The 50,240-nt window shown below is 36.3% G+C and carries 55 protein-coding genes; 27 read left to right on the plus strand and 28 right to left on the minus strand.

The features are described from left to right. Positions 1–22: 22 nt before the first annotated feature. Positions 23–718: a TonB system transport protein TonB gene (gene tonB / locus ABN212_RS06490; protein ID WP_349443016.1), complete on the minus strand. Its 696-nt coding sequence runs from the start codon at positions 716–718 to the stop codon at positions 23–25. A gap of 112 nt (positions 719–830) precedes the next feature. After that, complete coding sequence (locus ABN212_RS06495) at positions 831–1,013, minus strand: YciY family protein (RefSeq protein WP_036913581.1); 183 nt, start codon at positions 1,011–1,013, stop codon at positions 831–833. 305 nt (positions 1,014–1,318) lie between these two features. Here ABN212_RS06495 and cls point away from each other — a divergent pair, with 305 nt between their 5' ends. The 3 genes from cls (at position 1,319) to ABN212_RS06510 (ending at position 3,463) form a co-directional block, all read left to right on the plus strand. Then, a complete protein-coding gene (cls, locus tag ABN212_RS06500; RefSeq protein WP_109372382.1) occupies positions 1,319–2,779 on the plus strand; it encodes a cardiolipin synthase in 1,461 nt (486 codons plus the stop codon). A 95-nt stretch (positions 2,780–2,874) separates the two neighbouring features. After that, complete coding sequence (locus ABN212_RS06505) at positions 2,875–3,204, plus strand: HI1450 family dsDNA-mimic protein (RefSeq protein WP_375165166.1); 330 nt, start codon at positions 2,875–2,877, stop codon at positions 3,202–3,204. A 61-nt stretch (positions 3,205–3,265) separates the two neighbouring features. Then, positions 3,266–3,463 (plus strand): hypothetical protein, encoded by a 198-nt coding sequence (locus ABN212_RS06510; protein WP_198629880.1) that lies wholly within the window; start codon positions 3,266–3,268, stop codon positions 3,461–3,463. Positions 3,464–3,551: 88 nt separating this feature from the next. Here the strand turns inward: ABN212_RS06510 and ABN212_RS06515 are convergent, their stop codons facing one another. The 6 genes from ABN212_RS06515 to ABN212_RS06540 all read right to left on the minus strand — a co-directional run bounded on the left by ABN212_RS06515 (position 3,552) and on the right by ABN212_RS06540 (position 6,979). Beyond that, positions 3,552–3,983, minus strand: coding sequence for a carboxymuconolactone decarboxylase family protein (locus ABN212_RS06515; protein ID WP_198629879.1), 432 nt, complete (start codon positions 3,981–3,983; stop codon positions 3,552–3,554). A gap of 186 nt (positions 3,984–4,169) precedes the next feature. Continuing rightward, entirely contained in the window at positions 4,170–4,451 is a 282-nt protein-coding gene (locus ABN212_RS06520; protein ID WP_198619577.1) for a hypothetical protein, read from the minus strand. 171 nt (positions 4,452–4,622) lie between these two features. Then, positions 4,623–5,078: a GNAT family N-acetyltransferase gene (locus tag ABN212_RS06525; protein ID WP_349443017.1), complete on the minus strand. Its 456-nt coding sequence runs from the start codon at positions 5,076–5,078 to the stop codon at positions 4,623–4,625. Positions 5,079–5,276: 198 nt separating this feature from the next. Next, positions 5,277–5,813 carry an Ail/Lom family outer membrane beta-barrel protein gene (locus ABN212_RS06530; protein WP_198619579.1) on the minus strand — a complete coding sequence of 179 codons (537 nt, stop codon included), beginning with the start codon at positions 5,811–5,813 and terminating at the stop codon, positions 5,277–5,279. A 483-nt stretch (positions 5,814–6,296) separates the two neighbouring features. Continuing rightward, entirely contained in the window at positions 6,297–6,614 is a 318-nt protein-coding gene (locus tag ABN212_RS06535; RefSeq protein ID WP_109372388.1) for a hypothetical protein, read from the minus strand. Positions 6,615–6,682: 68 nt separating this feature from the next. Continuing rightward, complete coding sequence (locus ABN212_RS06540) at positions 6,683–6,979, minus strand: putative quinol monooxygenase (protein ID WP_349443018.1); 297 nt, start codon at positions 6,977–6,979, stop codon at positions 6,683–6,685. 297 nt (positions 6,980–7,276) lie between these two features. On the opposite strand from ABN212_RS06540, the gene leuE reads away from it, so the two are divergent. The 3 genes from leuE to ttcA all read left to right on the plus strand — a co-directional run bounded on the left by leuE (position 7,277) and on the right by ttcA (position 9,986). Further along, entirely contained in the window at positions 7,277–7,918 is a 642-nt protein-coding gene (leuE, locus tag ABN212_RS06545; protein ID WP_198625583.1) for a leucine efflux protein LeuE, read from the plus strand. A 271-nt stretch (positions 7,919–8,189) separates the two neighbouring features. After that, positions 8,190–8,738: a 4Fe-4S dicluster domain-containing protein gene (locus ABN212_RS06550; protein ID WP_109372391.1), complete on the plus strand. Its 549-nt coding sequence runs from the start codon at positions 8,190–8,192 to the stop codon at positions 8,736–8,738. A gap of 324 nt (positions 8,739–9,062) precedes the next feature. After that, positions 9,063–9,986 (plus strand): tRNA 2-thiocytidine(32) synthetase TtcA, encoded by a 924-nt coding sequence (gene ttcA, locus ABN212_RS06555; RefSeq protein WP_196533251.1) that lies wholly within the window; start codon positions 9,063–9,065, stop codon positions 9,984–9,986. A 307-nt stretch (positions 9,987–10,293) separates the two neighbouring features. Here ttcA and zntB read toward each other — a convergent pair whose 3' ends face one another. After that, complete coding sequence (gene zntB, locus ABN212_RS06560) at positions 10,294–11,277, minus strand: zinc transporter ZntB (protein WP_349443019.1); 984 nt, start codon at positions 11,275–11,277, stop codon at positions 10,294–10,296. A 378-nt stretch (positions 11,278–11,655) separates the two neighbouring features. Here zntB and ABN212_RS06565 point away from each other — a divergent pair, with 378 nt between their 5' ends. Then, positions 11,656–11,997, plus strand: coding sequence for a DUF4377 domain-containing protein (locus ABN212_RS06565; RefSeq protein WP_109372394.1), 342 nt, complete (start codon positions 11,656–11,658; stop codon positions 11,995–11,997). A gap of 304 nt (positions 11,998–12,301) precedes the next feature. Beyond that, entirely contained in the window at positions 12,302–12,862 is a 561-nt protein-coding gene (locus ABN212_RS06570; protein ID WP_349443020.1) for an Ail/Lom family outer membrane beta-barrel protein, read from the plus strand. 480 nt (positions 12,863–13,342) lie between these two features. Here ABN212_RS06570 and ABN212_RS06575 read toward each other — a convergent pair whose 3' ends face one another. Continuing rightward, complete coding sequence (locus ABN212_RS06575) at positions 13,343–14,962, minus strand: peptide ABC transporter substrate-binding protein (protein ID WP_196533253.1); 1,620 nt, start codon at positions 14,960–14,962, stop codon at positions 13,343–13,345. A gap of 223 nt (positions 14,963–15,185) precedes the next feature. On the opposite strand from ABN212_RS06575, the gene tpx reads away from it, so the two are divergent. Then, positions 15,186–15,689 carry a thiol peroxidase gene (tpx, locus tag ABN212_RS06580; protein ID WP_198619585.1) on the plus strand — a complete coding sequence of 168 codons (504 nt, stop codon included), beginning with the start codon at positions 15,186–15,188 and terminating at the stop codon, positions 15,687–15,689. A 68-nt stretch (positions 15,690–15,757) separates the two neighbouring features. Here the strand turns inward: tpx and tyrR are convergent, their stop codons facing one another. The 8 genes from tyrR to pspA all read right to left on the minus strand — a co-directional run bounded on the left by tyrR (position 15,758) and on the right by pspA (position 22,514). Beyond that, positions 15,758–17,323 carry a transcriptional regulator TyrR gene (tyrR, locus tag ABN212_RS06585; protein ID WP_196533254.1) on the minus strand — a complete coding sequence of 522 codons (1,566 nt, stop codon included), beginning with the start codon at positions 17,321–17,323 and terminating at the stop codon, positions 15,758–15,760. Positions 17,324–17,476: 153 nt separating this feature from the next. Continuing rightward, on the minus strand, positions 17,477–17,896 hold the full coding sequence (locus tag ABN212_RS06590; RefSeq protein ID WP_232797443.1) for a hypothetical protein: 420 nt from the start codon (positions 17,894–17,896) through the stop codon (positions 17,477–17,479). 537 nt (positions 17,897–18,433) lie between these two features. Beyond that, on the minus strand, positions 18,434–19,477 hold the full coding sequence (locus ABN212_RS06595) for a YcjF family protein (RefSeq protein WP_198625582.1): 1,044 nt from the start codon (positions 19,475–19,477) through the stop codon (positions 18,434–18,436). After that, positions 19,474–20,868: a YcjX family protein gene (locus ABN212_RS06600; RefSeq protein WP_109372400.1), complete on the minus strand. Its 1,395-nt coding sequence runs from the start codon at positions 20,866–20,868 to the stop codon at positions 19,474–19,476. Before ABN212_RS06600 ends, ABN212_RS06595 begins: the two co-directional genes overlap by 4 nt. Next, a complete protein-coding gene (locus ABN212_RS06605) occupies positions 20,849–21,103 on the minus strand; it encodes a phage shock protein PspD (RefSeq protein ID WP_265576286.1) in 255 nt (84 codons plus the stop codon). The genes ABN212_RS06600 and ABN212_RS06605 overlap by 20 nt, the downstream gene beginning before the upstream one ends. A gap of 119 nt (positions 21,104–21,222) precedes the next feature. Further along, positions 21,223–21,579 (minus strand): envelope stress response membrane protein PspC, encoded by a 357-nt coding sequence (gene pspC / locus ABN212_RS06610; protein WP_109372402.1) that lies wholly within the window; start codon positions 21,577–21,579, stop codon positions 21,223–21,225. After that, on the minus strand, positions 21,576–21,809 hold the full coding sequence (gene pspB / locus ABN212_RS06615; RefSeq protein ID WP_023582319.1) for an envelope stress response membrane protein PspB: 234 nt from the start codon (positions 21,807–21,809) through the stop codon (positions 21,576–21,578). The genes pspC and pspB overlap by 4 nt, the downstream gene beginning before the upstream one ends. Before the next feature lie 36 nt (positions 21,810–21,845). Next, the gene (gene pspA / locus ABN212_RS06620; protein WP_072062534.1) at positions 21,846–22,514 is read right to left on the minus strand and encodes a phage shock protein PspA; all 669 of its coding nucleotides are present in this window, start codon (positions 22,512–22,514) and stop codon (positions 21,846–21,848) included. Positions 22,515–22,728: 214 nt separating this feature from the next. Here pspA and pspF point away from each other — a divergent pair, with 214 nt between their 5' ends. The 9 genes from pspF (at position 22,729) to gstA (ending at position 32,061) form a co-directional block, all read left to right on the plus strand. Then, positions 22,729–23,724 carry a phage shock protein operon transcriptional activator gene (pspF, locus tag ABN212_RS06625; RefSeq protein WP_349443021.1) on the plus strand — a complete coding sequence of 332 codons (996 nt, stop codon included), beginning with the start codon at positions 22,729–22,731 and terminating at the stop codon, positions 23,722–23,724. Between the two features lie 292 nt (positions 23,725–24,016). Further along, complete coding sequence (gene sapA / locus ABN212_RS06630) at positions 24,017–25,702, plus strand: ABC transporter substrate-binding protein SapA (RefSeq protein WP_198632641.1); 1,686 nt, start codon at positions 24,017–24,019, stop codon at positions 25,700–25,702. 3 nt (positions 25,703–25,705) lie between these two features. Next, positions 25,706–26,671 carry a putrescine export ABC transporter permease SapB gene (gene sapB / locus ABN212_RS06635; RefSeq protein ID WP_088496042.1) on the plus strand — a complete coding sequence of 322 codons (966 nt, stop codon included), beginning with the start codon at positions 25,706–25,708 and terminating at the stop codon, positions 26,669–26,671. Further along, entirely contained in the window at positions 26,658–27,551 is an 894-nt protein-coding gene (gene sapC, locus ABN212_RS06640) for a putrescine export ABC transporter permease SapC (protein WP_023582324.1), read from the plus strand. The genes sapB and sapC overlap by 14 nt, the downstream gene beginning before the upstream one ends. Beyond that, positions 27,551–28,552, plus strand: coding sequence for a putrescine export ABC transporter ATP-binding protein SapD (gene sapD, locus ABN212_RS06645; protein ID WP_088495738.1), 1,002 nt, complete (start codon positions 27,551–27,553; stop codon positions 28,550–28,552). Before sapC ends, sapD begins: the two co-directional genes overlap by 1 nt. After that, complete coding sequence (gene sapF / locus ABN212_RS06650; RefSeq protein WP_023582326.1) at positions 28,542–29,351, plus strand: putrescine export ABC transporter ATP-binding protein SapF; 810 nt, start codon at positions 28,542–28,544, stop codon at positions 29,349–29,351. Before sapD ends, sapF begins: the two co-directional genes overlap by 11 nt. A 207-nt stretch (positions 29,352–29,558) precedes the next feature. Then, a complete protein-coding gene (fabI, locus tag ABN212_RS06655) occupies positions 29,559–30,347 on the plus strand; it encodes an enoyl-ACP reductase FabI (protein ID WP_072067955.1) in 789 nt (262 codons plus the stop codon). Between the two features lie 184 nt (positions 30,348–30,531). Next, positions 30,532–31,236: a DUF3592 domain-containing protein gene (locus tag ABN212_RS06660; RefSeq protein ID WP_198629829.1), complete on the plus strand. Its 705-nt coding sequence runs from the start codon at positions 30,532–30,534 to the stop codon at positions 31,234–31,236. Positions 31,237–31,449: 213 nt separating this feature from the next. Continuing rightward, on the plus strand, positions 31,450–32,061 hold the full coding sequence (gene gstA / locus ABN212_RS06665) for a glutathione transferase GstA (RefSeq protein ID WP_198619591.1): 612 nt from the start codon (positions 31,450–31,452) through the stop codon (positions 32,059–32,061). Between the two features lie 91 nt (positions 32,062–32,152). On the opposite strand, the gene pdxY is transcribed toward gstA, so the two are convergent. From pdxY to anmK, 4 genes are all read right to left on the minus strand, one after another. After that, entirely contained in the window at positions 32,153–33,022 is an 870-nt protein-coding gene (pdxY, locus tag ABN212_RS06670) for a pyridoxal kinase PdxY (protein ID WP_198619592.1), read from the minus strand. A 122-nt stretch (positions 33,023–33,144) separates the two neighbouring features. Beyond that, on the minus strand, positions 33,145–34,419 hold the full coding sequence (gene tyrS, locus ABN212_RS06675) for a tyrosine--tRNA ligase (protein WP_036913193.1): 1,275 nt from the start codon (positions 34,417–34,419) through the stop codon (positions 33,145–33,147). A 131-nt stretch (positions 34,420–34,550) separates the two neighbouring features. Continuing rightward, the gene (gene pdxH, locus ABN212_RS06680; RefSeq protein WP_109372409.1) at positions 34,551–35,204 is read right to left on the minus strand and encodes a pyridoxamine 5'-phosphate oxidase; all 654 of its coding nucleotides are present in this window, start codon (positions 35,202–35,204) and stop codon (positions 34,551–34,553) included. Between the two features lie 43 nt (positions 35,205–35,247). Then, a complete protein-coding gene (anmK, locus tag ABN212_RS06685) occupies positions 35,248–36,360 on the minus strand; it encodes an anhydro-N-acetylmuramic acid kinase (protein ID WP_198619593.1) in 1,113 nt (370 codons plus the stop codon). Between the two features lie 221 nt (positions 36,361–36,581). On the opposite strand from anmK, the gene ABN212_RS06690 reads away from it, so the two are divergent. Next, a complete protein-coding gene (locus tag ABN212_RS06690; protein ID WP_075672187.1) occupies positions 36,582–37,049 on the plus strand; it encodes a glycine zipper 2TM domain-containing protein in 468 nt (155 codons plus the stop codon). A 310-nt stretch (positions 37,050–37,359) separates the two neighbouring features. Here ABN212_RS06690 and slyA read toward each other — a convergent pair whose 3' ends face one another. After that, positions 37,360–37,788, minus strand: a complete 429-nt coding sequence (gene slyA / locus ABN212_RS06695; protein ID WP_196533262.1) for a transcriptional regulator SlyA — start codon at positions 37,786–37,788, stop codon at positions 37,360–37,362. Between the two features lie 451 nt (positions 37,789–38,239). Beyond that, complete coding sequence (locus tag ABN212_RS06700) at positions 38,240–38,479, minus strand: DUF1289 domain-containing protein (RefSeq protein ID WP_198619594.1); 240 nt, start codon at positions 38,477–38,479, stop codon at positions 38,240–38,242. A gap of 185 nt (positions 38,480–38,664) precedes the next feature. Between ABN212_RS06700 and gloA the strand changes: the two genes are divergently transcribed. After that, complete coding sequence (gloA, locus tag ABN212_RS06705; RefSeq protein ID WP_198619595.1) at positions 38,665–39,072, plus strand: lactoylglutathione lyase; 408 nt, start codon at positions 38,665–38,667, stop codon at positions 39,070–39,072. Positions 39,073–39,167: 95 nt separating this feature from the next. Then, positions 39,168–39,806, plus strand: coding sequence for a ribonuclease T (rnt, locus tag ABN212_RS06710; protein WP_075673239.1), 639 nt, complete (start codon positions 39,168–39,170; stop codon positions 39,804–39,806). Between the two features lie 121 nt (positions 39,807–39,927). Here the strand turns inward: rnt and ABN212_RS06715 are convergent, their stop codons facing one another. Beyond that, positions 39,928–40,269 (minus strand): Grx4 family monothiol glutaredoxin, encoded by a 342-nt coding sequence (locus ABN212_RS06715; protein ID WP_006537039.1) that lies wholly within the window; start codon positions 40,267–40,269, stop codon positions 39,928–39,930. Between the two features lie 458 nt (positions 40,270–40,727). Between ABN212_RS06715 and ABN212_RS06720 the strand changes: the two genes are divergently transcribed. After that, the gene (locus ABN212_RS06720) at positions 40,728–41,543 is read left to right on the plus strand and encodes a sulfite exporter TauE/SafE family protein (RefSeq protein WP_109372413.1); all 816 of its coding nucleotides are present in this window, start codon (positions 40,728–40,730) and stop codon (positions 41,541–41,543) included. 284 nt (positions 41,544–41,827) lie between these two features. After that, positions 41,828–42,406 (plus strand): superoxide dismutase [Fe], encoded by a 579-nt coding sequence (gene sodB, locus ABN212_RS06725; protein WP_109372414.1) that lies wholly within the window; start codon positions 41,828–41,830, stop codon positions 42,404–42,406. Between the two features lie 137 nt (positions 42,407–42,543). Here the strand turns inward: sodB and ABN212_RS18865 are convergent, their stop codons facing one another. Beyond that, the gene (locus ABN212_RS18865) at positions 42,544–42,627 is read right to left on the minus strand and encodes a YnhF family membrane protein (RefSeq protein ID WP_103004765.1); all 84 of its coding nucleotides are present in this window, start codon (positions 42,625–42,627) and stop codon (positions 42,544–42,546) included. Positions 42,628–42,895: 268 nt separating this feature from the next. On the opposite strand from ABN212_RS18865, the gene purR reads away from it, so the two are divergent. Further along, a complete protein-coding gene (gene purR / locus ABN212_RS06730; protein WP_198619596.1) occupies positions 42,896–43,921 on the plus strand; it encodes an HTH-type transcriptional repressor PurR in 1,026 nt (341 codons plus the stop codon). A gap of 26 nt (positions 43,922–43,947) precedes the next feature. On the opposite strand, the gene punR is transcribed toward purR, so the two are convergent. Then, positions 43,948–44,850: a DNA-binding transcriptional activator PunR gene (gene punR / locus ABN212_RS06735; RefSeq protein ID WP_088495752.1), complete on the minus strand. Its 903-nt coding sequence runs from the start codon at positions 44,848–44,850 to the stop codon at positions 43,948–43,950. Between the two features lie 118 nt (positions 44,851–44,968). Here punR and punC point away from each other — a divergent pair, with 118 nt between their 5' ends. Both punC and cfa read left to right on the plus strand, forming a co-directional pair. Next, the gene (punC, locus tag ABN212_RS06740; RefSeq protein WP_349443022.1) at positions 44,969–46,186 is read left to right on the plus strand and encodes a purine nucleoside transporter PunC; all 1,218 of its coding nucleotides are present in this window, start codon (positions 44,969–44,971) and stop codon (positions 46,184–46,186) included. Between the two features lie 303 nt (positions 46,187–46,489). Continuing rightward, positions 46,490–47,644: a cyclopropane fatty acyl phospholipid synthase gene (gene cfa / locus ABN212_RS06745; protein WP_198629826.1), complete on the plus strand. Its 1,155-nt coding sequence runs from the start codon at positions 46,490–46,492 to the stop codon at positions 47,642–47,644. Between the two features lie 86 nt (positions 47,645–47,730). Here the strand turns inward: cfa and ABN212_RS06750 are convergent, their stop codons facing one another. Beyond that, a complete protein-coding gene (locus ABN212_RS06750; protein ID WP_196533266.1) occupies positions 47,731–48,402 on the minus strand; it encodes a riboflavin synthase subunit alpha in 672 nt (223 codons plus the stop codon). Between the two features lie 313 nt (positions 48,403–48,715). On the opposite strand from ABN212_RS06750, the gene ABN212_RS06755 reads away from it, so the two are divergent. Beyond that, on the plus strand, positions 48,716–50,089 hold the full coding sequence (locus ABN212_RS06755; RefSeq protein WP_160230322.1) for an MATE family efflux transporter: 1,374 nt from the start codon (positions 48,716–48,718) through the stop codon (positions 50,087–50,089). Positions 50,090–50,240: the final 151 nt, after the last annotated feature.

Here is a 50,240-nt window from a genome sequence, read left to right on the forward strand (position 1 = left end):
TTAACGGCTAACTTTATAAAAATTAGCTTGCTGACACCCCTGTCATTTTGAACTCAATGAGAACCACTTTTCCTTTATAAGGAATTTTTTCATAACGCCATTGACGCATCGCTCTTTTAACATCTCTTTCAAATACATTCTTAGGATCAGCAGAAAGTATTTCTACATTATCTACTCGCCCATCAGCATCAACATCAAAACGTACTTTTATAGATCCTTCAATACCCACGGCTTTTGCTCTCTGAGGATATTCAGGTAAACCTTGGCGTACTGCATTGGGTACTTTGCCTTCACCACTGCTTGCCACGGCAACCGGTTTTTCATCGCCTTTATCACTTGGCTTTGCCGTCGGGTTAAGATTTTTGAGATCATTACCTTTATTAACAACTAAAGGTTGTGGTCGCTCAACAGGCGGTTTCGGTTTATCCACAGGTTTTGGTTCTGGTTTTTTCTCTATTGGTTTTTCGATAATAGGTTTTACATCAGGAATAGGTTCTGGCTCGGGTTCTGGCTCAACAACTGGCTCAGGTTCTGGAGGAGTGACTTCTTCAACCACAGGCTCTGGTTCGCCTGCTGGCTCATCTGCCGCAAATGCCAACATCTGTATAGAGATAGGCTCAGGTGTAACTGGCTTATCTTCTACAACATATAACATCGCAGCCGCAACAAGTGAGGCATGTAGACAAAGTGATATGAGTACCCAAAGCTTCCAACGCATAACTGATCTTATTTCACCTAAAGAAAAAATATGCCCCTAGTTTAAATGCAAATAGCAATCATATTCAATAACGTTTAACAAAATGATTGATATTAACTGTTAAAAAGTGAAATTATGAGTTCCATTCTATGTGTTGTACAAATAAAAGTGCTCTATGTTTTCTAGAAGTATCAAGTTTACGCAGTTTATAAATTCGGAAATTACGACGAGATTGCCCTTCTAACCATCGACGACGTTTACGTATAGCTTGTCTCATCATCCGCCAACGAGCTACTTCAGTCCTACTGTGTCTCATGCTATCAGCACCTATTTTTTCGAATAAGTGGACTATTATAAGACGTTCATTTTGTGATCCAAGGGGTGATTTATGATTTGCTTGAATTTCATCCATTATTTAAGCATTTCTCACAAAGAAAAAATGAATAAAGAGTTGTATCTTATTGCTTATTTGATGCTTATCTCTTAAGAAAGAGATTTGACAGAGATAATAATCCTGATTTAATAGCAACATTCGGCAAATAACAAAAATAATGAACTATTTTTAGTAAATTGCCTTCAGCTTATCCATGCAATTCATTTTCAACGGAAAATAGCTCTACTATGACAACATTTTATACTGTATTAAGTTGGCTAACCTTTTTCTTCTATTGGCTATTAATTGCGGGGGTCACATTTCGTGTCCTAATGCATCGACGACCAGTTACATCAACAATGACATGGTTATTGATCATCTATATTCTGCCATTAGTCGGGGTTATTGCGTATTTTGCTTTTGGTGAATTACACCTAGGAAAACGACGCGTTGAACATGCTAAACAGATGTGGCCTTCTGTTGTTGCGTGGCTTGAAGACTTGAGGAAATGTAAGCATATTTTTGCTACAAGTACGAGCGATATTGCGACTCCTCTTTTCCAATTAACCGCTAAACGCCAAGGTATTAAAGGTGTTAAAGGTAACAAAATTGAACTTTTAACCACCTGTGAAGATTCACTAAATTCAATTACACGCGATATTAATAACGCTCGTGATAACATTGAAATGGTCTTCTATATTTGGCAATCAGGTGGTTTAGTCGATGAAGTAACCGACGCCTTAATCAGAGCCGCTAAACGCGGTGTAAAATGTCGAGTTATGGTTGACTCAGCTGGAAGCTGGAACTTCTTTCGTACCAAAGGCCCAGACGCAATGAGAGCCGCTGGTATTGAATTTGTTGAATCACTGCATGTTAATTTATTCCGTTTCTTCTTGCGCCGCATGGATTTGCGTCAACATCGAAAAATCGTATTGATTGATAATTATATTTCCTACACAGGGAGTATGAATATGGTCGATCCTCGTTATTTCAAACAAGATTCCGGTGTCGGTCAATGGATTGATATTATGGTAAGAATGGAAGGTCCAGTTTCTACCACATTAGGGATGATTTATGCCTTTGACTGGGAAATGGAAACAGGTGAACGCCATTTACCACCTCCTCCTGATGACAATATTATGCCTTGTGAGCAAGAAAGTGGTCATACAACACAAGTTATCGCATCAGGCCCTGGCTTTCCTGACGAGCTTATTCAGCAATCCTTAATTACAGCCATTTATTCCGCAAGAAAAGAATTAGTGCTCACAACACCTTATTTTGTACCTAGCGATGATCTTGCCCATGCAATCTCAACCGCGGCGATGCGAGGTGTTAATGTGAGTATTATTGTTCCTCGCAGTAATGACTCTTTCCTAGTGCGTTGGGCAAGCCGTTCATTCTTTACAGAAATGCTGGAATCTGGTGTAAAAATATTCCAATTTGAAGATGGTTTATTACATACAAAAAGCGTGATGGTTGATGGACAACTTAGTATGGTAGGTTCAGTTAACCTTGATATGCGTAGCTTATGGTTAAACTTTGAAATCACTGTTGTCATTGATGATGAAGGCTTCGGAAGTGATTTAAGCATTGTGCAATATGATTATATTGCTCGCTCTACAGAATTGACACTAGACGAATGGGAAAAGCGCCCTTTCTTAAATCGTGTATTAGAGCGCATCTGCTATTTCTTTAGCCCTCTGTTATAATCAAGAAGGTAATAAAAATAGGCAATAGAATATTTTGCTAAATGAGCAAAAATGCTATACAAACAACGCGATAATTATTGGAATAATAGACAGGCATTACCATGAATGAACCAACCTTAATCAGTGAAGACGATGCTTTAGAACAAGCTTATGATCTATTTTTAGCTCAAGCAGCTGATAATTTAGATGTTGCAGACCAATTACTCTTTAACCTGCAATTTGAAGAAAGAGGCGCAGCTGAAGTGGTTCCATTAGGTAATGATTGGCAATTTATTGTTGGCCAGCCTGTCACATCAGCCCGTTTTAGCGAAGTGATTATTGGCCTTGCTCCAGACGATGATTCCGATATTGATGATATTTTTGGTCGAGTCCTGATTAGTCGCGATCCATTACAGCCTATGTTCCATATTATTTGGAAATCATAATCACTTTATCTTCACCTGCTTATATTTTAGCAGGTGATTTTTTATTTCAGAGAGAAATAAAATGAGTGAAAGTCACTTTATTATTGATACTATTTTTACCTTAGCTTTCTTTGGTGCCTTTTACTGGTATATCTGCGTAGCTATTATTATCATCATGCTCTATACCACAATAAAAACAAAAAAAACGTTATTTCGTATCTTATTTATACTCATTGCTTTATTTTTTGCTTATTTACCTTTCATGCAATACCTCTGGTAAAAATTAAGCAAATAAAATCAAAAGCGCCCTATCAGCGCTTTTCTCTTGATCATTATTTGAGGCATATGATTTGCGTAGGTAATACTAATTACTGACGCAAACTCACAGCGATACGATTAAAGGCATTCATTAATCCAATTGCCAATGTCAGATCACTCATTTCTGTATCTGTAAAATACGCTTTAACCTGCTGATAAATATTATCCTCCGTACTTTTTGCTGAAATATTACTGACCACCTCTGCCCATAGCAATGCAGCTCGCTCTTTATCAGTAAAACGTTCACTCACTTGCCAACCATTTAGTGCATCTAACTTATTTTGAGCAACACCATGATTACGCAACGAATTATTGTGCATCTCTAAACAAAAAGCACAGCCATTGATTTGAGACACTCTTAAATAAACAAGCTCGATTAACGTTATATCCAGTGAACTACCTTCTAGTGCAGTTTTACATTGAATTAAGCCAGCATAAGCTTTAGGACTGAGCTTTGGGTAAGATAAGCGAAGCTTTGACATAATTTCCTCTCGATTCATAATAAAGATAAACCCACAACTAACTGTATATAAAAACAGTAATAATATATTCAATTTATAGCGATGGGTTTATCAATTTTGTGGTATTTGCGTTTAGAGGCGATGATCTTCAGTATAAGTAACTTAATTTACGACTTATTCTTTATTAATTATTGCGTGTAATATCTGTTACTCAAAGCATTTAGATGAATGAGCAATAGTTAAAAACATTGTGCCCTCTCTTGTAAGTGTACTGTCTTGTTTTATTGGTGGTGATTTGACCATTCTATCTATTTCAGTTGAAGAAAATTTATTACTTGCTTCATTATAAAAACACAAACATTGATCTTTACTCACATTACTATAGACACTTAATGTATCCATACAATATTCAATAAATTTATTTTCTCTTGATTCAGAGCAAGCGGGTAGTAAAAATAAAGATAAAATAACAATTAAGGCTTTTTTCATAACTATTCCAATGTTGTGTTAGATCTATTTAATTATGAAAAAATTATTTCATTAAAGCAGAAGGTTTATCACGATATAAATCAAACTTGGGTGGATAATTATTATTTGAACAAGATAAAAAGAGAGAACTTTCACTTTTCTCCTTATTTTTTATCTTTAATATTCCTTTATTTAGTATTTATACTTATTTTTATTTAATCTTAAATGTAACAATGGAAAAGGATTGCCTTGTCCATCTAATTCTGAACGCCCTATTTGCTCAAATCCAATATAAAGATAAAAGCCAATTGCTTGAGGATTTTGCTCATTTACATCTAACTCATCAATATGCAGTGTATTTATCGCGAAAGTTGTAAGTAATTTACCACAACCATGCCCTCTAGAATTCGCATCGACAAAAAGCATTTCTAACTTATTTTCTGCTGTGCCTAAGATCCCATGAATAACATTATTATTGTCTATCGCGATATAGGTATTAAGTATAGGAAAATACTGTTCTACAATATCTTTTTTAAGCGAAAAGATAATATCTTCAGATAGAAATGCATGCGTAGCTCTAACTGAAGATTCCCAAACTGCTATCATTTCATCATAGTGTGAAGGTTCTGCTTTTATTACAGTTAACATAATTCTCTCTCCATAAAATATGGCATCTTAAAGATCCTTTATTGACAGTCAAGCACCCAGAATAAAAAACACACATTTAATGTATATTTAATGTGCTTTGATAAGTGAATATCCTACATATAGTGATGCATTTACACTTGTATTCACAAAAAGGCCACATACTGTGACCTTTTAAAAATATTATTTATTAGCTTAAAATTAGAAACGGTAACCAACACCTAATACCCAAGTACCAAATTTTGCATTATCTAATTTTGAGTATTCATAAGATGCATCAATTGCTACGTTTGGGATTGGATTAATTTGTAAGCCTACCCCATAAGCCATAGACGTTTTGCTGTATTCGTCATTAACATAATAATATTTATCTTCTTGGCTAACGTGACCAAGCCCAATTAAACCATATGCACTAAAGTGATCATTAAAACGATAGCTAGGCCCAGCCGTTAATGAAACATAATCAATTTCAGTTGAACCAATTTTTCCCCAGCGACTATAATAATTATAAGTTAATTTTGTGTACGTCAGTGATCCAATAAAACCCCAATCATTATCAAACTCGTGATTGTATTTAAAGTTAATTCCTTTAGGTTTATCATCGATTTTATAATCACCCAATTTAATTGAGCTCTGAGCATAACCTACGGATAAAGTATTATCTAACGCTGCTTGTGCATTAAAAGAAAGTGTAGAAATAGCTAACAGTGAAGTAGAAAGAAATAAATTACGACTCATCTTTATTCTCTATATAAAAAAGGATAGACAAATGGAACTAAATTAAAATTTAGCTCTCTTATTAAATTGAGTGCAATACTCAATAAAAATTATTGATAAATAATACGTTATTTATAATATTTTATAAAGAAAATCTTATGATTAGAGCTACAATTAAAACACCATTCGCCTCAACAATAAACTTACCTTATTTTTTGCTATTATTAATAGAATATTAAGATCATAACGTTATGAAAAAAGACTAATTTTGATTTATCATTAACTTCAATCGCAGTTTAAATATGATTTAAACCACGATTGATAATCTATTTTTAGAGATAAAAAAATAAAAAACACTCGCTAAGTGAAATTAATTTACTTTAACCTCTGGAGCATTGATTAATATTTAATTAAAAGCTTAAAGTGGTATTTAAAATAAATTATTTTATTAATTTTAATAGGTATAAAAAAGCCACTTATAAAGTAGCTTTTTTATACGACTAATCATACATTATTAGCAAGTTGCATTTTTAACCAAAAACTTTGCTGGCATAAATTAAAAAATTCTTTTCTACAAGGAGAAATCGGTTTGTTATTCGACTCTACAATTTCCCAAGTTATCCAATGTTCAGGACATTGAGCATCATTATCATAGTGTTCTGTTTCTATCTCTTCTGTGCATTTCAAGATGACACCATCAGAAAATAACCAAGTATGAGTTGCCCTGGTTATTTCTGTTAAGTTATCCAAAAAATTCTGAGTACTTAAAATTTGATAGCTATCTTCTTGGTTTACAATTTGAGATATATACTTCGCTAACATCACCTTCTCTCTTGCCTTACTTCTTATTATTTAGTGTACCCATTATAAATGAGTCTAGTTTTATTACTTTATTTTTCATCAAAAGCATCCGCCATAAGTAAAAATTTAGGCTCAGCTTTTTTATATGCATTAATCATAGGAACTAATCGCTGAAAATGTTCACTAGCACAATGCGCATCAAGCGCAGCATGATCTGGCCATTGTTCAATAAAGACAAAGTGACCAGGATCTTTCTCATCAACATATAAATTGTAGCTAATACACAGAGGCTCTTTCTTAGTCGCCTCAACAAGTTCTCGATAAAGAGGTAAAACAATTTCTATCGCTTCTGTTTTAATAAAATCTTCAGCAATTACTTTTAACATCACATTTCCCTTAGCGTAATTGATCAATACAGAATACTGTATAAAAACACAGATAAATATAATCGAGTTAACTTAAGAGATCTACTCTCTTTACATAAGAAAATTGCATCTTTTTTAAATGCTAACAATAGAGTGTAATCCATTGAAGTGATAACAGGTGCTGTTTCAAACAGAAAGCAGTAAGCATCAAACATTTATCTTCTATATGAGTGAAAATATGCATTTAAATAAGGTGGATTCTCTTTATATAATAGCAATTCATTAAGTAATACAGAGAAAGTAGGATTGGGGGTTAACGTGTGGCTTGAACAATTTGGTGTACTCAATATCTGGACATACCTCGCAGGCATGTTTTTTATTATCCTCGTTCCTGGCCCTAATACACTCTATGTGCTAAAAACAAGCGCATCAGGTGGCGTCAGTGATGGTTATCGTGCTGCATTTGGTGTCTTTTTAGGTGATGCCATTTTGATTTTTCTCGCCTTTATTGGTGTCGCATCTGTTATAAAAGCCTCTCCAGTACTCTTTACTATTGTCCGTTTTTTAGGTGCTTTTTATCTCCTGTATTTAGGAATAAAGATTATCCATGCGACTTTTTTCTCCAAAAAAGTACATTCAGAACAAACAACAACGGTACAGAAACACATTTTCAGAAAAGCGCTTACATTAAGTATGACCAATCCTAAGGCGATCCTATTTTATATTTCATTTTTTGTTCAGTTTATCGATTTTAATTATGCACATACCGGATTATCTTATTTAATTCTCGCGTCCATGCTTGAAGCGTTTAGTTTTATCTATCTCTCTTTTCTAATATTTGGTGGTGTAGCCCTTGCTCGTTTCTTTGGCTCACGTAAAAATATCGCTAAACTGGGTAATGGTGTTATCGGGCTTTTCTTTATGGGATTCGCAACTAAATTAGCAACATTATCATCATAGTTTTTAATAACAGATATCCATTAAAGAAACGGCAATCTTATTTCGATTGCCGTTTTTTCATCTACGATTATTTACGTATATTATAAAGTCTTATTCCTATTATTTTATTAAATACTATTCATTCTCATTTGATTTTAAGTTTAAAAACCCCTTTTTTATTTAGTTGTTATTATTTGACCTTATTTATTAGAGATAATCTTGATTAATATTACTAAAATAAATCATCAAACATTATATTATAATTTATATAACCCTATAAATAGGTATTGAGATGAATAGCCAAATTGTTATTGACTCTAAAAAATGTATTGGCTGTAAAACATGTGAAGTTGTTTGTTCAGTCGGTCATACATCAGAAAAGGATGGAAATGATTTTCTCAATAAAAAGAATTTTCATCCAAGGATCCGCATTATTAAATTAATGCATCAATTTACAGCTTCTGTTTGCCATCAATGTGAAGATGCACCCTGTGCCCAAGCTTGTCAGACAAAAGCATTAGTGCGTGGTGAAAATTTTGTCGAAACACACCCTGAAAATTGCATTGGATGTAGAGCTTGTCTTTTAGCTTGCCCATTTGGCGCCATTGAACTTGAGAAAAAGGCGCATTCGGTACCTACTTATTGTTTAGATCTTGGTCAACAATTTCAAATTGATATCGTTAAATGTGATTTATGTAATCATAGAGAACAAGGCCCTGCTTGTGTTGAGTTTTGTCCTCAAGATGCCTTAATTTTTGTCTCTGATAATGAATTGTCACAATTGACTGCTGAACGTAGAAAAAACTCTATTTTACGAGAACTACCAACGATACCTTATTAAAGTCTATGCTTATTTAATATTCACTACGTGATACAAAAAGTTTATAGCCTTATTCAGTTTATATAAGGCTATTACTTCTTACTTTTTACCGCCTTGAAATCGCTTAACTATAGTTATCTATATCGAAACCACCCTACCATCTGGTATCATTGGCGACTTATCAATTTTCTTGCCATAAATAACTTTGTTTTTCACACAACTTATTACTTGAGCCTATAAGATATTTTATATATTTATCATATTGTTAAGGCATCAAAACAGCGAAGAACAAAGCCTTGGTTAGCAAGTTACAGAATAATCAGCAACGATATAGAACCGTAAAAAATGAGCATCCCAAAAGAACAGTATAATTTCAACAAACTACAAAAACGCTTACGCCGTGATGTTGGGCAAGCTATCGCTGACTTTAATATGATAGAAGACGGCGACAAAATCATGGTCTGCCTCTCTGGTGGTAAAGATAGCTACACGCTACTTTCTATCTTAATGAATCTGCAAAAAAGTGCGCCAATTAATTTTTCACTTGTTGCAGTCAATTTAGACCAAAAACAACCCGGATTCCCTGAGCATATTTTACCTGAGTATTTAAATGAACTTGGTGTGGAATATAAAATTGTTGAAGAGAATACCTATGGGATCGTTAAAGATATTATTCCTGAAGGTAAAACAACCTGCTCTTTATGCTCACGTTTACGTCGTGGTATTTTATATCGCACAGCGACAGAACTTGGTGCAACTAAAATTGCTTTAGGCCACCATCGTGATGATATTTTAGAAACATTATTCTTAAATATGTTTTATGGTGGAAAACTTAAAGGTATGCCACCTAAATTAATGAGTGACGATGGCAAACAAATCGTTATTCGCCCTCTTGCTTACGCTCGTGAAAAAGATATTGAGCGTTTTGCACAAGCAAAACAGTTTCCAATTATCCCTTGCAATCTTTGTGGCTCACAACCGAATCTCCAACGTCAGGTTATTAAAGAGATGCTAAGAGATTGGGATAAGCGTTACCCTGGTCGTATTGAAACCATGTTTAGAGCAACACAAAATATTGTCCCATCACACTTATGTGATACTCAATTATTTGATTTTGTGAATATCAAGCATGGTGATGAAGTCATTAATGGTGGCGACTTAGCTTTTGATAAAGACGATATTCCAGCCGTTCCAGTCATGTTCCAAGAAGAAGATGATGAACGCCCTGACTTTAGCCAAAACAAACTCGATATTGTTGAAGTGAAATAATGCACTATCTCCTAAGCCTTGCATTCAGGGCTTAGGATTTTTATGGCTAAATAATCGCCAATAATAAATTTAAGCAAAAAAAAACCGATGTTAATAAACATCGGTGTAATAATGGTCAATTATTCTGTATTAAGAACTCAATATGAGAAAAACTACAATTATGGAGCACAACGTTCATCGCTCAACGTTGTATTCACCTGCGAGAGCTATAATGCCAGATGTTCTATTTTAAAAAATTGATATATCTCAAACAGGGTTAGAGAATTCTTTTTTAAATCCATTTAGTTACGATTAATTTGCTGAAATTTTACAACCATCTACTACGCTTTAACCACCAAGTAACAATCACAATCAAAACAAAGAGAGATAAACAAAAAATGGTAAAACCATAAGGAAATTCATTTCCAGGTATGCCACCTAAATTGACACCAAATAGCCCTGTTAGAAACGTTGTTGGTAAAAATAACATCGCCATTAGAGACATAGTATAAGTACGTCTATTCATCGCATCAGCCATCATTGATGTTATTTCATCTGCAATTACCGCCGTACGAGAAATACTACTGTCCAAATCTTCTAAACGTCGAGAAAGTCTTTCTGAGATTTCTAACATCGTGACTCTATCGCTATCACTCATCCACGGTAATTTTTCAATAGAGAGTCTTGAAAATACATCTCGTTGAGGTGCCATATAACGACGTAAAACAATTAACTGCTTTCTTAATAATGCAAGTTCACCTCTTGCTGGTATTTGTTGATCGAGGATCATATCTTCCAATTCAATTAATTGGTCATGAAGCGTCTCAACAAATTCGCCTATTTCATCAGTCACTGCATCAGCCATTGTAATTAGCCAATCACCGCTATTTTCAGGGCCATTACCAAGTTCTAATGTATGAATAACAGAATCTACAGAATTGACTCGGCGATGGCGACTTGAAACAATTGTTTGGCTGTTAATATAAATTCTAAAAGCGACAAGCTCATCGGGCCGATCATTAGGATTATTATTAATTGTTTGCAAATTGATGACGATACCTTCACCAATGCGTTGTGCTTTTGGTCTGACGTTCTCTGCAAGTAATATATCTTTAGCAATAGGTGGAAGTAATTCTGTCTCTTGTATCCATTGAGCACTTTGTGGCTTGAGGTAATCTAAGTGCACCCAATATGGATTTTCATTTGTTGCAACAGTTTCGGCCGTGATTTCTGCTGCTCCTCCATGCCCATTAAGTTGTGCTGTATAAATAGCATCTGAATCTTGTATAACAGAGTCATTAATTGTTTTCACTTAACTTCCTCCATAACTTTTGCTTTAAAAGTAATATTTGAATTAAATACTCAACTGTCAAATATGATTAATCTACCTTCATTTTATAACGCTATGTTTTGAACCGTTATTCTATACTTTTTTTCTAGTTAACTGTATATCAGCACTATTTTTGTTTTATTCATCTAAAATATCTAATTATCTTTATTACTTTAGGATTATTACACTAAATCAAATACTGATAGTTGCGTTAGTATATTAATACTTAGAACAACCGCAGGTAACTTATTTTATTTTCAGGAGAAAAGTTACCTACTGTAATTTATAATAACTATCTAACTGGTGTATACTAAATATTCTTTAATGCATTTGTTGCACCCTAAAAATAAGGTCATCAATATGAAAAAATTTATCGCTATTCCTTTATTTTTGCTTTTGGCTGGATGCAATGACGCAACTTCAACTGAAAGTGCAAATACAACATCATCTACGGGAACAACAAAAACGCTTCTAGTGGACTCACAACTGTATGATTGTGTGGGTGTCGCGCCAATGAAGTGTATGAAGGTGAAAGAACTGCCTTCTGGAGAATGGTCCCTGTTCTATCAAAATATTGATGGTTTTGAATATAAAGCAGGCACTGAATATACATTAAAAGTTAATGTTACAGATATTCCTAACCCACCAGCAGATGCATCAAGTGTAAAATATACACTGATTGAAGTTGTAGATAAAAAATAGAACATCGCACTAAAATCTGGCTCACAATAGGTATTAAAGCTTATTGTGAGTATTTTACCTATTACGCTCAATTACTACTCCTTTCTATTTAAGTAATTTCTTATCATTTCATTGCACTATCATTAAGATAATTAATAAATCTTATGCTGTTTAATAATTAGCTATTTATAATAGTTTGATTTTTTATTGAGTTTAAAAATAAGCATTCAAACTTTTTTTAAGAGTAATTTCAATCAATTAATATTGAAATCGACATTTATTTTACTAAAAATGGTGTTCTACACATCAACATAGAAACTCCATAATGAATAAATTAGTCCTTATTTTAATTAGTTTAGCTTTATCTTATTCCTCTACATTACATGCCTATGATAAGACGCATACCCTCTCTGGTGGCTATATTTATGGCAAAATAAAAGGTGACACAGCAAAAGGTGAAATAATCAGTTATCGTTATGAAACAGAAAATGCTTGGGGAATATTAATTTCTCTACTACGTTTAAATGCCAACCATAAAGAACATTTTATTGATCCTCGTTTTACTATATCTTCAACAATAAAATACCGAACTAAAACCACAGGACTATTAATCGGCCCAACTTATAGAATAACACCTGAAATTTCTGTTTATGCTCAAATGGGGCCTAATAAATTAAAGCATCAGGAAGATAAATATCACCCTAAAATAAATACAACAGATTCCCATATAATTAATACAACAAGTGTAATTGGTCAAATTGGCATCGATTATAATCCTGTTAAGGATATCTCATTTAGCTTGGGCTATCTTTATTCTGATACCACAGCCAATAAACGTCATATTGAATTAAATGCCTTACAACTCTCTTTGGGATATCGTTTTTAAATCGTGTTGACAATCTGTAGTGTCATTTAACACTTACAAAAAGAAAAACAGATAGATTCATTTATAAAACCATCAAACACCATAACAAAAGCATTAATTATTGTTATAATTAAGAGTTTACAACTATAAATAAACAAAAATACAATATTTAACATCACGCACATTGCACGATTAGTCAAAACAATGTCGCAAAAATGTATTAACATCCTACTTGCAATGTTTATTCCTTTTGAGTCTCCTTCTGTTTTCATAACAGAGGGATTTTTTTTGTTATAAATATTTTATTAATCACTGTAACAGTTAGATACAATAAAAGACGTGCAAAGAAAGTATTAACAATATAATTTATATCTAGATAATAAGTTACCCTGCTTTATTTTGCTACGCCCCTTTCTAAAAGGGGTTCTTTTTTATTTTTTCTATAAAAAAACACTCAATTAAATTGAGTGTTTTCTGTTTATATTAAAATAAAGAATTGAATCAATGTTTCAATATATAAAGCGTATGGCTATAAGCAACATCTTCTGGATTCTCAATGGGATAACCTTTTAACCACGGTTTTATCAAGCGTCCATTTGTGTATTGATAAATAGGCGCGATTGGTGCATCTTCAGCAATTATTTGCTCAGCGCGGTTATACAGACTATTTCTTTCGTTTGTATCAATAGTCATACCAGACAATGTTAATATTTCATCATATTGCTTATTCTGATATTTAGGGATATTACCAGCGTGTTTAGAGCCTAATAAGCTTAAAAAAGTAGAAGGCTCGTTATAATCGCCAACCCATGATGCTCTTATAACATCAAAATCCCCAGAATTTCGGCTATCAATATATGTTTTCCATTCCTGATTACGTAATTCGACTTTCACGCCTAACTTTTTCTTCCACATAGAAGCAACTGCAATAGCAATTTTCTGATGATTCTCTGAATTATTGTATAGCAATGAGAGTGTTAATGGATTATGAGGGCCATATCCCGCAGCCGCTAATAAGATCTTAGCTTGACTATCTAATTCATCTTGATTGTATTCATCATAAATTGTAGGTTCTGGGGTAAAGCCTGCCGTTACATCAGGTGTAAAACGGTTTGCTGATTTCTCCCCTGTTCCTAATACTTTATCAGTGATAATTTTTCTATCTATTGCCATCGCTAACGCTTTACGTACACGAATATCTTTTGTTGGCCCTGATTGGGTATTAAAAGCATAATAATAAGTTCCTAACTGGTCAGGAATATAAACCTCATTAGGAATATCTTTCATTAATTTATGATATAAATTTTTCGGGAACGACTCTGTAATATCAATATCACCCGCTAAATAACGCTTAGTCGCATGTGATTCATGATTAATCGGCACAAAAGTGACTTTGGTTAATACTGTATTTTTATGATCCCAATAATAAGGATTTGGCGTTAATACGATCTTCTCATTAACGACTCTATCTTTTAAAACAAAAGCTCCATTTCCGACTAAATTGCCAACCTTAACCCATTCAGTGCCATATTTTTCAATGCTATGATGAGGTACAGGATATAACGAAAAATTAGTCGTTAAACTTGGAAAATACGAGACTGGTCGCTCTAATGTCACTTTTAGCGTTTTTTCATCAAGTGCTTCCACGCCTAATGATGTTGGTTTTAATTTTCCATCAATAATCTTTTGTGCATTTTCAATAGATGCAAGTGATGCATACCATGCAAAAGGTGAAAGATTCTTAGGGTCAACTAACCTTTGCCAGCTATAGACAAAATCTGTTGCGGTTACTTTTTCACCATTAGACCATTTGGCATTATCGCGTAAAGTGAAGATCCACACACGATTATCTTCTGTACGCCAACTTTGAGCAACACCTGGAATGGGACGTCCATGCTCATCTTCTATCGTCAACCCTTCAAATAAATCACGTTGCACTTGAGCTTCTGTTAATCCTACTGCATTAATGGGATCAAGTGATGCTGGCTCATCTTTTAAATGTCGAACTACTTCTTGCTTTTTATCGAGTATCGTTCCTGCGGGGACTACTGCCGCATTTATCTGCGATGTGAGTAATCCTTGAACGACAAGTGCACATGAGATGACGAATATTTTGCGCATGTCTGTTTCGTCCTGTAATCTGTATGAGAATAAACTGCACAATTATAAGAGCCTGATAAAAAGGCACAATCACTGATTACAAATATTTTATAAATTTTTATGTTTTTAGTGATGACTACGCCAATAGTGGCAAATTTTAATAATGGTTAAGCATTAACGAAAATTATCGTTAATACTGAGTATTAATAACAGTTAGTCTGACAACTAATAAAGGAGAACAACAATGGCACATCAAGTTACTTTACAAGGAAATGCAGTGGCACTATCGGGTAATTTCCCAACAGTCGGTCAAAAAGCAGCTGATTTTTCTCTTGTTGGTAAAGATCTTAATGATGTTTCTTTAGCGAATTTTGCAGGTAAACGTAAAGTTCTAAACATTTTTCCAAGTGTAGATACTGGTGTTTGTGCTGCAAGTGTTCGCCAATTTAACAAAGTTGCAAATGAATTAAATAACACGGTTGTTTTATGTATTTCAGCTGATTTACCTTTTGCTCAAGCGCGTTTTTGTGGCGCGGAAGGCTTAGATAACGTTGTGACATTATCTACAATGCGTGGTGCTGAATTTAAAGAAAACTACGGTGTTGCAATTACATCAGGTCCATTAGCTGGCTTAACAAGCCGAGCAGTGATTGTTTTAGATGAAAATAACATGGTTATCTACACCCAGTTGGTTGACGAAATTACAACTGAACCCAATTATGATGATGCGTTAAAAGCACTGAAATAATACTGATAAAAAAATAGACGAGTATTATGCTCGTCTATTTTCATTATGCACAAAATCTTACTACTCAATTATTCTTCAGACTTATCACTCTTTTTATTCGTAAGATTATATTCTCTTAACTTATTCGCAATAGCGGTATGAGAAATACCTAAGCGTTTCGCTAATTTACGTGTACTTGGATAATCACGGTATAAACGCGTTAAAATCGAAGCCTCAAAGCGTTTTGTCATTTCATCTAACGAGCCTTCTAATAGATTCTCATCAAATAATGTTTCATCCGTGTGCTCAGGTAACGTAATATCTTGAACACGCAATGTATTTCCGACTAACTGTGCCATTGCTTGATAAACAGTATTCCGTAATTGGCGAATATTACCCGGCCAAGAATATTGCATTAAATAATTTGAGAAATCAGTAGAAATGGACGGTACACCCACTTTTTGTTCTTGACAGTACTGATTAATAAAATGAGTTGCCAACGGAATGATATCGTCCTTTCTTTCCCTTAATGGCGGTAATGTTAATGTTAATACGTTCAAGCGATAATAGAGATCTTCTCTAAACAATCCCTTTTGTACTAATTCCCACAAATTTTTCTGAGTAGCACAAATAATGCGCACATCTACATTCACTTCTTCTTCTTCACCCACTCGACGGAACGTTCCATCATTTAAAAAGCGTAGAAGTTTGATCTGCATTTGCGGGGACATTTCACCGATTTCATCAAGTAAAACAGTACCGCCATTGGCTTGCTCAAAAAAGCCCTTTTTTCCTTCAATGGCATTAGGATAAGCACCCGCTGCATAGCCAAATAACTCACTTTCAACAACATCATCAGGCATTGAAGCGCAATTTAAGCCAAGAAATGGATATCTTAAACGGCTACTTAGTAAATGGCAGGCTTTTGCTAATAAATCTTTTCCTGTACCTGTTTCACCCACTAATAACAATGGATCATTCATTATTGCCATTTTCTTTGCACGAGTAATAAGCTGCTTCATTTTAGGTGTTACGGCAATAATTTGGTCAAACCCACTTTGATCATTAGTCACTAATCTAGGGTAATTATAAATAATTTCATTATATTTCAGTAAAACAAAAGCCCCAACGCAATGATTATATTGGTTATCGTCTGTCAGTTTAATTGGGACTATTTCCATTTCAAAATTCTGTTTTTTCACAGTAATAGGCACCTTTTGAATAAAGTGCTCTTTTTGTTCTAAAAAACGATGAATATTAAAATTTGGGATAAATTGGTTAAATGTTTTCTCAGCATGATCATCTGGAGATAAACCAAAAAGCTGTCTTGTTGCAGGGTTAAGTAATTTTACCTTACCCTTGGTATCAATAGAAAAAACAGGAACAGGAACAGATTCTAATAATGTCCAAATTGCACGATGTTCTTGCTCTGACGGCATAAATGCAACAGTACGTACATCAATAACACCATTTATTCGACGTATCTCCGCCATAAGAGGTTGAAATATATTAAAATCTATCTGTGAGAAATTCAGGTAAATAAGACCAATTGGGAATATTTCAATTCCACGCAAATCGATATTTTTTAATACGAGCAGATCTAATAATTCACGGGTTAACCCGATGCGATCTTCACAAGTGACCTCTAAACGCATTATAAACCTTCTTAATACTGAGTGACCCTGAACTAATTCTAGATATTATACATAAATATCAACGAAATAAAGAGGATTGTCAGCAAAGGTTGACACCACTAGCATTTATTTTTACACAACTAAATCAATCTCCTAATTTTTAAGCAAGATTATTTATGCTTTAAAAAAACCGAATAACGAAAATGAAGAGGTTTTTATTATTTTTTTTAGTTCAAAATCGATAAGATATTCGACATCCTTTACCAAAGGGCTTAATTCTCGACGGATCACCTTTTTGATAGTTTTACATCCATTATCAAAACAAAAGAGGAGATACTCTAATGCGTTTATTGCCTTTTCTTTCTTATCCGACTCAGTCAGATATTCAAAAAATTGGGATATCTCTTTTATTTGAAATGATTTAGGTTGCTTTTGATATTGTCTTTTTTTAATCTCACTGATCGTCTCATCAAGAATAGGGATTAAAATACTTAATTGGTTGTCAATGTTTGAAACATTAAATTCTGAACTTAGGTAGAGTTGACGTCTTGCTTTAGAGAGTTTTTTTATTACTGAAATTTGTATTTCTTTCATTTTTTACCCTTCTTAGAATAATTATTTATTAACTATTTTCTATTTTTTACAAATAAAAAACCGCCTCTGTTTACTAAATAACGAATAACTTACAAATTAGATGTTTGAAAATATATTGATAGAATAGGTCTTGCGATACATTTTTGCGGTAACATTTAACGCTATTTATTAAACCAAACTCAAGACTATTTTTCTTTCAAAAAAGGAATATTTTGATTGAAATTACAAATATTTCACTAGAGGGAAGCATATTATTCTTTATATACAAATAGTTATAACCATCTCAAATTTTGTAAAAATTGACTCTTTTTAAAATTTTTTATCACGATAGTTTCCATTTAAAACAATAACATTATTGGTAGTAAAACTATAAAAACACTTTATAGCATTCAGTGACTTATTTTAAAATAATATTTTATCATCTTTATTATTATGGCTATTTTATATAAATAACACCTTACCAATCTTTATACAAAAAAACCGCAGAATGGCTTCTGCGGTTTTTATTTAAAATTATTAAAAGGTGAAAATAATAATTTATTCTTTTTTCTTACTACCAATGGTATTTTTTAATTTTCCAATTAGCTCTTTTCTAAAATCGCCTAGCTTAGGTTTATTATCATCAATCCAAGGTAAAGGACGGCATAATTCCATTGCTTTTATTCCTAAGCGTGCCGTTAATAAACCTGCTCCAATACCTTGAGCGGCTCTTGTTGATAATCGTGCTGCAAGATCTTGTGAAAGCCAGTCCATTCCAACTTCTCTAACCAGTTCTGTCGCACCCGCAAATGCGATATTGACTAGAACAAGGCGAAAGAGTTTTAGACGACTATAGTAGCCTAATTCGATACCGTAAATTTCTGCAATACGGTTAATTAAACGAATATTACGCCAACCAATAAAGGCCATATCAACCATTGCCAGCGGACTGACAGCGATCATTAAGGTTGACTCTGCTGCAGAACGACTAATTTCAGCTCTAGCTTGTTTATCCAAAATAGGTTGAACAAGTTGACTATAAAGTTCTAATACTTCTTTGTCGTTATGGGTGTCGTGTAATGCACTTTGCCAACGAATTAATGCAGGGTGTTGTGAGCTAATACCCGCTTGTTTAGCAAGTTTTTCACAAAATGGTCGACCATTCCCCATCGCATGGCTATAAAGTAACTCTTTTGCTTTATCTCTTTCATCTGCCCGTTGACGTAAACGATAAATACGGCGCCACTCTGTTATAACTGATCCAATCCCAGCGACAACAATTAACCCACCCGCACTGGCTGCACCCAACGCAATCCAGTCAGAATTTACCCATGAGTCATAAATCCATTGTCCCGTTTGGGCAATAACACTAATCCCTAAAATGGTACTCGCAATCGTTAATAAACGTTTCCAGATATTTTTTTTCGGTTTTAAAATTGATTGAACATCACCTTCTAATTGCCCTTCATTCTCTTCATCCAATTGTGGATCAATAGGCAAAAATTGCTCATTTTCATTAAAGCCAACACCTTTTTTCAAGATGACTTCTTCGTGAAGTATGGGCTCTTTAAAATCAATTCGCGATTTTAATGGCTCATTCATTTTAATTTATCCCCTAACAAAAACTCCATTGCACTATCCATACGAATATGAGGAACCGCACTATCTCTTGATATTTGTTGCGGCCTAAAAGATTCGAAACTAAACCCTTGTTTTTCCCAAAATGTTTTTTCAGGTAATCGCTTAGGAACCTCACCGGGAAAATATACTAATGGTGTGTTATCGCTTAAACGAAAACCTTTTAAGGCTGGTATTTTTTCGCCATGATGATCAACAATCCCACTTTCAGTTGCCGCAATAGAAGCTAGTCCCATGCAATCTATACTGATCCCCTCAAAAATAGCATTTTGTTTAGCATCTTGAATAAGCTGTTGAAGCAATGACACTAAGTTTTCGTGTTGATCAACCGTGATATGGTCGGCTTTTGTGGCTGCAAACAGAAGTTTATCGATACAAGGTGAAAATAAGCGTCTAAGTAAAGTTCTTTTTCCATAATGAAAACTGCGCATTAATTGTGTTAATGCTTGGCGCATATCATTAAAAACATCTGCACCTTGATTTAAAGGTTGCAGGCAATCAACCAAAACAATTTGTCTATCAAATCCTTGGAAATGATCACGATAAAAACCTTTTACAACATGCTGTCCATAATATTCATAACGCTGTTTTAGCATACCAATATTAGTGCGTTTATCTGCATTCTTTAATTTAGCAATATCATATTGTTGCAAATCAGCCCAAGGGAAAAACTGTAAAACAGGTGCTCCCGCTAATTCACCGGGTAATACAAAACGTCCAGGTTGAATAAAGTGAAGCCCTTCTTCCTTGCACGATAATAAATAGTCAGTGTAAGCGGAGGCAATATCAGCTAATAACGTTTCATCAGCTGGCGCAAAAGGATCACATTTTTTAAGGAGTAATTGCCAATGCTGTTCTGGTGATGTTCTTTGGCGATTGACCTTATTCATTTGCTCTGACCATTCAAAATAGTCTTGCTCAAGCATAGGTAAATCTAATAGCCATTCGCCGGGGTAATCAACAATTTCTAAATAAAGAGAAGATGTTTCTTTTATAAAACGTGTTAAAGATTCATTCGAGCGATAACGTAGTTGTAAACGAATTTCGCTGACCCCTTTTGTAGGAACGGGCCAACTTGGCGGTGTATGATAAAGAGATTCCATTCCCTCATCATAAGTAAAACGAGGAATATTTAAATTATGTTGAGGAATGCGTTTTACACCTAGTAGTTGTTTATTTCGTGCAGCCGAAAATAGTGGTAAACGCGCGCCTGTATGCACATTAATAAGTTGATTAACTAAAGAGGTAATAAATGCTGTTTTACCACTTCGACTTAATCCAGTTACGGCCAAACGAAGATGTCTATCAACACCACGATTAATAAAAGCGGTAAGTTCATTTTGTAGGCGTTTCATGTTTCTCCCAAGACATTTGACGCGATAGCTTATTAAAACCTGCTTTGATAATAGGTTCAGCTATCAATAGAACCAGCCAACGTAACGGTTTGCTACTTACTCGTTTTAATATACCGCCTGTGATTGCAGCTGGCCCAAATAAAGTGAATAACATTAACCCAAATGTTAACCCTTTTTTGGCTAATTGGGCGAGTTTATTTGTTTTTAAAGAAACGAATACTTGATTGGAATTCACAATAGGCTCCTCAATCAGAATTTTTATTCTCTCACAATACAAGCGTTGAAAAAGATAAACGGACTGAAAGAAAGACGCTCCTAAAATGGAGCGTCTTATCAGATTAAATGGCAAAAATATTACAAATCTCGAAAACGTTTATTTAACTGATAAGTAGAAGAGGTAATATAACGTTCCATTTGTTGTAAACGTTTTTCACCTTGCATCAATTGATTATCTACCCCGCTTAAAATGTCTTTTAAGCTCTCTTGCTGATTTTCACCTTGCTGGTAATTAGCAGGAGCTGGCTCCATAAAGAAACTTAAAACAAAATAAGCAACAATAGTTAAACCGAAAAAACCAGCAAACAGCGCAATCACCGCAATAACCCTGATAAGTAAAACAGGAATATTAAAATAATGGGCAAGCCCAGCACATACACCACGGATCATGCCCTCTTGTGGCAAGCGATACAATTGCTTGCTTTGCATCGTCATTGTGATTGCCTCCAGTTAGGATGTTCTGCATCAAGTATTTGTTCTAACGTCTTAATGCGTTCCTGCATTTGCTGAGCTTTATCCACCAGCGCGCTCAGTCGCTGCATTTCTTGATGGGTTAACTGAACATTACCTCCACCTTTCTGACTGTTGTAGTGCAACCACAACCAAATAGGGAGAATAAATAAAACGAAAATTGTCAGTGGTATTCCCAGAAATATATAGCCCATTACATATCCTTTATAAGATGGTTATTACGCTTGCTGTTACTCTTTATTGATATTGATTTTAGCTTTTAATGCCGCTAATTGCGCGCTAATTTCATCATCAGCTTTTAATTCAGCAAACTGTTGGTCTAAAGATTTTTCCTTTCCTAAACCATAACTTTGAGCTTCACCTTCCATATGGTCAATACGGCGTTCAAATTGTTCAAAACGCGCCATTGCTGCATCCATCTTACCACTGTCTAATTGGCGACGAACTTGGCGAGATGAATTTGCTGCTTGATGACGCACAACTAAAGACTGCTGTTTTGCGCGTGTTTCAGTTAGCTTGTTTTCTAATTCGCTAATTTCGCCTTTTAAACGAGTTAGCGTTTCATCAATAATAATCAGTTCGTGTTTCAATGTGTCATTAACTGATGCTACACGTTGTTTTTCGATTAATGCTGCACGAGCTAAATCTTCCTTTTCCTTGATAAGAGCTAACTCTGCTTTATCCTGCCAATCTTTCATCTGTTTTTCAGCTTGTTCGATACGGCGCTCTAATCCTTTCTTTTCAGCTAAAGTGCGTGCAGAAGTTGTACGGATCTCAACTAACATATCTTCCATTTCTTGGATCATTAGGCGGATCATTTTTTCAGGATCTTCCGCTTTATCTAATAAAGAAGCGATATTGGCATTAATAATGTCAGCAAAACGTGAAAATATACCCATGATGTTATCCTTAATAGCTATGCTAATTAGTGACGTTAAATTATTTCAGTAATGGCGCACTGTCGTAACGCCGGCATACTTTAGTTAATACAATTTGCGTGCCAACTTTTAAAATTCACTTAACCTATTAATAATAGGTAATTTATATTGTTCGCCTATTTTTCAAACACCTGATAGACTGGTAAAAAACACCTCAATATGGTGAATTTAACCAATGAATGAGAATTTAGAGACAATAATCGGCGTTGATAGTCAATTTATTGATGTATTAGAACAAACCTCAGCACTTGCTCAATTAAAAAAGCCTGTATTAATTATTGGTGAACGAGGTACAGGCAAAGAGTTGATCGCTCATCGCTTACACTATCTTGCTCCTTGGTGGCAAGGACCTTTTATTTCAATCAACTGTTCTGCGCTCAATGACAATTTACTTGATTCTGAGCTTTTTGGTCATGAAGCAGGCGCTTTTACTGGTGCTAGAAATCGTCATCAAGGGCGTTTTGAACGTGCGGATGGAGGTTCTCTTTTTCTTGATGAACTGGCGACTGCTCCCATGCTTGTGCAAGAAAAGCTTCTGCGCGTCATTGAGTATGGTCATTTAGAGCGCGTTGGGGGCAGTCAATCTCTGCATGTTGATGTTAGGCTTATTTGCGCGACAAATGCAGATTTACCCGCAATGGCAGAAGAAGGTAAATTTCGTGCCGATTTACTCGATAGATTGGCGTTTGATGTTATTAGACTCCCGCCATTAAGAGAGCGACGTGCAGATATTATGTTGCTTGCTGAAAATTTCGCTATCTCAATGTGCCAAGAGTTAGGTTTACCTTTTTTTCCTGGTTTTAGTGATAGTGCGCGCCAAGTGCTTTTAGATTATTCATGGCCAGGTAATATTCGTGAGCTAAAAAATGTTGTTGAACGCTCGGTTTATCGTCATGGAACCTGCGATAACGTACTCACCAATATTATTATTGATCCCTTTGCTGGTCTTCAGACGCCAAAAACACCCACATTAAAAAAATCACCTAAAGAAAATTTTTCACTACCTATATTACCGTTGGATTTACGCCAATGGCAAAATGATGTAGAAAAAAAATTAGTAAATAGTGCATTAAAAGAGAGCTTATATAACCAGAAAGAGGCGGCTGAAAAATTATCACTAAGTTACGATCAATTTAGAGGGCTAATTAAAAAACATCAAATAATAACTTAATTTATTGATAAATATAGTTTTTTAATTGCCAAGGGGGAGGCGTAAACAATAGGCAAAAAAAAAGCCAGCACCCGAGCTGGCTAGTAAAAAATACTGGAAGCAATGTGAGCAATGTCGTGCCCTCTGCGGAAAACCTCTTACCGCTGAAGGACAATACGGATGATAATCTTTATCATTAGCATTTGTAAAGCATTTTATTGAGAATTTTTCTCACTTTGTTTTTTTGACTATTTGGGGATAGAAAGTTTTTTAAGTTACAATAGCAAAATCGTTTCTCTAAAAGACATTATTTATGCGCCCTATTTTATTTATTGGTACTTTGCTACTCACCTTTACAAGCGTAACTTGTATTGCGGATGTAGCACCAAAAACACAAGCACCATCTATAACGCTTGAGCCAACTCCAATTAATCAAAATGGCTTTGTTTACTGTGTTGATGGCAGTGTAAATACCTTTAATCCACAACTATCAAGTAGTGGATTAATTATTGATCCTCTAGCTGCACAGCTCTATGACCGTCTTTTAGATGTCGACCCATACACTTATCGCCTGATCCCTGAAATTGCAGCTCGATGGGAAACATTAGATAACGGCGCGACATACCGCTTTTATTTACGTAAAAATGTCTCCTTTCAACAAACATCTTGGTTCACACCAACACGTAAACTTACCGCTGATGATGTTATTTTTAGTTTTGAAAGGATGATCAATCCACAAAATCCTTTCAATCAAATTAATGGCGGGAAATACCCCTATTTTGACAGCTTAAGTTTTGCCAATAATATCCAATCGATAAAAAGACTAGGTCAATACACGGTAGAATTTAGCTTAAAAGAGCCTGACGCCTCCTTTCTATGGCATTTAGCAACACATTACGCCCCTATTCTTTCTGCCGAATACGCCCAAAATTTAGAAAAATCAGGCGATCAAACACAGCTTGATTGGAAACCAGTAGGAACAGGCCCTTTCTTTTTAGATGAATATCAACCAGGGCAATTCGTTCGTTTATTTAGAAATAAAGATTACTGGAAAGGCCAACCCAAAATGCAACAGATTGTTATTGATATGGGTGCAGGTGGTACAGGCCGTATATCTAAATTACTCACTGGTGAATGTGATGTTTTAGCCTATCCTGCCGCAAGCCAATTAAAAGTCTTACGTGACGATCCACGACTAAGATTAACGTTGCGTTCTGGTATGAATATCGCTTATTTAGCCTTTAACACCAGCAAACCACCCCTAAATGATCTTAAAGTTCGTCAAGCTATTGCTTATGCCATTAACAACGAACGTTTAATGGAATCTATTTATTATGGTACGGCAGAAACGGCAGCATCAGTGCTTCCTCGCGCATCTTGGGCTTATGATAACCGAGCAAAAATTACAGAATATAATCCTGAGAAATCGAAACAAATTCTTAAAGAGCTAGGCCTTGATGGGCTGAAATTAAATCTTTGGGTACCTAGCGCCTCACAATCTTATAATCCAAGCCCATTAAAAATGGCGGAACTTATTCAAGCAGACTTAGCGCAAGTGGGTATTCAAATGAGCATTCGTCCTATTGAAGGACGATATCAAGAAACGAGTATGATGGATCGCACCCATGATATGACCTTATCTGGTTGGTCAACTGACAGTAACGATCCTGATAGTTTTTTCCGTCCTCTCTTTAGCTGTGCAGCCATTGGCTCACAAACTAACTTAAGTCATTGGTGTTTACCTAGCTTTGATGATATTTTGAAAAAAGCGCTTTATAGTCAGCAACTTGCTTCAAGAATGGATTATTATCATGAAGCTCAAGATATTCTTGCTCAAGAGTTACCAGTGTTGCCTTTAGCAAACTCTTTACGTATGCAAGCATATCGTTATGATATTAAAGGATTGGTATTGAGTACTTTTGGTAATGCGTCTTTTGCTGGTGTTTATCGAGAGGCAGAAGTAGACGAACAAAATCACAAGAAAGAGGCTGTAAAATAATCCATGATTATTTATTCAATACGTCGATTGCTTTTATTGCTTGTGACACTGTTCTTTTTGTCGCTAGTGAGCTTTAGCCTAAGTTATTACACACCAAATGCCCCGTTAAGTGGTGCATCACTCACCGATGCCTACTTTTTTTATGCCCATAATATGATCCATTTTGATTTTGGTATTTCCTCTATCAATGGTGAACCTATCAAAGCGCAATTGGTAGAGGCACTTCCAGCGACCATGGAGCTTTGTACATTAGCTTTTCTTTTTGCCCTTATTGTAGGTATTCCTGCTGGTATTATTGCGGGAGTTTGGCGTAATAAATCCGCCGATATTATTATCAGTAACTTCGCGCTTTTAGGTTTTTCTGTGCCAGTATTTGGACTTGCATTGCTGCTAACGCTTTTCTTCTCACTAAAATTGGGTTGGCTACCTGTTTCAGGCCGTATTGATTTGCTTTATAACTTACAACCTATTACAGGCATTGCATTAGTGGATGCGTGGTTATCTGATTCACCTTATCGTCAACAAATGATCATTAATGTATTACAGCATTTAATTTTACCTGTAATAACTCTGGCTATTGCACCAACAACCGAAGTTATTCGATTAATGCGAAACAGTACGGAAGAAATTATGTCAGAGAACTACGTGAAAGCAGCCGCAACTCGAGGTCTTTCACGTTTTACAATTATTCGTCGCCATATTCTTCATAATGCTTTACCCCCAATCATCCCTAAATTAGGCTTACAGTTCTCCACCATGCTTACGCTAACTATGGTAACAGAAATTGTATTTAACTGGCCGGGGCTTGGTCGTTGGTTGGTTACAGCAATCCGTCAACAAGATTACTCTGCTATTTCAGCTGGCGTAATGTTGGTGGGTTCAATGGTCATTATTGTCAACGTTTTATCAGATATTGTGGGCGCAATGAGCAACCCAATGAAACACAAGGTGGGATATGCCTTTAGATAGCCAATTTTATAAAGAGAAAAAAACACCCACACCCGCTGCGGTGATTTGGCAATGTTTTTCTAAAGACGTTATCTCAATGGTAGGGTTTTATGGCGTTCTTTTTCTCTTAGTGCTCAGTATTATAGGCCCTTATATTGCGCCTTATGCACTCGACCAACAATTTTTTGGCCATCAACTCACTCCGCCATCTTGGTATCAAAACGGCAATGTCTCTTATTTCTTTGGTACAGATGATTTAGGACGTGATGTATTCAGCCGAATTTTAATTGGTACAAGCATGACCTTTGGTGGTGCATTTATTGTTACTTTTGCAGCGACACTGATGGGATTAATTATCGGTTGTTTTGCAGGTATGACTCATGGCTTAAAATCCGCTATTCTCAATCATATATTAGATACCCTGTTATCAATTCCATCCCTACTGCTTGCTATTATTGTTGTAGCTTTTGTTGGAACAAGCCTTGGTCATGCGATGATAGCGATTTGGCTGGCGCTGTTACCTCGTTTAGTCAGAATGATTTATTCTGCGGTTAATGATGAATTAAACAAAGAGTATGTTATTGCTTCTCGACTTGATGGTGCATCGAACATTTCCATTTTATGGTATACCGTACTGCCTAATATTACGCCTGTATTAGTTTCTGAATTAACACGCGCTTTCTCAATTGCTATTCTTGATATTACAGCATTAGGTTTTCTCAATTTAGGTGCCCAACTTCCTTCACCAGAATGGGGAGCGATGTTAGGTGATTCGTTAGAGTTAATATATGTTGCTCCTTGGACAGTCTTAATTCCGGGCGCCACAATTATGATAAGCGTTTTACTGGTGAACCTTTTAGGTGATGGTTTACAGCGTGCAATAAATGAGGGAGTTGAATAATGCCTTTATTAGATATACGCAATTTAACCATTGAATTTATGACACCCGATGGCCCAGTAAAAGCGGTAGATCGTGTTTCTATAACCTTAAATGAAGGTGAAGTGAGAGGTCTTGTTGGTGAATCAGGGTCGGGTAAAAGCTTAATTGCAAAAGCGATTTGTGGCGTTACAAAAGATAATATCAGTGTGACAGCCGATCGCTTTCGTTTTGATGATATCGACTTACTTAAATTATCACCAAGAGCTAGACGCCGTGTCATTGGTCATAATGTCTCAATGATTTTCCAAGAGCCACAATCTTGTCTTGATCCTGCTACAAAAATTGAACAGCAACTTATACAGGCAATTCCTGGTTGGACTTTTAAAGGCCATTGGTGGCAACGCTTTCATTGGCGAAAACGTCGCGCAATTGAACTATTACACCGTGTAGGTATTAAAGATCACAAAGACATTATGCGCAGTTATCCTTATGAATTAACTGAGGGTGAATGCCAAAAGGTGATGATTGCCATTGCTATTGCAAATCAGCCTCGATTGCTGATTGCGGATGAACCGACTAACGCTATGGAGCCAGCAACACAAACCCAAATCTTTCGTTTACTGACTCGACTTAATCAAAATAACAATATGACCATTTTGTTGATTAGCCATGATTTGCAATGGATGAGCAAATTGGCGAATAAAATTACGGTTATGTATTGTGGTCAAACCGTTGAAACGGCATCCCCTGACGAGTTATTAGTGACACCTTATCATCCTTATACTCAGGCTTTGATCCGCTCTATTCCCGATTTTACCAACTCATTGGCACATAAGAGCCGTTTAAATACATTACCCGGCGCAATCCCCTCTCTTGAGCATTTACCTGTGGGATGTCGCTTAGGGCCTCGCTGCCCTTATGCGCAGCGACAATGTATTGAAGCACCTCGGTTACGTTTATTTAAAAACCATGCCGTGGCTTGTCATTTTCCGTTAAATGTGGAGCCAACTGATGTTCGATAAGCTGCTTGAGGTGAAAAATCTATCAAAAACATTTCGCTATCGTACCGGATTATTTCGGCGTCAGCAGTTAGAAGCCGTAAAACCTGTGAGTTTTACGCTAGAACCCAAGCAAACTTTAGCTATTATTGGTGCTAATGGTTCGGGAAAATCTACACTAGCGAGAATGTTATCAGGAGTGACAGAGCCTACGGGTGGCGATATTTTTATTAATGGGCATCAACTGACTTTTGGTGATTACCCTTATCGTAGTCAGCGAATTAGAATGATATTTCAAGATCCCACCAACTCATTAAACCCGCGCCAGCGTATTGGTCAAACATTAGAGATCCCTTTACGCCTGAATACAGACTTAAGTGCGATTGAGCGTGAAAAACGAATTTATCAAACATTACGCCAAGTGGGTCTTTTACCTGAACATGCAAACTATTATCCTCATATGTTTGCATCAGGTCAGCGTCAACGAATTGCGCTTGCACGAGCATTGATATTACAACCTCAAGTCATTATTGCCGATGAGGCAATAGCTTCGCTGGATATGTCTTTACGCTCACAAATAATAAACTTGATGTTAGAACTGCAAGAAACCCATGATATTGCCTATATTTATGTGACACAAAACTTAGGCATGACAAAACATATTAGCGATAAAATCATAGTGATGGATAATGGCGAAGTCGTTGAACGTGGTAATACAGCAGAAGTCCTTGCGTCACCATTACATGAAGTTACTCGAAGATTGGTAGCAAGTCACTTTGGTGAAGCCTTAACAGCAGAAGCTTGGCGTCAAGATTTGACTTAAGTGTAAACAATATAAGCATAATGTTGATTGTACATTATTTCACCCTTTTCCCTTAACTCCTCGGAGGTGCTAGGGAAATTAAACAAATTTACAAATGTCGTGGTAGAATCAGCCACGTTTATTAACAATAAGCGTGATAACCTAACAGATAAATAAAACTGTGAATGATGTTATTATCGCGATTTACGAAAAAACAAGGATACAGCTATGGGCTTTATGACCGGCAAACGCATTCTTATTACTGGTGTTGCTAGTAAATTATCAATTGCTTATGGTATTGCCAAAGCTATGCGTGACCAAGGTGCAGAACTTGCATTTACTTACCAAAATGAAAAACTGAAACCACGCGTTGAAGAATTTGCAGCATCATTAGACTCAAATATCGTATTAGAGTGTGATGTGTCAAAAGACGAAAGCATCGATACCATGTACGCAGAACTTGCAAAAGTTTGGCCAAAATACGATGGTTTTGTTCACTCTATCGGTTTTGCTCCTGCTGACCAATTAGATGGCGACTACGTTAATGCCGTAACTCGTGAAGGCTTTAAAATTGCTCACGACATCAGTGCATACAGCTTCGTTGCTATGGCGAAAGCAAGCCGTGAAATGCTAAATCCAAATTCAGCTCTATTAACTCTGACTTATTTAGGCGCTGAACGTGCAATCCCTAACTATAACGTTATGGGTCTGGCAAAAGCCTCTTTAGAAGCTAACGTTCGTTATATGGCAAATGCTATGGGTCCTGAAGGTATTCGTGTTAACGGTATCTCAGCAGGTCCGATCCGTACATTAGCGGCATCTGGTATCAAAGATTTCCGAAAAATGTTAAGCCATTGCGAGTCAGTAACTCCTCTGCGTCGTACTGTAACAACGGAAGATGTGGGTAATACAGCCGCATTCTTATGCTCTGACTTATCTGGTGGTATCACAGGTGAAATCATTCACGTAGATGGTGGTTTCAGCATCGCTGCAATGAATGAATTAGAATTAAAATAATTCTATTCTATAAATAAATAAATAGAAGCCAGTCTTACTGTTAAGGCTGGCTTTTTTATTATAACAATGCTGCTATTTATCCTTACTTTTTAATTGATTTTTTTCTTCTATTTTTTAGCTTATTCCTATAATCTTTTTTATACTAGCGATAAAATAATCACCTATTAATAAAAGGACTTAATGTATGAAGAAATTTAGATTTCTGTTTTATATTTTTGCTCTTATTGGTGCAATTATTTTTGTTGTGGCGTTGTTTGTTATTAAATCTGAATTAAATGTAGTAAGAAATGGAATAGAGACAACAGGTGTTGTTATTGACCAAAGTGTGAGTAAATCTTCGGATGATAGAAGTATTTATCACCCTATTATTAGATTTAATACGGAAGATAATAGAGAAATAACGTTTCACTCACCAGAAGGTGGCAATCAATCCCGCTTTTATCTTGGTGAAAAGATTAACGTTATTTATCTTCCAAGTGATCCACAAAGAGCAACAATAAACAATTTTTTAGGCTTATATGGCGCGGGTACTATATTAAGTATTTTTGGATTGGTATTTGCATCAACAGGGCTTATCCCTTTGTATTTTATCAGAAGAAGAGCAACAAGGGATCAACGACTAAAACGTGATGGGATGCCTATCAATGTAAAAATATCCGAAATTATTATTAATAGTCATATTCGTTTTAATCACCGTTCTCCCTATCAAATTATTGCTGATTATCATGATACATTAAACAATCGATTAATTCGTTATAAAAGTGGTTATATCTTTTTTGATCCCACACCTTATATTAATAAAGAGCTTGTTACAGTCTATGTTGATAAACGAAATCCAAAAATCTATTACCTTGATATTTCTTTTTTACCCTCCTTTGAAGAGTCATAATTGAAGACGTCTTATATCCTATTAATATAAGGGGCATTTGTTTTCGTGTATTTTCATCAATTAACTGCCTTGTTCACAGATTTACAAAAGCCTTTTTTATTCGCACCATTTGAGTTTGCTAATTTCTTAGAACCTCTTATCATCTTATATTAGTGAAGATATTCTGATATCTGTAAGTTAATTCACCACCTCATTGATAGGGAGCTATTCAATATGAAATTGTACTACACGCCAGGTAGTTGCTCGCTTTCCCCTCATATCGTTTTACGTGAAACCGGTTTAGACTTTTCAATAGAGCGCATCGACTTACGTGCTAAGAAAACAGAATCGGGGAAAGATTTTCTAACCATCAACCCAAAAGGCCAAGTCCCTGTTCTTCAATTAGATAATGGTGATATTTTGACTGAAGGTGTTGCAATTGTTCAATACCTTGCAGACTTAAAACCAGATAGAAATTTAATTGCACCGCCAAAATCGCTAGAACGTTACCATCAAATTGAGTGGTTAAACTTTCTTGCCAGTGAAGTACATAAAGGCTATAGCCCTCTATTTTCACCAGATACACCTGAAAGCTATGTACCTGTTATTAAAACTAAATTAAAAAGTAAATTTGCTTATATTAATGATGTATTAAGCAAGCAAAAATGTGCATGTGGTGAGCATTTTACGGTTATTGATGCCTATTTATTTACATTAAGCCAATGGGCACCGCATGTGGGTTTAGATTTAACTGACTTAACACATCTGCAAGATTACCTAAAACGCATTGCACAACGACCTAATGTGCATAGCGCACTGGTCACTGAAGGGTTAATTAAAGAGTGAGTTAAAACGTAATAAAAAATAAACTTAATACAATAAAAAAGCGGACGTAATATTCATATCCGCTTTTTCTTTTCTTAGGATTTTGTGTGGTTTAATCTATCTGTGTTGCGCAGAATCTGTGTGTTGGATGCACCATTTGATCTTGAGCAGCAACGAGTTGCAGTTCGTACTCATTCATCTCTTTCGTTTTTAGCATCACTTCATAAACTGCCGCGGCAACGTGTTCTAATGCAGTTTGTAATTCAACACCTTTAAGTAAATCCACTAGCATTAAACCACTGGTTAAATCACCGACACCCACAGGTTGACGCTCACCAAAATCAACTAATGGACGGCTCACATGCCAACTATGTTCTGCGGTAACTAGCAGCATTTCAAAACGATCATGACGATATCCAGCGCGTGATAAGTGTTTTACTAATACAACCTTTGGACCTTGTTTACACAATTCACGGGCAGCATTGACACACTCATCAACATTATGAAGGGCTTTGCCACCACTTAATGTTTCAAGTTCTAACAAATTAGGCGCAATGATATCGCTGATAGGTAACGCTTCTTCACACAGTACACCAGATACTTCTGGCGGCACGATACACCCTTTTTCAGGATGTCCCATTACAGGATCACAAAAATACCATGCGTTAGGATTCGCTTGTTTTACTTTTTTAACGATATCAACAATGCGCAAACCTTGTTCAGCCGATCCCAAATAACCACTTAGTACTGCATCACATTGTGAAAGTTTACCAATTGCGGCAATACCATCAACAATCTCAGTAATATGTTCTGCTGACATGACGCAGCCAGTCCATTTTTCTGGATATTGTGTGTGATTTGAAAATTGCACTGTATTTAGAGGCCAAACATTTACCCCCATACGACGCATTGGAAACTCAGAGGCGCTGTTACCTGCATGACCGAAAACAACATGTGACTGAATAGAGAGTATATTTTTCATGACATAAACCGATTATTGTGAATACACACAACACCCAAGCTTTATCATCATAGGCGAGGTATATACGTTTATTTATTGTTATTAAGAAAAAGGGCAACTCATCGGCTGCCCTTTACTGTCAATTATTTCCAGATAACGAGGCAGTAATGTTTTTTACCGCGACGCAAAATAGAATAATGACCAAATAAGAAATCTTTTTCTTCAAAGACGTATTCAGGATTGTCTTGTTTTTCACCATTAATTGAAACTGCGTTAGAGCCAATCATTGTACGAGCCTGACCGCGAGAAGGAACTAATTCTGCGTTAACCAGTGCTTGTTGCAAATCACTGCCTTTTTCTAACTCAATTGTTGGCATACCATCTTGTGCTAATTGTTCAAGGTCAGCTTGTGTTAAGTCTGCAATTGCACCAGAGAATAAGCTTTCTGTAATACGTTTAGCAGCGATTAAACCTTCTTCACCATGAACTAAACCAGTGACTAGTTCTGCTAATACACGTTGAGCACGAGGCGCTTGACCGCTATTTTTATCTTCTTCTTCAAGTGCATTAATTTCTTCAATGCTCATAAATGTGAAGAATTTTAAGAAGCGATAAACGTCAGCATCTGCTGTATTGATCCAGAACTGGTAGAATTTGTATGGGCTTGTTTTCTTAGGATCTAACCAAACCGCACCGCCTTCTGTCTTACCGAATTTAGTTCCATCAGATTTAGTAATTAATGGTACAGTCATACCAAATACTTGTTTCTGATTGAAACGACGGGTTAAATCGATACCTGAAGTGATATTACCCCACTGATCAGAGCCACCGATTTGTAATTCAACACCTAAATGCGTATTTAATGACGCAAAGTCATAAGCTTGTAATAGGTTATAGGCGAATTCAGTAAAAGAGATACCCACGTCGTCACGGTTTAAACGTTGTTTAACCGCTTCTTTGTTGATCATTTGGTTCACAGAGAAGTGTTTACCGATATCACGCAGGAATGTCAGCACATCCATTTGACCAAACCAGTCATAGTTGTTTGCTAATTCCGCACTGTTTTCACCACTGTTGAAATCTAAGAAAGGTGACACTTGTTTACGAATTTTTTCTACCCATTCGTGAACAGTATCTTGGGTATTCAGTTTGCGCTCAGTGGCTTTAAAACTAGGATCACCAATTAGACCCGTTGCACCACCCACCAACGCCACAGGCTTATGCCCGGCTAGTTGGAATCGTTTTAAACACAGCAAAGGAACCAAATGCCCCAAGTGCAGGCTATCAGCGGTAGGATCGAAGCCACAATAGAGAGCGATAGGACCTTGCTCCAAACGCTCTACTAAAGCTGCCTCATCCGTGACCTGAGCGATTAGCCCACGCTCCTGCAATTGTGTGATTAGGTTCTTGCTAGACATCAATGACTCCATCGGTTTATTGTTTTTTGTCTATTAAAATATAAGTGAAACACAAGTGGTATAGCATAAAGCGCCACTACATTAAGTACCAGTAGAAAAAGACTTTTTGAGGCAAATTTATTAACACAGCATTAAGGTGCTAATCGCTCAATGTCCCATCCTTGTGGTGATTTTTGGTAGATAAAGCGATCGTGTAGACGATTTTCTCGTCCTTGCCAAAATTCAACAGAATCAAATGTCACACGATATCCACCCCAGAAACTCGGTAATGGCACTTCTCCATTTTGGAATTTCTGTTTTAATTCCAGAAATTTACTTTCTAATACGCCTCTTGCGGAAATGCGAGAAGACTGTTGAGAAGCCCACGCTGCAATTTGACTATCTTTAGGACGACTATGAAAATATTTAATCACTTCGAGTGAAGAGAGCCTCTCTGCTTTACCTAAAAAGCAAACTTGTCTTTCCAAGGGATACCAAGGAAACAACAGACTGATTTTTTGATTATGCTCTAAATGACTGGCTTTGCGGCTACCCAAATTGGTATAGAACACGAGCCCTTTTTCATCAAAGTGTTTTAATAACACGATACGTTGATAGGGTTGTCCATTTTCATCAACTGTGGCGACACACATGGCAGTAGGATCGCTTAAACGTGCTTCACAAGCCTGTTTTAGCCACTTTTCGAACAAGACTAATGGCTCTTCTGTTAATTCATGACGTCGTAATCCGCCTTTCATATATTCACGGCGTAAATCTGCAACATCAATAAAATCAAGTTCTGTCATTTTTCACTCTCTCTTTTGAGAAACTGCGTTCAGCATATCACGCTTAACGAGGATTTGTAGGGTAAATCGCCCCTAAAACGGTTTCTCTTGATGCCCCTGTTACAGAAGGCAAATTCCCTGATTCATTTGCGATAGTTCGAGCGGCTAACCAAGCAAATGCCAACGCTTCCATATCATCGCCACTTAAACCATATTTATCCGTTGTTGCGACTTCTGTACCTGGTAATAATGAAGCTAAACGATGCATAATTTGCCCATTTCTCGCCCCACCACCACAAACGAGTAAACGTTCACATCCACCGTTTAATTGGATCTGTTGCACAATACTTATCGCGGTTAATTCAACTAAAGTGGCTTGTACATCTTCAGGAAAAACATTCGGTACTCTTGCTAAATGGTAATTTAGCCATTGTGTATTAAAATATTCTCGCCCTGTACTTTTAGGTGCTGAACGCGAAAAATAAGGATCTGAAAGCATATCTTTCAATAAAGTTGCGTTTACAGTGCCAGTAGCAGCCCATTTACCATTATCATCATAGGGTGTTTGGTTATGGATCCAATTCCAGCTATCTAATAGCATATTTCCGGGTCCTGTATCGTAGCCTTTGACTGCAATACCAGGTAATAACAATGAGATATTGGCAATACCACCAATATTTAAAATAACACGTTTTTCAACAGAGTGTCCTAACACGGCAAGATGAAAAGCGGGTACTAAAGGTGCACCTTGTCCGCCATAAGCAATATCTCTGCGACGAAAATCACCAACTGTCGTAATTCCTGTTAGTGCAGCAACACGGTTGTTGTCACCAATTTGCATAGTAAATGGCATATCACTTTCTGGCTCATGCCAAACGGTTTGTCCATGACATCCTATCGCCGTAATATCACTCGCGCTAAGTTTTACTTTTGCGAGTAACTCTATAATTGCTTGCGCATAAAGTTCGCCCAGTTGGGCATCTAATAGGCCGATTTCATGCAAGGTAGTAGGTTGTCCTTGGCAAACAGCTAAAATTCGTTGGCGTAGTTTTTGTGGATAAGGCAGAAAGTGATTTTCTTGTTGTGCTACGAACTTATTATTGATTGCAGCTAATACAACATCAACACCATCTAAGCTTGTGCCAGACATCACGCCAATGTACCGCCCTGCTATCATGTTCTTTTCCTTATAATCAAGATGATGCAAATTTTTAACATATAATGTTATATTCTCTCTTTTCAGAAATCTCTTCTGTTTTTACGATCGGCCTTTACTATATAGTAAGCTATATATTATTAAAATCAGTGTCGACATACGCAAAAAACGAGCTATAACTGATACTAGATAACATTGGTATAATCTGAATAATTTACCTCAGATTTTCTTTAGGAGTGACTATGTTTAAGCATTTACTTATTGGTCTTTTTACAATGACTGTACTTACTGGTTGTGTGAATACAAATTCACTATCTGGTGACACTTATACCGCAAGCCAAGCAAAACAAGCTCAAAATATTACTTATGGTACAGTGGTTTCTGTGCGTGCAGTAAATATTCAAGCGGGTAGCGATGAGAATATTTTAGGCGCTATCGGTGGTGCCGTTCTTGGTGGTATGCTAGGTAACACTGTGGGGGGTGGTACAGGTCGTAATCTTGCAACAGCCGCGGGTGCAATAGCAGGTGGTATGGCAGGACAACAAGCACAAGGCGCTTTAAATACCACTAAGGGTGTTCAAATTGAAGTTCGTTTAGATAGTGGTAGAACTGTCGCTATCGTTCAAAAAGCAGATAATACTGTTTATAGCCAAGGTCAACGTGTTGCAGTTATTGGCAACGGAAATAACTTAACTGTTTCTCCTCGCTAATGAACAACAAAAAACAGGCAACATTAAAGTTGCCTGTTTTATTTTATGACTCAATAATAAGTAACCTAAAGAGAGAACGAATATATAATCTAGTTATGACAATTAGGATTATATAATGATTTTTGTTATATACTCGTCATATTTCAAATTTCAGTATTGTTGACATCGTTTACTCGCACCAGTGACATATTTTATATATCCCTAGTGACTCATTCACTTGTTATCTAGCTGAACATCAAATTATTTAGAGTATAGTTATCATCATGTCATTAATCTTATTTAAATAGAATATATATTAAATTTGAAATTATTAGTCATTTAACCTATTTATATTTTTTTCTAATTTTTGGATTGTACCTATTAGCCTTTCGATTTCGTCTAGTTGGATACCACCTAATATTTCTCGTCTCGTTTTTTCTATAACAGTATAAACCTCATTAATAAAAGGCTCAGATTCTTTTGTTAATTTTATACGTTTTGCTCTACGATCATTTGCACATGTATGCCGACATATCAGCTTTTTTTCTTCCAGTTGATCTAAGGTTCTCACTAAAGACGGTTGCTCGATCCCTATTGCTTTTGCCAATTGGATTTGTGACTGCTCTGGAGGTAATTGGCTGATATTGTACAAAGTAACCCAGTGGGTTTGGGTTAATTTTAATGGTTTGAGACGATGATCAATTAAAGCACGCCACAATCGAACTAAACGCGCTAAATCAGCTCCTAATGTTGATTCCACTTATCTCTCCTTAATTAGCATTTTCAGTCAACTTATTACAAAGTTTAGATATTCATTTTTAATACAATATTTACCTATTCTTTTTAATTAAAACATTACCTTTAATAACTAATATAGTTATAACCCTATTTATTAGATAAGTAATTATTTTCCAGATATAATTAAAGCTTTTCTTTCTAGCAAAGAAAGTTCATAAAGAATAACCTTGTTATAAAAACTAATCTATATTTTTTTACATAATAATTATTATTATTTTAAATCCAACACTAAAACCAAGAAAAAAACCATTCTTATCAATTGATTGCAAATAAAAATAGAGCAACAACACTTTAAAGTTATAACTTTATATTAATAAAGAAAAAATAATAAACCACATAACTACAATAAATAACAATAATGAATTAAAAAGATAGTTAATTATTATTTTAATATTAAAAAATAAGTAGCACATTTAAAATAAATTGAGTTGATCATTTTCTCTTTCAATTGAAGAACCCAGTTTTTTTAATGTTCTTAAATAACGTTGCTGACAAAGTCGTAATATATTTCTTTTCTCTTGTTGACTCATTATTGACCAATTAAACCGCTCTTGGCGACTGCGATAGCACCCAACGCAATATCCTTGCGCATTCATTTCACAACGCCCAATACAAGGACTAGGAATATCAAAAAATTCTAATTGTTCTTGCATTTGATTTTCCCTCCCTATTGTTTGTTACAATAGAGTATAGTTAATAGAGATATTATCTGCACAACATGATTTATTGAACTGTTAAAGGCGTAGTAAAATTGAACTTTAGGGCTTTAACGCGTTATAGTACTCCGCCATCAGTTTAACTGTAGGGTTTAATCATTAGAAAAACACAAGAGGTTTATATGCGAGTACTTCATACCATGATCCGTGTGGGCGATTTACAACGTTCTATCGACTTTTATACCAAGGTTTTAGGTATGCAACTTCTACGCACTAGCGAGAATGAGGAATATAAATACTCGTTAGCTTTTGTTGGTTATGGTGATGAAAGCACTGGTGCGGTTATCGAATTAACCTATAACTGGGGTGTAAACAGCTACGAAATGGGAACCGCTTTTGGGCATGTGGCATTAGGTGTTGATGATGTTTCCGCAACCTGTGAAGCCATTCGCCAAGCTGGCGGTAATGTTACCCGTGATGCGGGTCCAGTAAAAGGTGGCTCAACAATTATTGCTTTTGTTGAAGATCCTGATGGATATAAAATCGAGCTCATCGAAAACAAAAGTGCAAGTCACGCTCTAGGTAACTAATATTTATTAAAACCAGAAAGATAACATGTGTATCTTTCTGGCCTTACTGATTATCAATTTCCGATATTCTATTTTTATCGGATAAGTACAACTTAATGCCTGATATAAATAATCCCAATAAGCTTTGTAACCGTTTTCGGGGTTACTACCCTGTTGTCATTGATGTTGAAACAGGTGGATTTAATGCGAAAACAGACGGTTTACTTGAAATCGCCGCCATTACACTAAAAATGGATGAGCAAGGTTGGCTAAAACCTGATAACACATTACATTTTCATGTTGAACCCTTTGAAGGGGCTAATTTAGAGCCAGCAGCCTTAGAGTTTACAGGTATTGATCCAACTAATCCTTTACGTGGCGCAGTCAGTGAATATGAAGCCTTTCATGCCATTTTTAAAATGGTACGTAAAGGAATGAAGGATGCAGATTGTAATCGCGCTATTATTGTCGCTCATAATGCAAATTTTGATCACAGCTTTGTGATGGCTGCTGCTGAGCGTGCTGGATTAAAACGTAATCCTTTTCACCCTTTTGCCACCTTTGATACAGCGGCTTTAAGTGGATTGGTATTAGGGCAGACAATTTTGGCTAAAGCCTGCATCACTGCTGGCATTCCCTTTGATAGCAAATTAGCGCACGGTGCATTATACGATACTAATCGCACATCATTACTTTTTTGTGAATTAGTTAACCGTTGGAAAAAGCTTGGTGGATGGCCATTGCCTACACCTTGAAACTATGATTTCGCTGATACATTTATGAATAACAGAAAAAAGCCCGTTCATCATTGAACGGGCTTTTTTATCGAAGATCTCATTATTTTATGCGTTTCAATACCGACACAATAAAAATTAATTACTGTGCTTCTTCTTCACCACGGTATTTATCAGCAGTCTCTTTTAATAACTTCTGTAATTCACCGCGCTGATACATTTCTAAAATAATGTCACATCCACCGACTAATTCACCATCTACCCATAATTGTGGGAAGGTTGGCCAGTGTGCATATTTTGGTAGCTCTGCACGAATATCTGGGTTTTGCAAGATATCAACATACGCAAAACGCTCACCACAAGCAGAAATAGCTTGAACTGCCTGAGCAGAAAAACCACAACTTGGTAATTTTGGTGAACCTTTCATGTATAAAATAATTGGGTTTTCATTGATCTGGCGTTCAATTTTTTCAATAGTCGTCATTTGTAAGTCCTTACAGCCTTTTATATTCGATATGCTTTATAGGGGAAAACATGAAAGAAGAATACCACTTTATATTAGAAACCTCTATATAAGTTTAGTTCTCGATATAAAACAATAAGTTGGTATTAATCTATGAGATTATTGATGAGAAAAAACACAATAAAGCATAAAAAATAAATCAATACGTTACCGATGGTTATGAGTGTGTTTTATCCTATTAGCTCCCCTTTTATTTTTGCAGTTTTTCCTTTCTTAATTTTAAGAGCATTTTTTCTTCACTTGATTTTAAAGTATATGAAGCACTGCTTTATTATTAAATGAAATAACAACGGCTTTAGTTTTACATCAAAATCAATATATTAAATTTCATAATCTATACATTAAGATAAAACGCTACTTTATTAAAAGGATATAATGTATATAAATAAATTTGTTATAAACCTTGATGAGTATTAACTATGGATATGATTTTGCTGTTTCTTTTAGTGGGATGTATCACTGGCTTTTTTGCTGGACTACTTGGCATAGGAGGCGGTGCAATCATTGTTCCGGTAGTTATGTATGTAGTGAGTCAACAAGCTATCCCAACAGATATGGTGATGAAAATTGCCTTATCTACCTCGTTCTCTGTCATTATATTTTCCACAGCATCTTCAGCGTATTCCCATAACAAACATAAAGCCATTTTATGGCAGCAATTTCCTCTATTATCCATCGGCACTATCATTGGTATGCTTGTTGGGACATTTTTGGTACAAAAAATGTCAAACACGATATTGCAAATCGTGTTCTGTATTTTCATGGTATATACCATCTATGGATTATTAACTAAAAAGAAAGAAGCAGAACGCATAGAAAACGTGAAAGATCCTGTTGTTTCAAAACCAGCGTTAACCAGTGGTGGCTCTTTAATTGGCTTTATATCCAGCTTTATCGGTATTGCTGGTGGGACTATCACCATTCCTCTTTTAAGTCATTGGGGATTTAATACACGCAAATGTATTGCAACCTCTTCAATGATTGGTGTCATCATCGCTTCCATAGGCACAATCATGGGTATTATCTATGGTTGGAATCAAACAAATATTGATGACTATTATTTAGGCTTTGTTTACTTACCTGCCTTTATTGGAATAAGCATTACCAGCATTCTCTTCGCCCCTGTCGGTGTAAAAGTTGCTTATCGCCTACCTATTCCAAGAGTTCGCCAAATATTTGCATTATTCCTATTCTTAGTCGTAGTGAAAATGATGTATACACTGATGATAGAGTAAGCAAAAAATGCAACAATCAGAGGATATAGGCTCTGAACAAAGTCAATATTTTACTGCTTTACGAGTTACTCTGTGGGATATACTCTTATGAGTATAATTAATCTATATGGCTTATAACTATAGATAAAAGATATTTAGCTGTTATTTCAGCAGATTTTTGTTAAAATAATTAGCAAAATAGTAACAACTTAGTGATTCATTTGCCTCATTCTATCAATTCAAATGATTTTGATGGAATGATTTCAGGCACAAAACCCGAAATAGATAGTTTAAAGGAGTACGCAATGTCTTTCGAATTACCAAAATTACCTTATGCGTTAGATGCTCTTGAGCCACACATCTCTAAAGAAACTTTAGAATATCACTACGGCAAACACCACCAAACCTACGTAACCAATTTAAATAACCTGGTTAAAGGTACTGATTTAGAAAGCAAATCCTTAGAAGAAATCATCAAATCTACTGATGGTGGTATCTTTAACAATGCAGCTCAAGTATGGAACCACACTTTCTACTGGAACTGCTTAGCACCAAACGCAGGCGGCGCACCAACAGGTAAAGTTGCTGATGCTATCAACAAAGCATTCGGCTCTTTTGAAGAGTTCAAAAAGCAATTTAATGATGCGGCAGCTAAAAACTTCGGTTCAGGTTGGACTTGGTTAGTTAAAAAAGCAGACGGTTCAGTTGCAATTGTTAACACGTCTAATGCTGCTACTCCAGTTTCAGGCGCAGACAAACCTCTGTTAACAGTAGACGTATGGGAACATGCTTACTACATCGACTACCGTAATGCGCGCGTTAAATATTTAGAAGAGTTCTGGGCACTGGTTAACTGGTCATTTGTTGAAGCTAACCTTGCTTAATTGAGCTTGATAATCAAAGGTGAGTGATTGAGATTCATTTTTGGTGACAAAATAACAAAGGGCCTTGAGCCCTTTGTTATATTCAGATATTCGATAATTTATTATTTAAATTGATCGGATATTCTATAAAGCAGTGATTAGAACAACATAGTCGAAAATAAAACAATCATAACAAGCGCTGCTACTGCTGTACTCAAACCAAATTTCAGATCCGTATCCATCTATTTCTCCCTCAAAATGATTATAATACACTTTTTTAACCATAACCTTGTCATGGTTAATTATTATCACATATCAAAATTTGCTAAAATAGCGACTAGTGCACAATTTATAACATTGATTAATACTTTCACTTTTGAGCTAGATCATACAAAATTCACAGCTAATCGCTAAATTATTGCCAGTGTTTGCCCTATGTATGACTATACTGGCAGTTAAACCATAAAATTAGATAAAAGAGACCAATGAAGGTCAGGAGTTTTCCACACCATGGCAACAATAAAAGACGTGGCAAAACGCGCAGGCGTATCAACCACGACTGTTTCTCATGTGATCAACAAAACACGTTTTGTTGCTGAGAACACACGGGCAGCAGTTTGGGCCGCTATAAAAGAATTAAATTATTCGCCTAGTGCCGTTGCGCGTAGTTTAAAAGTCAATCACACCAAATCTATTGGCCTGTTAGCCACGTCCAGTGAAGCTCCTTACTTTGCTGAAGTGATTGAAGCTGTTGAAAATAGTTGTTATAGCAAAGGCTACACACTGATTTTATGTAATTCACATAATAACCTCGATAAACAAAAAGCCTATTTAGCGATGCTGGCACAAAAACGTGTTGATGGGTTATTAGTCATGTGTTCTGAATACCCCGATCACCTTCTGTCACTGTTAGAAGGCTATCGTAATATTCCAATGGTTGTCATGGATTGGGGTAAGGCGCGTGGTGACTTTACCGATACGATTATCGATAATGCTTTTCATGGTGGTTATATTGCGGGTCGTTACCTTATTGAACGTGGTCATCGTGATATTGGTATTATCCCTGGTCCATTAGAACGTAATACCGGTGGTGGTCGCTTACAAGGTTTCTTAAAAGCCATGGAAGAAGCAAAAATCACAGTAAAAGATGAGTGGATTGTACAAGGCGACTTTGAGCCAGAATCTGGTTATAAAGCCATGTATCAGATGTTAAATCAAAAACATCGCCCTACTGCTGTTTTTTGTGGTGGTGATGTGATGGCAATGGGCGCAATTTGTGCCGCTGATGAGCTAGGTTTACGTGTTCCTTTCGATATTTCCATTGTGGGTTACGACAATATTCGTAATGCGCGTTATTTTACGCCAGCATTAACCACAGTCCACCAGCCAAAAGAGCGTTTAGGTCAAATGGCTTTGTCAATGTTGCTTGATCGCATCGTCAATAAACGCGAAGACGCCCAAACAATCGAAGTTCATCCACGATTAGTTGAGCGCCGTTCAGTTGCTGACGGTCCTTTTATTGACTACCGTCGTTAATTCAGATTTATTCGGCTATCTGATTTCTAGCGAAGCCATTCCTCATTTAAGGTTTGGCTATCTCCAAGATAATCTAACAACCATGTCAAAGCGGGTGATTCACTTTTATCGACCCACGTCAGGCAGCATGGGCTGTCTGGCAATGGTTGTGCCAGTTGTAAAGTAACCAGCTTACCTTGTTCAATTAAAGGTTCAGCACGATGCCAAGGCACCATTCCTACGCATAATCCCGCTAACAAACATTCAAGCCCCATATCCCATGTCGGAACAACCATTCTACGCTGATTATTTAGCGCCCAAGTGTCACGCTTTGGTAAACTGCGTGAAGTATCTTCTAAGCATAAACTTGGATAAGGTCGCATCTCATCATCCGTTAATGGATGTTGTGCTTTCGCTAAAGGGTGATCAACATGACAAACACAGCGCCAAGGCATAAATCCCATATCTCTAAAACTATAACGTTCACCAATTGGTGAGGCTCTTGTTGCACCAATCGCTAAATCAACACGACCATTAACTAAGGAGTCCCATACGCCATTGAACACTTCAGGGTAGACATACAGCTCAATATCAGGAAAATGGCGGTAGAAATCGAGAATAAGTTGTTGTGTTCTTTCAGGTTTAACAATGCCATCAACTGCTATACTAAATTGACCACGCCACCCATTAGAAACTTGTTGACAAAGATGTCTAGTGTCATTCATTTTTTTGATAACAGATCGTGCTTCTTTGATGAAAATTTTACCTGCATCGGTTAATTCTACATCACGGTGACGGCGCTCAAACAAAGGAACGGCAAGCCATTCCTCTAATTGCCGAACAGTGTAACTAACGGCGGATGGCACTCTGTGCAATTCTTGAGCAGCGGAGCTAAAACTTCCTGTTCTTGCAACTGCATCAACAACTTCTAAAGAGTATTCTGACCACATAGAGTTTATTCCTTTGAAAATTTTTCACAGCATTAACCAAATATTCCCGTTTCACAAGTAAAATAAGTCTTAGTTACAATACATAAAATGTTCTACATCACATAGCATAGAAAATAAAATGAATTCTAAAACTTCCACACAATCAAAAACACCTATGAGCTTTATGGTGTACCTAGCGGGTTTGAGTATGCTAGGTTACTTAGCTATTGATATGTACTTACCTGCATTTGGTATGATGCAGCGTGAGCTCTCTATCAGCGAAGGTGCTATTAGTAATAGCTTAAGTATCTTTTTATTTGGCTTTGCTGTTGCTCAATTACTTTGGGGACCACTTTCTGACAAAGTCGGTCGTAAACCTATTCTACTTATTGGTTTAAGCCTTTTCTCTTTAGGCTGTCTTGGTATGCTGTGGGTTGAGAGTGCAACTGGCTTACTTGCTATGCGCTTCCTACAAGCTTTCGGCGTCTGCTCTGCGGCTGTTATTTGGCAAGCTCTTGTCATCGACCGTTTTGATGAATCTCGCGCTCAGCACGTTTTTGCTTTAATTATGCCACTGGTTGCATTATCACCAGCACTTGCGCCTTTAATCGGTGCATCATTATTAGATCACGGTGGCTGGCGTATGATTTTCATGGTGTTAATGGCTGTAACATTAGTTCTAATGTTACCGACATTAATGCTAAAAAACATTAAACAAAAATCAGTCACTGATGAAAACCAACCTACCGCTTCATTTACGACTTTACTAAAATCCCCTCTCTACACAGGTAACGTATTGGTTTACGCTTCTTGTAGTGCAGGTTTCTTTGCTTGGTTAGCTGGCTCACCAATCATTCTTGAAAAGATGGGCTACTCTCCACAGGATATCGGTTTAAGTTATATTCCACAAACTGTTGCATTTATGGTGGGTGGTTATGGCTGTCGTATTTTACTGTCAAAAATGGCAGGTAAAACGCTACTGCCACTGTTGTTAATTGGTTATGCTGTCAGTATGACTGCGTTATACCTTGTTGCTAAATTTACTGAGCCAACATTAACGACTATTTTAATTCCATTCTGTATTATGGCTGCAATGAATGGTGCATCTTATCCAATCGCAGTATCTAATGCTTTATCCGCTTACCCTGAAATTAGTGGTAAAGCAGCTGCGTTACAAAATGCACTTCAACTGGGTCTTTGTAGCTTAGCGAGTTTTATTGTGTCCGCATTTATCAGCCAACAACCGCTGATTAACACCACGGCAATTATGGCGTTAACAGCAATTCCAATGGCGGTTGGCTACTTTATTCAGCGCAATAAATCTGTTACCAAGCACACGGTTCAAACCGCAGAATAATCGCCCCCTTATTTTAAGAATTATCTTAAAAAGGCCATTTTATAAAAATGGCCTTTTTCTTTTCTAGAGAAAAACATTCTACGTCTCTATACTTACTCATACGCTGTAATAGCGTTTTATTTATTTTTCTTTCGGATTTTGAGACATTAAACAGATTATTTGCTGATTATGTCAGATTAGTTGTTTTATTAATTCTATTCGTTCAATTCATACTGAACACAATACCATTTTAATACTATCAATCTGTACACATCCTTTCTTAGCTTTATGTTTCAAAACCCGCTTAGTTTACGCGGAGAGTATATGAGTACATCTTGTGTAGAAGAAGGCCGAAAGACCTCCAACGATCCTTATAAAAAGATCGCAACAGAACTGTTAGCTCACGCTGATATTCGAGTTAATGGCTCAGAACCTTATGATATTCAGGTTCATAATCAAAATTTTTATAAAAGAGTATTACAGCAAGGCTCATTAGGTCTCGGCGAAAGTTATATGGATGGTTGGTGGGATTGTGAGCGACTAGATATATTCTTTCATAAAGTTTTACGTGCTGGTCTTGAAAATAAGCTTCCACAAAATCTACGTGATCTTTTCAAGATTGCAACAGCCCGCCTTTTTAATCTGCAAACACAAAAACGCGCATGGATGGTAGGTAAAGAGCATTACGATCTTGGTAATGATCTATTTACCGCCATGCTTGATCCTAATATGCAATATTCCTGTGGTTACTGGAAAAATGCAGATAATTTAGCCCAAGCCCAAGAGCATAAATTAGATTTAATTTGCCGAAAATTAGATTTAAAGCCAGGTATGACCTTATTAGATATTGGTTGTGGCTGGGGTGGACTAGCAGGCTACGCAGCCAAATACTTTGGCGTATCTGTTACGGGTGTCACTATTTCTGTTGAGCAACAAAAACTGGCACAAGCTCGATGCCAAGGACTTGATGTTAATATTATTCTAGAAGACTATCGTGATTTACATGAAAAATTTGATCGCATAGTTTCAGTGGGGATGTTCGAACACGTTGGGCCTAAAAATTATGCAACTTATTTTGATGTAGTTCGTCATAATTTAAAAGAAGATGGTCTGTTTTTATTGCACACCATTGGTTCTAACCGCGATAAAGTGAATGTAGATAGCTGGATAAGCAAATATATCTTTCCTAATGGGTGTTTACCGTCTATTCAAAAAATTGCTCATGCAATGGACAATAAATTTGTGATGGAAGATTGGCATAACTTTGGCGCTGATTACGATAAAACATTAATGGCATGGTATCAGCGTTTTTTAGCGTGTTGGCCAAGTATTGAATCTAACTACACACCGCGTTTTAAACGTATGTTTAGCTATTATCTTAATGCCTGTGCTGGCGCATTTCGTGCCAGAGATATTCAGTTATGGCAAATAGTGCTAAGCCCTAAAGGCCATATTGGCGGTTTACAGATCCCTCGTTAATTATTTTTTTCTAACAAGAGAAAAGCCAGTTTGATTGATAAACTGGCTTTTTCTTTGGTTCTCTTTAAGAACAACAACATTAATCATTAATTGTGTGAAGCTTGTTCTTCATTTTCAATTTGTTGTGTTGCGAATAAAGCTTGTTGCTGTGCTTGTTGTGCCATAACGCGCTCTACTGTATCGACAATCGCTTGAGTTTGAGGATCAAGCTCAATATTGACTTTATCACCAAGGCGCTTACGACCTAATGTCGTTCTATCTCGAGTTTCTGGAATTAAATGGACACAAAAACGGTTATTAACCACATCGCCCACAGTTAAGCTTATTCCATCAATACCAATAAAACCTTTGTGTAAAATATACTTCATTAATGCTTTATCAAAAATACGAAACCATATTTGTAGATTATTTTCTGAGGTAATAATTTTGGCAACTTCAGCCGTTGTTACAATATGACCAGACATCACATGCCCGCCAATTTCATCACCATACTTAGCCGCACGTTCAATATTTACTTCGGAGCCGACTTTTAATTCACCAAGGTTAGTTAAACGTAATGTCTCTTTCACCAAATCAAAGCTAATATGTGTACCTTCAATTTTAGTGACCGTTAAACAGCAACCATTATTTGCAACAGAAGCACCTGTTTCTAAATTGCCGACTAACTCGCTGGGTAATTCAATGATATGGGTACGAAAATCGCCTTTATCTTCGATAGCAATAACCCGCCCTTTTCCCTGAACAATACCTGTAAACATCTTACATCTCCTTGGATCGATAAACTGGTAAACTCAATTTAGGTTTATGCTATTAAGGATAACATAGCTCGTATTAATACAAAGGAACAATTATCGCATTTATTCCTTATCGATTATTGTCGTTAAATATAACGTAAAAACACCTAATAAATTATCAAAATTCTGTGCTTGAAAAGCTAAACTTCTTTCGTTGCTAATTAAACTTTTATCATTAGAATAGGCGGTCTTGAGGATCTCTTTACGTCATTTTAACAATACGACGTTTGTTCTCTTCCTTTCCTTTCGTTTTCTTATAATAAATAAAGGTGTATGCGTGCAGAAGTACATAAGAGAAGCGCGTAGCTTACTTGCTCTCGGTATCCCCGTTATCATCGCGCAATTTTCCCAGACAGCAATGGGTGTGGTTGATACTGTCATGGCGGGTGCTGTAAATGCCACAGAAATGTCGGCAGTGGCAGTAGGTACGTCTATTTGGTTACCAACGATTTTATTAGGCCAAGGCATATTAATGGCATTAACCCCAATCGTTGCACAATTAAATGGTTCAGGACAACGAAAACACATTGCTAATCGTACACAGCAAGGTTTTTGGCTCGCCACTTTCTTATCAATCATGGTAATTGCTATTCTTTATAACAGCCGTTTTATTATTGAAGCGCAACATGATATCGAACCGGAATTAGCCGAAAAGGCCATTGGATTTATTCACGCCATTATGTGGGGTGCGCCAGGTTGCCTTTACTATCAGGTACTAAGAAGCCAATGTGAGGGATTATCTAAAACAAAACCCGGCATGATAATTGGTTTTATTGGCTTATTAATTAATATCCCTGTTAACTATGCGTTTATTTACGGTAAATTTGGCGCACCACAATTAGGGGGTATTGGTTGCGGTGTTGCAACGGCCTCTGTTTTCTGGGCAATGTTCTTAATGATGCGTTATTACGTGCGACGAGCACCGACACAACGTGATGTTATGCCAAAGAAACGTTTAGTAAGTCCTGATTTCCACACGATAAAACGTATTACATTTTTAGGATTACCCGTTGGTTTAGCCTTATTCTTTGAAGTAACACTCTTTGCTGTTGTTGCATTATTAGTTTCACCTTTAGGCGTTACTGCGGTTGCTAGTCATCAAATAGCACTTAACTTTAGTTCCCTGATGTTTATGTTCCCTCTGTCATTGGGAATAGCGGCAACAATCCGTGTTGGTCATAACTTAGGACAACGCTCCACAGAACAAGCCCGCACTTCAGCCATTACAGCACTTGCTGTTGGGCTAATGTTGGCAAGTTGTACTGCGATTTTCTCTATCATCTTTAGAGAAAAAATCGCATTAATGTATAACGATGATATTGAAGTGGTGACATTAGCATCTCATCTTATGTTATTCGCTGCGCTTTATCAGTTATCAGATTCTGTGCAAGTTATTGGCTCAGGTGTATTAAGAGGTTATAAAGATACCCGCTCTATCTTCTTTATTACCTTTATTGCCTACTGGGTAATTGGATTGCCTTCTGGTTATATCTTAGGGCGTACTAATTACGTTGTTGAAGCGATGGGACCTGCTGGTTTCTGGATTGGCTTTATTCTAGGTTTAACTGCCTCAGCAATTATGATGGGTTCCCGTATTTGGTGGATCCAACGCCAATCTGATGAAGTGGTGTTATTACGCTCAGAGCGTTAAAGATAAACAGTTATTTAGGCAAGGGAATGACACAAATATCAACAAATAGCTTTAAATACGAGCAGTTGAATATAAATTTGTGTTTTTCCTCTTGCCAGAATCGAATCATCTCGTTAATATTCGTCCCCGTTGTCACCCAATAGATAATGCG

Origin of the sequence: Proteus genomosp. 6 (assembly GCF_040139785.1) — a bacterium.
GTDB lineage: Bacteria > Pseudomonadota > Gammaproteobacteria > Enterobacterales > Enterobacteriaceae > Proteus.

Excerpts from the sequence above, each read along its gene's own strand:
- tonB (WP_349443016.1), bottom strand. The coding sequence starts at position 718 with ATGCGTTGGAAGCTTTGGGTACTCATATCACTTTGTCTACATGCCTCA.
- ABN212_RS06495 (WP_036913581.1), bottom strand. The coding sequence starts at position 1,013 with ATGAGACACAGTAGGACTGAAGTAGCTCGTTGGCGGATGATGAGACAA.
- cls (WP_109372382.1), top strand. The coding sequence starts at position 1,319 with ATGACAACATTTTATACTGTATTAAGTTGGCTAACCTTTTTCTTCTAT.
- ABN212_RS06510 (WP_198629880.1), top strand. The coding sequence starts at position 3,266 with ATGAGTGAAAGTCACTTTATTATTGATACTATTTTTACCTTAGCTTTC.
- ABN212_RS06515 (WP_198629879.1), bottom strand. The coding sequence starts at position 3,983 with ATGTCAAAGCTTCGCTTATCTTACCCAAAGCTCAGTCCTAAAGCTTAT.
- ABN212_RS06520 (WP_198619577.1), bottom strand. The coding sequence starts at position 4,451 with ATGAAAAAAGCCTTAATTGTTATTTTATCTTTATTTTTACTACCCGCT.
- ABN212_RS06525 (WP_349443017.1), bottom strand. The coding sequence starts at position 5,078 with ATGTTAACTGTAATAAAAGCAGAACCTTCACACTATGATGAAATGATA.
- ABN212_RS06530 (WP_198619579.1), bottom strand. The coding sequence starts at position 5,813 with ATGAGTCGTAATTTATTTCTTTCTACTTCACTGTTAGCTATTTCTACA.
- ABN212_RS06535 (WP_109372388.1), bottom strand. The coding sequence starts at position 6,614 with ATGTTAGCGAAGTATATATCTCAAATTGTAAACCAAGAAGATAGCTAT.
- ABN212_RS06540 (WP_349443018.1), bottom strand. The coding sequence starts at position 6,979 with ATGTTAAAAGTAATTGCTGAAGATTTTATTAAAACAGAAGCGATAGAA.
- ABN212_RS06550 (WP_109372391.1), top strand. The coding sequence starts at position 8,190 with ATGAATAGCCAAATTGTTATTGACTCTAAAAAATGTATTGGCTGTAAA.
- ttcA (WP_196533251.1), top strand. The coding sequence starts at position 9,063 with ATGAGCATCCCAAAAGAACAGTATAATTTCAACAAACTACAAAAACGC.
- ABN212_RS06565 (WP_109372394.1), top strand. The coding sequence starts at position 11,656 with ATGAAAAAATTTATCGCTATTCCTTTATTTTTGCTTTTGGCTGGATGC.
- ABN212_RS06570 (WP_349443020.1), top strand. The coding sequence starts at position 12,302 with ATGAATAAATTAGTCCTTATTTTAATTAGTTTAGCTTTATCTTATTCC.
- ABN212_RS06575 (WP_196533253.1), bottom strand. The coding sequence starts at position 14,962 with ATGCGCAAAATATTCGTCATCTCATGTGCACTTGTCGTTCAAGGATTA.
- tpx (WP_198619585.1), top strand. The coding sequence starts at position 15,186 with ATGGCACATCAAGTTACTTTACAAGGAAATGCAGTGGCACTATCGGGT.
- tyrR (WP_196533254.1), bottom strand. The coding sequence starts at position 17,323 with ATGCGTTTAGAGGTCACTTGTGAAGATCGCATCGGGTTAACCCGTGAA.
- ABN212_RS06590 (WP_232797443.1), bottom strand. The coding sequence starts at position 17,896 with ATGAAAGAAATACAAATTTCAGTAATAAAAAAACTCTCTAAAGCAAGA.
- ABN212_RS06595 (WP_198625582.1), bottom strand. The coding sequence starts at position 19,477 with ATGAATGAGCCATTAAAATCGCGAATTGATTTTAAAGAGCCCATACTT.
- ABN212_RS06600 (WP_109372400.1), bottom strand. The coding sequence starts at position 20,868 with ATGAAACGCCTACAAAATGAACTTACCGCTTTTATTAATCGTGGTGTT.
- pspC (WP_109372402.1), bottom strand. The coding sequence starts at position 21,579 with ATGACGATGCAAAGCAAGCAATTGTATCGCTTGCCACAAGAGGGCATG.
- pspB (WP_023582319.1), bottom strand. The coding sequence starts at position 21,809 with ATGGGCTATATATTTCTGGGAATACCACTGACAATTTTCGTTTTATTT.
- pspA (WP_072062534.1), bottom strand. The coding sequence starts at position 22,514 with ATGGGTATATTTTCACGTTTTGCTGACATTATTAATGCCAATATCGCT.
- pspF (WP_349443021.1), top strand. The coding sequence starts at position 22,729 with ATGAATGAGAATTTAGAGACAATAATCGGCGTTGATAGTCAATTTATT.
- sapA (WP_198632641.1), top strand. The coding sequence starts at position 24,017 with ATGCGCCCTATTTTATTTATTGGTACTTTGCTACTCACCTTTACAAGC.
- sapB (WP_088496042.1), top strand. The coding sequence starts at position 25,706 with ATGATTATTTATTCAATACGTCGATTGCTTTTATTGCTTGTGACACTG.
- sapC (WP_023582324.1), top strand. The coding sequence starts at position 26,658 with ATGCCTTTAGATAGCCAATTTTATAAAGAGAAAAAAACACCCACACCC.
- sapD (WP_088495738.1), top strand. The coding sequence starts at position 27,551 with ATGCCTTTATTAGATATACGCAATTTAACCATTGAATTTATGACACCC.
- sapF (WP_023582326.1), top strand. The coding sequence starts at position 28,542 with ATGTTCGATAAGCTGCTTGAGGTGAAAAATCTATCAAAAACATTTCGC.
- fabI (WP_072067955.1), top strand. The coding sequence starts at position 29,559 with ATGGGCTTTATGACCGGCAAACGCATTCTTATTACTGGTGTTGCTAGT.
- ABN212_RS06660 (WP_198629829.1), top strand. The coding sequence starts at position 30,532 with ATGAAGAAATTTAGATTTCTGTTTTATATTTTTGCTCTTATTGGTGCA.
- gstA (WP_198619591.1), top strand. The coding sequence starts at position 31,450 with ATGAAATTGTACTACACGCCAGGTAGTTGCTCGCTTTCCCCTCATATC.
- pdxY (WP_198619592.1), bottom strand. The coding sequence starts at position 33,022 with ATGAAAAATATACTCTCTATTCAGTCACATGTTGTTTTCGGTCATGCA.
- tyrS (WP_036913193.1), bottom strand. The coding sequence starts at position 34,419 with ATGTCTAGCAAGAACCTAATCACACAATTGCAGGAGCGTGGGCTAATC.
- pdxH (WP_109372409.1), bottom strand. The coding sequence starts at position 35,204 with ATGACAGAACTTGATTTTATTGATGTTGCAGATTTACGCCGTGAATAT.
- anmK (WP_198619593.1), bottom strand. The coding sequence starts at position 36,360 with ATGATAGCAGGGCGGTACATTGGCGTGATGTCTGGCACAAGCTTAGAT.
- ABN212_RS06690 (WP_075672187.1), top strand. The coding sequence starts at position 36,582 with ATGTTTAAGCATTTACTTATTGGTCTTTTTACAATGACTGTACTTACT.
- ABN212_RS06700 (WP_198619594.1), bottom strand. The coding sequence starts at position 38,479 with ATGCAAGAACAATTAGAATTTTTTGATATTCCTAGTCCTTGTATTGGG.
- gloA (WP_198619595.1), top strand. The coding sequence starts at position 38,665 with ATGCGAGTACTTCATACCATGATCCGTGTGGGCGATTTACAACGTTCT.
- rnt (WP_075673239.1), top strand. The coding sequence starts at position 39,168 with ATGCCTGATATAAATAATCCCAATAAGCTTTGTAACCGTTTTCGGGGT.
- ABN212_RS06715 (WP_006537039.1), bottom strand. The coding sequence starts at position 40,269 with ATGACGACTATTGAAAAAATTGAACGCCAGATCAATGAAAACCCAATT.
- ABN212_RS06720 (WP_109372413.1), top strand. The coding sequence starts at position 40,728 with ATGGATATGATTTTGCTGTTTCTTTTAGTGGGATGTATCACTGGCTTT.
- sodB (WP_109372414.1), top strand. The coding sequence starts at position 41,828 with ATGTCTTTCGAATTACCAAAATTACCTTATGCGTTAGATGCTCTTGAG.
- ABN212_RS18865 (WP_103004765.1), bottom strand. The coding sequence starts at position 42,627 with ATGGATACGGATCTGAAATTTGGTTTGAGTACAGCAGTAGCAGCGCTT.
- purR (WP_198619596.1), top strand. The coding sequence starts at position 42,896 with ATGGCAACAATAAAAGACGTGGCAAAACGCGCAGGCGTATCAACCACG.
- punR (WP_088495752.1), bottom strand. The coding sequence starts at position 44,850 with ATGTGGTCAGAATACTCTTTAGAAGTTGTTGATGCAGTTGCAAGAACA.
- punC (WP_349443022.1), top strand. The coding sequence starts at position 44,969 with ATGAATTCTAAAACTTCCACACAATCAAAAACACCTATGAGCTTTATG.
- cfa (WP_198629826.1), top strand. The coding sequence starts at position 46,490 with ATGAGTACATCTTGTGTAGAAGAAGGCCGAAAGACCTCCAACGATCCT.
- ABN212_RS06750 (WP_196533266.1), bottom strand. The coding sequence starts at position 48,402 with ATGTTTACAGGTATTGTTCAGGGAAAAGGGCGGGTTATTGCTATCGAA.